This is a genomic window from Pantoea sp. LMR881 (assembly GCF_027157825.1).
GTDB classification, from domain to species: Bacteria; Pseudomonadota; Gammaproteobacteria; order Enterobacterales; family Enterobacteriaceae; genus Pantoea; species Pantoea haifensis.
In genome coordinates this window covers 2,652,476-2,708,314 of sequence record NZ_JAPVOK010000002.1, presented here as the reverse complement: position 1 = coordinate 2,708,314, position 55,839 = coordinate 2,652,476, and the positions used below count along the sequence as shown (strand labels likewise).

General features: G+C 50.7%; 60 protein-coding genes, 2 tRNA genes, 4 rRNA genes and 5 pseudogenes (2 of these 71 only partly in view). 20 read left to right on the top strand and 51 right to left on the bottom strand.

Going from position 1 to position 55,839, the window contains the following annotated elements; genetic code table 11:
- The 8 genes and pseudogenes from tldD to csrD form a co-directional block, all read right to left on the bottom strand.
- Nucleotides 1-1,289, bottom strand: the 5' portion of a protein-coding gene (tldD, locus tag O3W44_RS14610) for a metalloprotease TldD (RefSeq protein ID WP_269293625.1). The gene continues 157 nt to the left of window position 1, outside the view; 1,289 of the gene's 1,446 nt are visible here — the first part of the coding sequence; its start codon is at nt 1,287-1,289; its stop codon lies off the left edge, out of view.
- 64 nt (nt 1,290-1,353) lie between these two features.
- Entirely contained in the window at nt 1,354-5,172 is a 3,819-nt protein-coding gene (yhdP, locus tag O3W44_RS14605) for an AsmA2 domain-containing protein YhdP (protein WP_269293624.1), read from the bottom strand.
- A 162-nt stretch (nt 5,173-5,334) separates the two neighbouring features.
- Nucleotides 5,335-6,804: a ribonuclease G gene (gene rng, locus O3W44_RS14600; protein ID WP_269293623.1), complete on the bottom strand. Its 1,470-nt coding sequence runs from the start codon at nt 6,802-6,804 to the stop codon at nt 5,335-5,337.
- Complete coding sequence (locus tag O3W44_RS14595) at nt 6,801-7,388, bottom strand: Maf family protein (RefSeq protein ID WP_269293622.1); 588 nt, start codon at nt 7,386-7,388, stop codon at nt 6,801-6,803. The genes rng and O3W44_RS14595 overlap by 4 nt, the downstream gene beginning before the upstream one ends.
- An 8-nt stretch (nt 7,389-7,396) precedes the next feature.
- Nucleotides 7,397-7,885: a rod shape-determining protein MreD gene (gene mreD / locus O3W44_RS14590; RefSeq protein ID WP_269293621.1), complete on the bottom strand. Its 489-nt coding sequence runs from the start codon at nt 7,883-7,885 to the stop codon at nt 7,397-7,399.
- Nucleotides 7,882-8,902: pseudogene (gene mreC / locus O3W44_RS14585) on the bottom strand (rod shape-determining protein MreC). The gene mreD and the pseudogene mreC overlap by 4 nt, the downstream one beginning before the upstream one ends.
- A gap of 148 nt (nt 8,903-9,050) precedes the next feature.
- Nucleotides 9,051-10,092: pseudogene (gene mreB, locus O3W44_RS14580) on the bottom strand (rod shape-determining protein MreB).
- A 310-nt stretch (nt 10,093-10,402) separates the two neighbouring features.
- Nucleotides 10,403-12,352 carry an RNase E specificity factor CsrD gene (csrD, locus tag O3W44_RS14575; RefSeq protein WP_269293620.1) on the bottom strand — a complete coding sequence of 650 codons (1,950 nt, stop codon included), beginning with the start codon at nt 12,350-12,352 and terminating at the stop codon, nt 10,403-10,405.
- Between the two features lie 293 nt (nt 12,353-12,645).
- Between csrD and msrP the strand changes: the two genes are divergently transcribed.
- From msrP to O3W44_RS14505, 14 genes and pseudogenes are all read left to right on the top strand, one after another.
- On the top strand, nt 12,646-13,650 hold the full coding sequence (gene msrP, locus O3W44_RS14570) for a protein-methionine-sulfoxide reductase catalytic subunit MsrP (RefSeq protein ID WP_269293619.1): 1,005 nt from the start codon (nt 12,646-12,648) through the stop codon (nt 13,648-13,650).
- Nucleotides 13,651-14,253 carry a protein-methionine-sulfoxide reductase heme-binding subunit MsrQ gene (msrQ, locus tag O3W44_RS14565; protein WP_269293618.1) on the top strand — a complete coding sequence of 201 codons (603 nt, stop codon included), beginning with the start codon at nt 13,651-13,653 and terminating at the stop codon, nt 14,251-14,253.
- Nucleotides 14,254-14,485: 232 nt separating this feature from the next.
- Nucleotides 14,486-14,938, top strand: a complete 453-nt coding sequence (aroQ, locus tag O3W44_RS14560) for a type II 3-dehydroquinate dehydratase (RefSeq protein ID WP_269293617.1) — start codon at nt 14,486-14,488, stop codon at nt 14,936-14,938.
- Between the two features lie 25 nt (nt 14,939-14,963).
- Nucleotides 14,964-15,425, top strand: coding sequence for an acetyl-CoA carboxylase biotin carboxyl carrier protein (gene accB, locus O3W44_RS14555; RefSeq protein WP_269293616.1), 462 nt, complete (start codon nt 14,964-14,966; stop codon nt 15,423-15,425).
- Between the two features lie 11 nt (nt 15,426-15,436).
- The gene (gene accC, locus O3W44_RS14550; protein ID WP_269293615.1) at nt 15,437-16,786 is read left to right on the top strand and encodes an acetyl-CoA carboxylase biotin carboxylase subunit; all 1,350 of its coding nucleotides are present in this window, start codon (nt 15,437-15,439) and stop codon (nt 16,784-16,786) included.
- Between the two features lie 71 nt (nt 16,787-16,857).
- The gene (locus O3W44_RS14545; protein WP_269293614.1) at nt 16,858-17,100 is read left to right on the top strand and encodes a YhdT family protein; all 243 of its coding nucleotides are present in this window, start codon (nt 16,858-16,860) and stop codon (nt 17,098-17,100) included.
- Nucleotides 17,090-18,534 (top strand): annotated as a pseudogene (gene panF, locus O3W44_RS14540) (sodium/pantothenate symporter). The gene O3W44_RS14545 and the pseudogene panF overlap by 11 nt, the downstream one beginning before the upstream one ends.
- A gap of 16 nt (nt 18,535-18,550) precedes the next feature.
- The gene (gene prmA / locus O3W44_RS14535) at nt 18,551-19,435 is read left to right on the top strand and encodes a 50S ribosomal protein L11 methyltransferase (RefSeq protein ID WP_269293613.1); all 885 of its coding nucleotides are present in this window, start codon (nt 18,551-18,553) and stop codon (nt 19,433-19,435) included.
- Between the two features lie 486 nt (nt 19,436-19,921).
- Nucleotides 19,922-20,887, top strand: coding sequence for a tRNA dihydrouridine synthase DusB (dusB, locus tag O3W44_RS14530; RefSeq protein ID WP_269294448.1), 966 nt, complete (start codon nt 19,922-19,924; stop codon nt 20,885-20,887).
- A 23-nt stretch (nt 20,888-20,910) separates the two neighbouring features.
- Complete coding sequence (gene fis, locus O3W44_RS14525; RefSeq protein WP_003855228.1) at nt 20,911-21,207, top strand: DNA-binding transcriptional regulator Fis; 297 nt, start codon at nt 20,911-20,913, stop codon at nt 21,205-21,207.
- Nucleotides 21,208-21,751: 544 nt separating this feature from the next.
- On the top strand, nt 21,752-22,777 hold the full coding sequence (locus O3W44_RS14520) for an amino acid ABC transporter substrate-binding protein (protein WP_269293612.1): 1,026 nt from the start codon (nt 21,752-21,754) through the stop codon (nt 22,775-22,777).
- A 68-nt stretch (nt 22,778-22,845) separates the two neighbouring features.
- Nucleotides 22,846-24,024, top strand: coding sequence for an amino acid ABC transporter permease (locus tag O3W44_RS14515; protein WP_269293611.1), 1,179 nt, complete (start codon nt 22,846-22,848; stop codon nt 24,022-24,024).
- A 15-nt stretch (nt 24,025-24,039) separates the two neighbouring features.
- On the top strand, nt 24,040-25,140 hold the full coding sequence (locus O3W44_RS14510; RefSeq protein ID WP_269293610.1) for an amino acid ABC transporter permease: 1,101 nt from the start codon (nt 24,040-24,042) through the stop codon (nt 25,138-25,140).
- Nucleotides 25,141-25,148: 8 nt separating this feature from the next.
- Nucleotides 25,149-25,910 (top strand): amino acid ABC transporter ATP-binding protein, encoded by a 762-nt coding sequence (locus O3W44_RS14505; protein ID WP_269293609.1) that lies wholly within the window; start codon nt 25,149-25,151, stop codon nt 25,908-25,910.
- A gap of 181 nt (nt 25,911-26,091) precedes the next feature.
- On the opposite strand, the gene rrf (O3W44_RS14500) is transcribed toward O3W44_RS14505, so the two are convergent.
- The 6 genes from rrf (O3W44_RS14500) to O3W44_RS14475 all read right to left on the bottom strand — a co-directional run bounded on the left by rrf (O3W44_RS14500) (nt 26,092) and on the right by O3W44_RS14475 (nt 31,369).
- Nucleotides 26,092-26,207, bottom strand: a 5S ribosomal RNA gene (gene rrf, locus O3W44_RS14500).
- 38 nt (nt 26,208-26,245) lie between these two features.
- Nucleotides 26,246-26,321 (bottom strand) — tRNA-Thr (locus O3W44_RS14495).
- 14 nt (nt 26,322-26,335) lie between these two features.
- A 5S ribosomal RNA gene (rrf, locus tag O3W44_RS14490) occupies nt 26,336-26,451 on the bottom strand.
- Between the two features lie 85 nt (nt 26,452-26,536).
- Nucleotides 26,537-29,436, bottom strand: a 23S ribosomal RNA gene (locus O3W44_RS14485).
- A 229-nt stretch (nt 29,437-29,665) separates the two neighbouring features.
- A tRNA-Glu gene (locus O3W44_RS14480) sits at nt 29,666-29,740 on the bottom strand.
- An 88-nt stretch (nt 29,741-29,828) separates the two neighbouring features.
- A 16S ribosomal RNA gene (locus O3W44_RS14475) occupies nt 29,829-31,369 on the bottom strand.
- The 16S, 23S and 5S rRNA genes sit together here with 2 tRNA genes alongside, the layout of an rRNA operon.
- Before the next feature lie 489 nt (nt 31,370-31,858).
- Here O3W44_RS14475 and O3W44_RS14470 point away from each other — a divergent pair.
- On the top strand, nt 31,859-32,413 hold the full coding sequence (locus O3W44_RS14470; protein WP_269293608.1) for a gamma carbonic anhydrase family protein: 555 nt from the start codon (nt 31,859-31,861) through the stop codon (nt 32,411-32,413).
- Here the strand turns inward: O3W44_RS14470 and O3W44_RS14465 are convergent.
- From O3W44_RS14465 to dprA, 6 genes and pseudogenes are all read right to left on the bottom strand, one after another.
- On the bottom strand, nt 32,380-32,637 hold the full coding sequence (locus tag O3W44_RS14465) for a DUF1488 domain-containing protein (protein ID WP_269293607.1): 258 nt from the start codon (nt 32,635-32,637) through the stop codon (nt 32,380-32,382). The two genes, O3W44_RS14470 and O3W44_RS14465, sit on opposite strands and share 34 nt — an antisense overlap.
- Nucleotides 32,634-33,452 carry a shikimate dehydrogenase gene (gene aroE, locus O3W44_RS14460; RefSeq protein WP_269293606.1) on the bottom strand — a complete coding sequence of 273 codons (819 nt, stop codon included), beginning with the start codon at nt 33,450-33,452 and terminating at the stop codon, nt 32,634-32,636. The genes O3W44_RS14465 and aroE overlap by 4 nt, the downstream gene beginning before the upstream one ends.
- A gap of 3 nt (nt 33,453-33,455) precedes the next feature.
- The gene (gene tsaC / locus O3W44_RS14455; RefSeq protein ID WP_269293605.1) at nt 33,456-34,028 is read right to left on the bottom strand and encodes an L-threonylcarbamoyladenylate synthase type 1 TsaC; all 573 of its coding nucleotides are present in this window, start codon (nt 34,026-34,028) and stop codon (nt 33,456-33,458) included.
- Between the two features lie 9 nt (nt 34,029-34,037).
- Nucleotides 34,038-34,582: pseudogene (locus O3W44_RS14450) on the bottom strand (topoisomerase DNA-binding C4 zinc finger domain-containing protein).
- A 24-nt stretch (nt 34,583-34,606) separates the two neighbouring features.
- Nucleotides 34,607-35,080: a DUF494 family protein Smg gene (smg, locus tag O3W44_RS14445; RefSeq protein WP_269293604.1), complete on the bottom strand. Its 474-nt coding sequence runs from the start codon at nt 35,078-35,080 to the stop codon at nt 34,607-34,609.
- Entirely contained in the window at nt 35,052-36,176 is a 1,125-nt protein-coding gene (gene dprA / locus O3W44_RS14440) for a DNA-protecting protein DprA (RefSeq protein ID WP_269293603.1), read from the bottom strand. Before dprA ends, smg begins: the two co-directional genes overlap by 29 nt.
- 116 nt (nt 36,177-36,292) lie before the next feature.
- On the opposite strand from dprA, the gene def reads away from it, so the two are divergent.
- The 5 genes from def (at nt 36,293) to mscL (ending at nt 41,054) form a co-directional block, all read left to right on the top strand.
- Nucleotides 36,293-36,805, top strand: a complete 513-nt coding sequence (def, locus tag O3W44_RS14435) for a peptide deformylase (RefSeq protein ID WP_269293602.1) — start codon at nt 36,293-36,295, stop codon at nt 36,803-36,805.
- 20 nt (nt 36,806-36,825) lie between these two features.
- Nucleotides 36,826-37,770 (top strand): methionyl-tRNA formyltransferase, encoded by a 945-nt coding sequence (fmt, locus tag O3W44_RS14430; RefSeq protein WP_269293601.1) that lies wholly within the window; start codon nt 36,826-36,828, stop codon nt 37,768-37,770.
- 48 nt (nt 37,771-37,818) lie between these two features.
- Entirely contained in the window at nt 37,819-39,111 is a 1,293-nt protein-coding gene (gene rsmB, locus O3W44_RS14425; RefSeq protein WP_269294447.1) for a 16S rRNA (cytosine(967)-C(5))-methyltransferase RsmB, read from the top strand.
- Nucleotides 39,112-39,139: 28 nt separating this feature from the next.
- Nucleotides 39,140-40,516 (top strand): Trk system potassium transporter TrkA, encoded by a 1,377-nt coding sequence (trkA, locus tag O3W44_RS14420; protein WP_269293600.1) that lies wholly within the window; start codon nt 39,140-39,142, stop codon nt 40,514-40,516.
- A gap of 127 nt (nt 40,517-40,643) precedes the next feature.
- A complete protein-coding gene (gene mscL / locus O3W44_RS14415) occupies nt 40,644-41,054 on the top strand; it encodes a large-conductance mechanosensitive channel protein MscL (protein WP_269293599.1) in 411 nt (136 codons plus the stop codon).
- A gap of 3 nt (nt 41,055-41,057) precedes the next feature.
- On the opposite strand, the gene O3W44_RS14410 is transcribed toward mscL, so the two are convergent.
- From O3W44_RS14410 to rpsJ, 31 genes and pseudogenes are all read right to left on the bottom strand, one after another.
- Nucleotides 41,058-41,288 carry an alternative ribosome-rescue factor A gene (locus O3W44_RS14410; RefSeq protein ID WP_269294446.1) on the bottom strand — a complete coding sequence of 77 codons (231 nt, stop codon included), beginning with the start codon at nt 41,286-41,288 and terminating at the stop codon, nt 41,058-41,060.
- A 30-nt stretch (nt 41,289-41,318) separates the two neighbouring features.
- A complete protein-coding gene (zntR, locus tag O3W44_RS14405) occupies nt 41,319-41,759 on the bottom strand; it encodes a Zn(2+)-responsive transcriptional regulator (RefSeq protein ID WP_269293598.1) in 441 nt (146 codons plus the stop codon).
- Nucleotides 41,760-42,131: a DUF1992 domain-containing protein gene (locus O3W44_RS14400; protein WP_269293597.1), complete on the bottom strand. Its 372-nt coding sequence runs from the start codon at nt 42,129-42,131 to the stop codon at nt 41,760-41,762.
- 100 nt (nt 42,132-42,231) lie between these two features.
- Nucleotides 42,232-42,618, bottom strand: a complete 387-nt coding sequence (gene rplQ, locus O3W44_RS14395) for a 50S ribosomal protein L17 (protein WP_009087575.1) — start codon at nt 42,616-42,618, stop codon at nt 42,232-42,234.
- A 40-nt stretch (nt 42,619-42,658) separates the two neighbouring features.
- A complete protein-coding gene (locus O3W44_RS14390; RefSeq protein ID WP_007891688.1) occupies nt 42,659-43,648 on the bottom strand; it encodes a DNA-directed RNA polymerase subunit alpha in 990 nt (329 codons plus the stop codon).
- A 25-nt stretch (nt 43,649-43,673) separates the two neighbouring features.
- On the bottom strand, nt 43,674-44,294 hold the full coding sequence (gene rpsD, locus O3W44_RS14385; RefSeq protein WP_008927131.1) for a 30S ribosomal protein S4: 621 nt from the start codon (nt 44,292-44,294) through the stop codon (nt 43,674-43,676).
- A 32-nt stretch (nt 44,295-44,326) separates the two neighbouring features.
- Nucleotides 44,327-44,716, bottom strand: coding sequence for a 30S ribosomal protein S11 (rpsK, locus tag O3W44_RS14380; RefSeq protein ID WP_004160563.1), 390 nt, complete (start codon nt 44,714-44,716; stop codon nt 44,327-44,329).
- Nucleotides 44,717-44,732: 16 nt separating this feature from the next.
- On the bottom strand, nt 44,733-45,089 hold the full coding sequence (rpsM, locus tag O3W44_RS14375) for a 30S ribosomal protein S13 (RefSeq protein WP_003850176.1): 357 nt from the start codon (nt 45,087-45,089) through the stop codon (nt 44,733-44,735).
- Nucleotides 45,090-45,235: 146 nt separating this feature from the next.
- Entirely contained in the window at nt 45,236-45,352 is a 117-nt protein-coding gene (rpmJ, locus tag O3W44_RS14370; protein ID WP_004160566.1) for a 50S ribosomal protein L36, read from the bottom strand.
- A 32-nt stretch (nt 45,353-45,384) separates the two neighbouring features.
- Complete coding sequence (gene secY, locus O3W44_RS14365; RefSeq protein ID WP_269293596.1) at nt 45,385-46,716, bottom strand: preprotein translocase subunit SecY; 1,332 nt, start codon at nt 46,714-46,716, stop codon at nt 45,385-45,387.
- Nucleotides 46,717-46,723: 7 nt separating this feature from the next.
- Nucleotides 46,724-47,158: a 50S ribosomal protein L15 gene (gene rplO, locus O3W44_RS14360; protein WP_269293595.1), complete on the bottom strand. Its 435-nt coding sequence runs from the start codon at nt 47,156-47,158 to the stop codon at nt 46,724-46,726.
- Between the two features lie 3 nt (nt 47,159-47,161).
- Complete coding sequence (gene rpmD, locus O3W44_RS14355) at nt 47,162-47,341, bottom strand: 50S ribosomal protein L30 (RefSeq protein ID WP_031376672.1); 180 nt, start codon at nt 47,339-47,341, stop codon at nt 47,162-47,164.
- Nucleotides 47,342-47,346: 5 nt separating this feature from the next.
- On the bottom strand, nt 47,347-47,847 hold the full coding sequence (gene rpsE / locus O3W44_RS14350) for a 30S ribosomal protein S5 (protein ID WP_269293594.1): 501 nt from the start codon (nt 47,845-47,847) through the stop codon (nt 47,347-47,349).
- A 14-nt stretch (nt 47,848-47,861) separates the two neighbouring features.
- Nucleotides 47,862-48,215, bottom strand: a complete 354-nt coding sequence (rplR, locus tag O3W44_RS14345; protein WP_003850163.1) for a 50S ribosomal protein L18 — start codon at nt 48,213-48,215, stop codon at nt 47,862-47,864.
- Between the two features lie 9 nt (nt 48,216-48,224).
- The gene (gene rplF / locus O3W44_RS14340) at nt 48,225-48,758 is read right to left on the bottom strand and encodes a 50S ribosomal protein L6 (RefSeq protein WP_269293593.1); all 534 of its coding nucleotides are present in this window, start codon (nt 48,756-48,758) and stop codon (nt 48,225-48,227) included.
- 12 nt (nt 48,759-48,770) lie between these two features.
- Nucleotides 48,771-49,163, bottom strand: a complete 393-nt coding sequence (rpsH, locus tag O3W44_RS14335) for a 30S ribosomal protein S8 (RefSeq protein WP_269293592.1) — start codon at nt 49,161-49,163, stop codon at nt 48,771-48,773.
- Nucleotides 49,164-49,195: 32 nt separating this feature from the next.
- Nucleotides 49,196-49,501 (bottom strand): 30S ribosomal protein S14, encoded by a 306-nt coding sequence (gene rpsN / locus O3W44_RS14330; RefSeq protein WP_006120592.1) that lies wholly within the window; start codon nt 49,499-49,501, stop codon nt 49,196-49,198.
- 14 nt (nt 49,502-49,515) lie between these two features.
- Nucleotides 49,516-50,055, bottom strand: a complete 540-nt coding sequence (gene rplE / locus O3W44_RS14325; protein ID WP_031376676.1) for a 50S ribosomal protein L5 — start codon at nt 50,053-50,055, stop codon at nt 49,516-49,518.
- A gap of 14 nt (nt 50,056-50,069) precedes the next feature.
- The gene (rplX, locus tag O3W44_RS14320) at nt 50,070-50,384 is read right to left on the bottom strand and encodes a 50S ribosomal protein L24 (RefSeq protein ID WP_269293591.1); all 315 of its coding nucleotides are present in this window, start codon (nt 50,382-50,384) and stop codon (nt 50,070-50,072) included.
- A gap of 10 nt (nt 50,385-50,394) precedes the next feature.
- Nucleotides 50,395-50,766, bottom strand: a complete 372-nt coding sequence (rplN, locus tag O3W44_RS14315) for a 50S ribosomal protein L14 (RefSeq protein WP_006120590.1) — start codon at nt 50,764-50,766, stop codon at nt 50,395-50,397.
- Between the two features lie 168 nt (nt 50,767-50,934).
- On the bottom strand, nt 50,935-51,189 hold the full coding sequence (gene rpsQ, locus O3W44_RS14310; RefSeq protein ID WP_067427355.1) for a 30S ribosomal protein S17: 255 nt from the start codon (nt 51,187-51,189) through the stop codon (nt 50,935-50,937).
- The gene (gene rpmC, locus O3W44_RS14305) at nt 51,189-51,380 is read right to left on the bottom strand and encodes a 50S ribosomal protein L29 (RefSeq protein WP_003850146.1); all 192 of its coding nucleotides are present in this window, start codon (nt 51,378-51,380) and stop codon (nt 51,189-51,191) included. The genes rpsQ and rpmC overlap by 1 nt, the downstream gene beginning before the upstream one ends.
- A complete protein-coding gene (gene rplP, locus O3W44_RS14300; RefSeq protein WP_008927134.1) occupies nt 51,380-51,790 on the bottom strand; it encodes a 50S ribosomal protein L16 in 411 nt (136 codons plus the stop codon). Before rplP ends, rpmC begins: the two co-directional genes overlap by 1 nt.
- Nucleotides 51,791-51,802: 12 nt before the next feature.
- Nucleotides 51,803-52,501 (bottom strand): 30S ribosomal protein S3, encoded by a 699-nt coding sequence (gene rpsC / locus O3W44_RS14295; RefSeq protein WP_009087585.1) that lies wholly within the window; start codon nt 52,499-52,501, stop codon nt 51,803-51,805.
- Nucleotides 52,502-52,518: 17 nt separating this feature from the next.
- Complete coding sequence (gene rplV / locus O3W44_RS14290) at nt 52,519-52,851, bottom strand: 50S ribosomal protein L22 (protein ID WP_046289651.1); 333 nt, start codon at nt 52,849-52,851, stop codon at nt 52,519-52,521.
- A 13-nt stretch (nt 52,852-52,864) separates the two neighbouring features.
- Nucleotides 52,865-53,143, bottom strand: coding sequence for a 30S ribosomal protein S19 (gene rpsS / locus O3W44_RS14285; protein ID WP_001138115.1), 279 nt, complete (start codon nt 53,141-53,143; stop codon nt 52,865-52,867).
- Between the two features lie 16 nt (nt 53,144-53,159).
- A pseudogene (gene rplB / locus O3W44_RS14280) lies at nt 53,160-53,980 on the bottom strand (50S ribosomal protein L2).
- Nucleotides 53,981-53,997: 17 nt separating this feature from the next.
- Nucleotides 53,998-54,300: a 50S ribosomal protein L23 gene (gene rplW, locus O3W44_RS14275; protein WP_269293590.1), complete on the bottom strand. Its 303-nt coding sequence runs from the start codon at nt 54,298-54,300 to the stop codon at nt 53,998-54,000.
- Nucleotides 54,297-54,902, bottom strand: a complete 606-nt coding sequence (rplD, locus tag O3W44_RS14270) for a 50S ribosomal protein L4 (protein WP_193405640.1) — start codon at nt 54,900-54,902, stop codon at nt 54,297-54,299. Before rplD ends, rplW begins: the two co-directional genes overlap by 4 nt.
- A 10-nt stretch (nt 54,903-54,912) precedes the next feature.
- A complete protein-coding gene (rplC, locus tag O3W44_RS14265) occupies nt 54,913-55,542 on the bottom strand; it encodes a 50S ribosomal protein L3 (protein ID WP_269293589.1) in 630 nt (209 codons plus the stop codon).
- A gap of 32 nt (nt 55,543-55,574) precedes the next feature.
- Nucleotides 55,575-55,839 carry the 3' portion of a 30S ribosomal protein S10 gene (rpsJ, locus tag O3W44_RS14260; RefSeq protein WP_001181005.1) on the bottom strand. It continues 47 nt past the right edge of the window, so only the last 265 of its 312 coding nucleotides appear in the window; its start codon lies off the right edge, out of view; its stop codon occupies nt 55,575-55,577.

The following is a 55,839-nucleotide window of genomic DNA, read 5'->3' as shown; positions in this document are numbered from 1 at the left end:
GAACCAATCAGCGTGGCACCTTTCACTGGTTTAGTCACTTTGCCGTTTTCGATCAGATAGGCTTCGGACGTTGAGAAAACAAATTTACCCGACGTAATATCAACCTGACCGCCGCCAAAATTCGGCGCATACAAACCATACTCCACGCTTTCAATAATCTCTTGCGGCGTCAATTTACCGGCCAGCATATACGTATTGGTCATGCGCGGCATCGGCAGATGGGCATAGGATTCACGGCGGCCGTTTCCGGTGGGATTCACTCCCATCAGTCGTGCGTTCAGTTTGTCCTGCATGTAGCCTTTCAGCACGCCATTTTCGATCAGCACGTTGTACTGACCCGGCACACCTTCATCGTCAACGGCCAGCGAACCGCGCAGGCCATCAATCGTGCCGTCATCCACAACCGTACACAGCTCAGAGGCAACCAGTTGCCCCATTTTTCCGCTGAAGACAGAGGTACCGCGACGGTTAAAATCACCTTCCAGACCATGACCAACAGCTTCGTGCAACAATACGCCTGGCCAGCCTGCCCCCAAAACCACTGGCAACGTACCTGCGGGCGCAGCGACAGCGGAAAGGTTTACTAATGCCATACGCACCGCTTCACGCGCCCAGACATCGGCGCGCACGTCACCGCTTTCATCAGCAAGGAAAAATTCATAACCGGTACGCGCACCGCCGCCGCTTGAACCGCGCTCGCGCTTGCCCTGATCTTCCACTTGCACGCTGATTGAAAGACGTACCAATGGACGGACATCTGCAGCCAGCGTGCCGTCTGTTGCAGCCACCAGCACTTGCTCATAAACGCCGCTCAGGCTGGCATTCACTTCCTGCACGCGCGGGTCAGCCGCACGCGCCACCTGATCAACGCGGTGCAAAAGCGCAATTTTATCTTCACGCGTCAGGCTGCTGAGGGGATCAACCGGAGCATACAGCGAGCGGTTTACGACGGCAGAAAGGGTATGCGCTTTGCCGTTGCCCTGCTCACGAACAATGCTGCGAGCCGCTTCAGATGAGAGACGCAGAGCGTTCAGCGTAATTTGATCGGCATAGGCGAAACCGGTTTTTTCACCGCTAACCGCACGTACGCCAACACCTTGATCAATATGGTAGGAGCCATCTTTGATGATTTTATCTTCCAGCACCCAGGATTCGTGGAAGCTGGACTGAAAATAGAGATCGGCATAATCCAGACGACGTTCTGAAAGCTGCCCTAACAGGGAAAAAAGGTCCTGCTGATTAATGTTGTTAGCAGTTAGCAACTGCTCACTTACCAGGTTCAGAGTCATCGTTTCTCACTCATTATGTGCTCGGATAATCATAGCCTGCGGCAATTCCGGTACGGCGTCAAATTCACTTACTGCTGTTTTCACGCGGTTTGCGTAGCACTTCGTTGATTTCCGGTTTATCCAGCGGGCCGCTGATGTGATAGCGCAGCAGCGAAATCTTGTTCCAGAGCGGCCCCAGCACTTTACTGGCGGCGAATACCGCCGCCCCTATGACTGGATTTACCACGAATGCAGTCGCGACGCCTACTGAAGCGGAGATTTCTGGCGCAACTACTGCTTCCATATCAATCCGACGCTGTACCAAATCCATTTTGCCCTGCATGGCGATGTCAGCTTCCAGCCCATCCACTAACAGGTTGTCGGTACGCATCACACCATTTTCAATCCATGCGGTGCCGTTGATCGAATCGAAGTAGAAGCCGTCATTAAAGGTGTCGCTGAAATCAAAGCGAAGCTTGCGCAGTAAGGCGTCGAAACTCACCAGCCGCAAGAGTTGTCCTGCCGCGCCGGTATTAACATCAGCGATTTGCCCCTTACCAAACTGTGTTTTCAGCGTGCCGCTCAACGTTTTTTCTGAAGGCTGCCACGGCGCAGAGCGCCAGTGCAGATCGTACTCTATGTTAAAGGGCGCGTCGCGCAGCGGTGTGTTCATGCCAAACCAGTTGGTGGCATTATTGATATTCTGCCCTTTCAACGTTCCTTTCAACGAGGTGCGCTGATCGTCGGGACGATTAACCCATTCGCCGGTTAGGGCCAACTGTGAGCTGCCTGTATCTACCGAACCGTTAGTAAGTGCTAACGTATCGCCCTTCGGTTGCAAGTTTGCCTGCATCCGGCCATATTTTTGCCCCAGAATCCAGCACTCAGCACAGCGCAACTGCAAAGCGGGCCAGCCGCTGAAATTAATCTGTTTCGACTGTTGCGCCAGCGGCGAAGTGCTTTGCTTTTGGCTGTCGCCCCACTGCGGGTTGTAATAGAGATAATCAAGTGCGACTTGCCACGGCGCAGCAGCTGGCATGACAAGCTGTCCGCGAATCTCTTTACCCTTAACGCTTACCAGCGTTGCGCCACTGGTGGTTTCTGCCAGCGATGCATCAACATCATGCCATTGCTGCCCCGCCAGTTTGACTGCCGGGCTACGCAAAACGATATTGCCTGGAATTAGCGCGCCGCCAACCTGACGTGCGCCTTTATTACCGGCGCTGCCACCGCCTGCGCCCATTAAGGCGGCCCAGGCTTCACCATCCATAGCAGGTAAGTCCAATACCATTCCCTTTGTTTCAGGTAAGGCTGGAGTACGTTTCGCGTCATTTAGCCAGATTCCCCGTTCAACACGCAGTTGTGGTGTCAGGATCCAGCGGCTGTTGAAGCGGTGATGCTCATCTACGCTGCCGCTCAGATCAAAGCGGCGCAGATCGCCATGCGCTTTTACCGTCACGGGTAACGCTTCCCCGCTTTTTTTATCCAGCGGCGCAGGTAAGCGACTACTTACTTCTTTTGCCTCAGCGTTTAACGCAATGTCATATTGCGCGCCACCTTTGTGCGGCAGTGTGATATCAACGTTGCCACGCCACGGCAAATGACCATCAAGCTGCTTGCGGAAGGGTTGAGGGATCTGGGTGATTTTACCGGGCTGCCAGTCACCCAGTAGTTTAACGTTAACCCCAAAATCATCTGGATTTTCTTTGGTGCTGAAGGTGACCCCAAGCGGCTGACCAAACCAGTTCGCCTGCATCTCTTCACTTTCCAGATTACCGTTGTTGTATCGGAAGCGACCGGTAAGATGCGTGAGCGTGGTATTAAGCGGTTTGATATGCAGATCATTATTATTCAGTATTACGTTACCGCTGGCATGAACCAGCTTACCATCCAGGGGAATATCAAGCTTAAGATGACCTTTGGTGTTGCCCTTGATTTGCAACTGCTCTAACGCCGCGCCCAGCGAAGTTTTAAGCGGTGTCTGCTGGAAGTAATCCGCAATTTGGCTGCCTTCACCACTGACATCACCATCAACAAGCAGCTTTTCTTTCAGATAATCGGGAATAGTGACACTGACATTGCGCGCGTCTACTTCGCCCAGTTTTGCTGCTGGCGCGTTCATCCACAGACCATCGTTGATAAAATTCAGATCAATATCGAGGTTGTTAATGTCAGGCCATTTGGGCTGGAAGGCATAGGTTGCCTGACGCAGTGGCACCCAAACCTGGAACATGCCATCGTTATGCTTAAACGGAAATAACTCAGGATTACCGGCAAACAGCAGCGTGGCGTTATCGACCTTGCCACCTTTGATCGCCCCACTCAAATACTGTGTCAGACCATGCCCCATAAAAGGCACCGGGAAATAGCGCCAGGCGTCGCCCGCATCGGTGACACGAATACCGGCCAGGATATCCAGTCGCGGTTGGCTACCTGTGTTTTGCTGGTAACGGAAGTCACCGTGCGCCCATAGCGAGCGCGCCTGCACATCAAGATTTTGACCATCCAGCGTCAGGCCGTGTTGATCGCGCAACCAACCCAGCGAACCGTGAATGTGATTAATTTCCAGCGGCGCCTGAAACATGTTGCCATACGGCACAGTCGCCTGGCCCATAGCAACTTTTACCTGACCGTGACTCAGACTGCCGCGCGCTTCGCCACTTAGCTTGCTTATACCGGGCAAAAGCTGCCAGTGTTGCCAGCTAAAGTCGCGCCATTTCACCTGCATACGGGTCTGATCGGGCTGCTGTAATGGAATATCTAACGCCAGTCCGTCGATGAGGCCCTGCGGACGCAGCGCGCGCCAGTTTTCAAACAGCGCCGGAGATAAAGGCGCAAACAGAGGCACTACCGGTGCGATGTGCTGTAAATCCAGTTGCGTGACGCGGATGCGCACTTCTGCCGGCTGGCTGGCGCCTAATAACTGCTTATCTTCTGGTCGCCACAACAGTGAAAAATGACCCGCTTGCCACGGCGAGCCGTCGGTGCTGAGGCGCGTTTGTGGAACGGTAACCATCCAGCCATTTTGAAAGCGTGACAAATGCGCTGTTAAGCCATCTACCTCTAACCGGTGCGGAGCGTTTTCGCCCTGCCAGTTGGCACCGCCTTTACGCAACAGTAAGTCGCCTGCATAGATATCGCCATCACGCAAACTGACCCAGGCATCCAGGCTAAAACGCGCACTGTCGAGACGTGTATTGTCACGCATCCAGCGCCCCAGCCACGGGCGTACATCAACATCATCCGCCTGCATCCAGATGCGCCCGTCATTGAGTAAGCCGTTGCTGTCGTTGAGATCGAGCCGTACCTGCACCACGCCGTGCTGGCCGGTAAAGCTGGAAAGACTGACTTCACCTTCAGCGCGGTGGCGCGTTTTTTCATTGAGCCAGGTGAGTTTCGGGATCGCCAGTTCAGCATGCTGGCCGGATGGCGTTAAAAAACGAATGGCGCTGTCGCGCAGATCGAAGTGGTCGAACTGGCGTAAAAAGAGTTCATTAATTTGGGCTGGCTTAAAGCTGTTTTTTTCTTTGTCATTCGCCAGCAGCGGGCGATTACTGTCGAGATGCAATTGCCAGAAGGTCAGATCGCGGAACTGCCAGCGCCAGTGCAGCAGCGATTGCCAGACATCCAGCGCCAGGTTGACGCGAGAGATAGTGAGCCTGCCATTGTCCTTCATTGCCACGTCCAGGTCGCGGATCTGGAGTGTTGGACCGAAGTTTTCCCATTTGCCTTGCAGCTTGCCTGCCGTTACCGGTAATCCGCTGGTTGCAGAGACAAACTGCATGATGTTGCTGCGATAGCTGTCGAGATGCGGCATCACCAGACGCAGCGCACTGACCAGCAACGCCACAATCACAATGATCGTTGCGACCAGCAGTAACAAAATTCTCGGCAACTGCTTCACTCACACCTCTCCTTGCCTTCCGCGAACGGCAGCGGATTCTTTCTCATACTCAACCGTTATCAGACCTGAAGCGGTATGGACTCGCATTTTAACCCAAATAAGGCTCTGTTTTCAGCCCGACATCCGCTGAAAAGCGTTCATCGGGCCAACATTAGCCTGACATTACATCATCACTACATCAAACTGTTCCTGGGTATAAAGCGCCTCGATGTGGACCTTAACCTGTTTGCCAACAAAAATCTCGACCTCCGCTAACGCATGCGATTCATCCGTTTTTAACGCTTCGCCAACGGTTGGCGAGACATAAACCAGGAAGCGATCAGAGTCATAAGCGTGATGAACACGCACAATTTCTCGCATAATTTCATAGCAGACGGTTTCTACTGTTTTCAGCGTGCCCCGTCCTTTGCAAACCGGGCAATCTTCGCACAGCACATGCTCAATACTTTCACGCGTGCGTTTGCGCGTCATCTCCACCAGGCCAAGGGCTGAAAACCCATTAATGCCTGTTTTCACCCGATCTTTGCTCAGTGCGCTTTCCAGTGAATGTAATACGCGGCGGCGGTGATCGTCATTACTCATATCGATGAAGTCGATGATAATGATGCCGCCAAGATTGCGCAGTCGCAGCTGCCGGGCAATCGCCTGGGTGGCTTCAACGTTGGTGTTAAAGATAGTTTCATCAAGATTACGGTGACCAACAAACGCCCCCGTATTAATGTCGATGGTGGTCATCGCTTCTGTTTGATCGATGATCAAATAGCCGCCTGACTTTAATTCCACCTTGCGATCCAGCGAACGCTGGATTTCGTTCTCAACGTCAAACAGATCAAAGATCGGCTGTTTGCCGTTGTAAAGCTCCAGCTTGCTGGCCATCTCCGGAATATATTCGCTGGTAAACTCCACGAGCAGATCGCAGGTCAGACGTGAATCTACGCGGATGCGATCTAACGCAGCACCGGCAAAATCACGCAAGATACGTTGTGCCAGCGCCAGCTCGCCGTACAGCAGACAACGGGTTTGATTGCGTTTTTTACGCTCGCTGACTTTGGTCCAGAGCCGTTTCAGGAAAGCCGCATCCTGCGCCAACTCATCTTCCCCAATACCTTCGGCTGCGGTACGGATGATGAAGCCACCAAGGTCATCACAGTAATCTGCAACAACGGCTTTGAGACGATCACGTTCTTTTTCGCTTTCAATCCGTTGTGAGACGCCAACATGCGATGCGCCCGGCATGAAAACCAAATAACGTGACGGTAAAGTAATATCTGTCGTCAGGCGTGCGCCTTTGGTACCAAGCGGATCTTTCACCACCTGAACCATTAAATCCTGCCCCTGCCGCACCAGCTCAGCAATATCGCGAACGATAAAATTTTTCTTTTCGTCACCCGCAACGCATTCGGTATGCGGCATGATATCGGATGCGTGCAGAAAAGCCGCTTTTTCCAGGCCAATATCAACAAAGGCAGCCTGCATACCTGGCAGCACACGGCTCACGCGCCCTTTATAGATATTACCGACAATGCCTCGCCGTGCTTCCCGCTCAATATGAATTTCCTGCAGGATGCCACCGTCGATATAGGCCACACGTGTTTCAGAAGGTGTGACATTCACCAGCAATTCAGCCGTCATTGTTGACCTCTTAAGGCACGCAGTGACTGAAAATGGCTGAATAATTCCCCTGTTTCAACCAAAGGTAATCCGACAACCGCGTGATAGCTTCCATTGATTTTGCGGACAAAGTTTCCACCTGTGCCCTGAATACCGTATGCCCCGGCTTTATCCATCGGCTCGCCGGTCGCAACATAATCGCTAATATCTGATGCTGTTAAGACGCGAAATGTGACGTCGGTAGTCACCAGGCAATCGAGCGATTGCTGGCGGTCGGCCAGCGCAACGGCAGTCATAACCTGATGCGTTTGCCCCGATAATTTACCTAACATCTCAGCAGCATGTGCGGCATCGCGAGGTTTTTCTAACACCTCGCCGTTCAGCACGACAATCGTGTCCGCACCCAGCACCGGTAAATCTTGTGCGGCCAGTGCGACGCCCGCGCGTGCTTTTTCATTCGCCAGGCGACGCACATAGCTCGTCGCCGCTTCATTGGGCTGACGCTGCTCTTCCACATCAGTGACGAGACGTTCAAAGGTGAGGCCAAGCTGAGTCAACAGTTCACGCCGACGCGGTGAACCGGAAGCAAGATACAGGGTTACCATAAATTTCCTTATTGAACAGCGAACTGACGACGGATCTTTCTCATTAATAAGAATAGCCAGGGCCAGAGAATACCGTCGACGACACTGCTCCAGAAAATCTCAGGTCGAAATGAGACGTTGATCACTAAAAATTCCGCCCAGAAGACAATCACATCCACAGCCAGCGACAGCACCATAACCATTAACGCTTGCTGCCACAACGCTAAGTTGCGGAAAAGTTGGAATTTAAAGGCAACCAGATAGGCGATGATGCTTAGCGCCAGCGCGCGTACACCGAGGGTTGAGCCAGCGATCAAATCCATGATTGCGCCCAACAAAAAGCCGCTACCGACGTTAACACGATGCGGTAACGCTAATACCCAATAGATGAGGATCAACAGAAGCCATGATGGCCGGAACATATAGATTTGTTCCGGCCACGGCATAATCTGTAAAACGAGGGCAACGAGAAAAGACAGCCAGATAACCCAACGGCCCTGGCTGCGATATCGACTCAAGGCTGACCTCCGCGCGTGCGAGCCGGCGAAACAGGTGCGCTACCCTCGCTTTGCGTTGGCGCGGGAGGACCCATTTGCACTGCTGGCGCGGGCGGTCCCATTTCGCCAGCAGGCGGTAACACCTGCGGCATCATTTGCATCAGACGTTCGTTTGCAACACGATGCACTTCATCCGGCGCCATTGGCATATCGCCATTGCGATCGGCTCCCCACAGCAGCAGCAAATAACGTAAACGCTGCAAACCTGCGGTTGGATGTGCCTGAATAACGGTGTAAGCACGTTGCGTATCCACTTTTACTGATGAGACAACACCCACCGGGTAGCCTTCCGGGAAACGTCCCCTAAGCCTGATGTCACCAGTACATCACCTACGCGAATATCCGTATTGCCTGGCAAATGTTCCAGTTGCAGATCTTCGGTGCAGCCGTTACCGGCAGCGATAACGCGAATATCGTTACGCAGCACCTGAATCGGCAAGGCATGTGAGGCATCGCAAATCAGTAATACGCGGCTGGTCACCTGGCCGACAGCAATAACCTGTCCGACAACGCCTTTATCGCTGATCACCGGTTGGCCTTCGTAGACACCGTTAACGCTGCCTTTATCGATGACCACCTGATCGGTGTAAGGGTCAGTGCCGGTGGAAATCACCTGCGTCACCATTTTTTGCTCATCCTGGCGCAGCGGCGAACCTAACAGTTCACGCAGGCGCGCGTTTTCCTGCTTATATTGCCCCAGCATTAACAGGTCACTGTTTTTCAGGAAGAGCTCGCGACGCAGGGCTTTATTTTCCAGCTCAAGCTGTTGACGCGATGCCAGCGTTTCTGACACGCCATCAAGGATCTGGCGTGGCCCGTTGGCCAGGAAGTAAAACGGACTGACCGACGTATCCAGATAGTTGCGTATTTGGTTAAAAGAACCCACACGACTGTCAGCGATAATAATGGCAATTGCCATGATTACGGCCAAAAAAGACGCAACTGCAGGGAAGGTCCCCTGCTAAAAATCGGCTTCATATATTCTGCGTGTTCCTCGACTACAGGTAAGGAAGTACGGAAAAATACCGCACTTCCCTGGGCTGGACGTATCGTACCGACACGTGCAACGCCGGCTTACACGCTACTCCCTGCGCATTATGACTAAGGGTCCAGCCGGTTGAGGCGATTATTCTTCGCTGAACAAATCGCCGCCATGCATGTCGATCATTTCCAACGCTTTACCGCCACCGCGTGCAACGCAGGTCAACGGATCTTCTGCGACAACAACCGGAATGCCGGTTTCTTCCATCAGCAGACGATCAAGGTTACGCAGCAGCGCACCCTCCGGTTAACACCATGCCACGCTCGGAGATGTCTGATGCCAGCTCTGGTGGACACTGTTCCAGCGCAACCATCACCGCACTGACGATGCCGGTTAACGGTTCTTGCAGTGCTTCAAGAATTTCATTGGAGTTCAGCGTAAAGCCACGCGGCACACCTTCCGCCAGGTTACGTCCACGGACTTCAATTTCACGCACTTCATCGCCCGGATAGGCCGAACCGATCTCATGCTTAATACGTTCTGCTGTTGCTTCACCAATCAGTGAGCCGTAATTACGACGCACATAATTAATAATAGCTTCATCGAAGCGGTCACCGCCGATACGTACAGAAGAGGAGTAAACCACGCCGTTCAGGGAGATGACGGCGACTTCTGTCGTACCACCACCGATATCAACGACCATCGAACCGGTTGCTTCAGAAACCGGCAAACCTGCACCAATCGCTGCCGCCATTGGCTCTTCAATCAGGAATACTTCACGTGCACCCGCACCTTGCGCCGATTCGCGGATTGCGCGACGTTCTACCTGTGTCGCCCCCACTGGCACACAGACCAGCACACGCGGGCTGGGACGCATAAAGCTGTTGCTGTGGACTTGCTTGATGAAGTGTTGCAGCATTTTTTCGGTTACGAAGAAGTCAGCGATAACGCCGTCTTTCATCGGACGAATAGCGGCAATATTGCCTGGCGTACGACCAAGCATCTGCTTTGCGTCATGACCAACGGCCGCAACACTTTTGGGTGAGCCGGCGCGATCCTGACGGATAGCCACCACGGAAGGCTCGTTCAGCACGATGCCCTGTCCTTTTACATAAATCAGGGTATTCGCGGTACCCAGGTCAATGGACAAGTCATTGGAAAACATGCCACGAAATTTTTTAAACATACTAAGGGATAATCCTGCAAGCTGGGGGCGGAAAATAAAATCCGCTTACTTTACCAACCACACGAAGCTGCCACAAGGCGCAAGAACGTTCTGCTTCGGTGAAAAAATACGCCACATTGCGTTTAAGTGATCTAAGCGAGGCATTAACATGAGCGGAACGGCGAAAACAGGCGTTATCAGCCGGGTTTCATCCTGTTTACCTCAGCCGTCCTGGACATAAAATTTAACATTTCCGGCCTAAAATTCTGTCATTGCAGATCAACTATTGCGTCATTAACAGAGTGTAAATGAGTTAATGCGATCCAATCGGCTAAATACCGTAACGTTGAGAGTACTTTTTCACGTTACTGTTCACTGGCTGCGAAGGTGCAAAGAAATCACCCTGCCCGCCGGCTACACCTAACCCCACCAGCGTCTGCCATTCGTCACGTGTTCTTACTCCTGCAGCGAAGACACGAGTATGGGTTGGTTTACAGACTTCGATTAAGTTCTGCACAAACAGCTGGTTTTCAGTACGACGCTCAATATTACGCACCAAACCCGGATCGAGCTTGATAAGCTCAACCGGTAATTGCCTGATGTAAGCACTGCTGACAACTGTTAACCCCGCCTGGTTCACTGCAATACGGCAACCAAATGCTTTTAACGCGCGAAAAACGGATGTTAAACGATTGATGTGTTGACAAACATCTGCCTCGGCAAGTTCAAATAAAAATCGTTTTCTTTGCGCTTTGGGACACTGCAGCAACATATTTTGCAACCACAGTACAAAAGGACGTTGCAGCAGAGAATCGATACTGACGGGCATAACCAGCGTTTCTTCAGGCCACCATTCAGATAAAGCGGCAATGCGCGTAACAAGTTGCCGATCCCAACTGTCAGACATACCCAGTTGCTGGACTAGCGGCATATACTCTGCCGCCAGCACTTCTTTATCACCATCAAAGATACGGGTTAGCATGACGCGATGCTGCACCTTGCCTTCACTGTTCACTACAGGCTTTTGATAGAGGCGCGGTCCGCCACGGCTCATGGTATTTTCCAGTAAGGTACGCCAGCGCACGCTACCTCGTCCTGCATCCAGTGGGTTGCCTTCACCGTTTGACCAGTTATTGCCTCCAAGTAAGGCTGCGCGACGGGTCGCCATTTCGACATTATCCATAACCTGCGACACGCTTTGCCCGCTGCGCCAGGCGCTGATGCCAATATGAATAATATCGTCGCGGTTGACCATGCGCATCGGCGGCAGTGAATCGACAGCATTTATCAGTTTATCGGCAATGCTGTTCGCCTCTTTCAAACTGCGGTGCGGCAGCAATACGGCAAAATCGCTGCGGAAATAGCGCGCCAGCAGCGCGCCCGGATAACGCAGCACGAAAGTTGACAGCATATTAACGAGGTCAAACATATATTCTTCAATTAGCGCCGGACTTAGCGTTGCGCTGAGCGTATCTACGTCAGGCAGGCGCACCATCATTACGACACCGTGAGTGCCCACGGTCTCCTGATCTTCCAGCAACGTGGCCAACTGATTGTCAAAAAATAGCCGATTATTCAAGCCGGTACGTCCGTCCTGCGCCGCAAAAGTGCGGATTAACGTATCAATACGCAACCTCTGCTGGCCCGCTTCCTGTAAATCGGCTAACAAGACATCCAGTGCACGGCTTGCTTTAGGCGGCCACTCATCAATATCGCTGTTGCGCGCTGTCTGGCGCTCACCTTCGATAATCGCGTCTGCACGTACCTCAAGTTGCTCCATGCCACGCCACTGACGCGTAAGCCAGCGGTGCATGAGCAGCAACAGAAGGCTCATCACCAACACCACCGACAGCAGCACGCCAAGCGTATACGCCGCTGTAATAGAACGCAGCCAGGTTTTTGCCGGATCGAGTAGCAGGATGCGTAAACTCACACCAGGTTGATGCATCAGCGGAACGTCAAACTGAATAAAACGATTAGGCTCATCTTCAATCATTTGATGTTCATGGCGCGAGAGTTTAAGCAGCGTATGATGGTTACTATGCAATGAAAGCTGCTCAGCATTCATTACTGGCATCATACGTGTTAACCAGTCATTAAGCTGCGCAGGCGTTTGGCTGAGCATGGCTTTATCGATTTCGGTTGCAAGTACCTGAACCCGATTCTCAACGCGCTGATGGCTTAACCAGAAAACGCTAAAAGCACAGCCTACCAGCATGAGCAACATGGCCAGTACGCTAAGAAATGTAATAAATGCAGTTAGTTTGGTGGTTAATCGCATCCCTGTGCCTGTAATACTACGGTAATAACCGAATCACGTTCCTGCAAGGTGGCGCCGAACCGGTCTGATGAAAACGCGAGCAAAATAACATAATTTGCGGCAGGCGGCAGCGTCACAATGCGTGATGAGGCAGTATACCGCCGCCAGATAACAGCGGGCGCTTAGCGGCCTTATTTTCGGTCTATTCTCATTGGCAGGGTTTACCAGGAAATTTCACATTTTGGCCGCTAAATTCGCCAGCATCCGCACGATACCTCATGCTGGAAGCGAACATCACGTCTGGAGAATGCAGCATGAAAACCACAAAAAAACTGACTGAAGCCGACGTCACGCCGGAAAGCATTTTTAACATGCAGCGCCGTCAGGTGCTGAAAACCTTAGGTCTGAGTGCGGCGGCGATAAGCGTGCCCGGTATCGCCAATGCCGATCTCCTTAGCTGGTTCAAAGGTAACGATCGCCCGCCGGCACCAGCAGGACGCCCGCTGGATTTCAGTAAGCCTGCACAGTATCAAGCCGATCTGACCTTAACCCCGGCTGAAAAAGTCTCTGGCTACAATAATTTCTATGAATTTGGTCTGGATAAGGCCGATCCCGCAGCCAACGCGGGCACGCTTAAAACCGATCCGTGGAAATTAACCATTGATGGTGAGGTCGCCAAACCTGTCACGCTGGACATGGATGAGATTTTCAAACGCTTCGCGATGGAACAACGCATTTATCGTATGCGCTGTGTAGAAGCCTGGTCGATGGTGGTGCCCTGGGTGGGTTTTGAATTAAACAAATTACTTAGCCTGGCGGAACCCACCAGCAATGCGCGCTTCGTCGCCTTTCAGACATTATATGCACCCGATCAAATGCCTGGGCAGAAAGACCGCTTTATTGGCGGTGGCCTGAATTATCCCTACGTCGAAGGTTTACGTTTAGATGAAGCCATGCATCCGCTGACTATTCTCAGCACCGGAGTATATGGCAAAGCGTTACCGCCGCAGAACGGCGCGCCAATTCGTCTGATTGTGCCCTGGAAATATGGTTTTAAAGGCATCAAGTCGATTGTCAAAATTACCCTGACACGCAATCAGCCACCTACCACCTGGAATCAGATCGCCGCTGATGAATACGGCTTTTATGCCAATGTGAATCCGCACGTGAATCATCCGCGCTGGTCTCAGGCAACCGAACGATTTATCGGTCCTGGCGGCTCGCTTAAGGTCGAACGTCAGCCAACGCTGCTGTTTAATGGCTATGCGGACCAGGTCGCTTCACTCTATCGTGGCCTTGATTTGCGGGAGAACTATTGAGTGCGACTGTCGATTAAGCAGATTACCTGGCTGAAAGTTATTTTGCATCTGGTGGCGTTTTTGCCCCTGGTTTACCTGGTTCTGGCGGCCAGTCAGGGCGGATTAAGCGCCGATCCGGCGAAAGATATTCAACACTTTACCGGGCGTATGGCACTGAAGTTGCTGCTGGCCACGCTGCTGGTTTCCCCGCTCACGCGCTTAGCCAGACAGCCCCTGTTAATTCGCACGCGCCGCCTGCTTGGCGTGTGGACATTTGTCTGGGCCTGTTTGCATCTGCTGAGTTATTACTTACTTGAGCTGGGTATTGATAATTTGCGTTTACTGGGCAGCGAGCTGATTTCGCGACCTTATTTGACGCTGGGCATCGTTAGCTGGCTGATTTTACTCGCGCTTGCCGTTACCTCCTTCCAGAGTATGCAACGCAAACTCGGCAAACGCTGGCAAACGCTGCACAACGGCATTTACATCGTGGCTATTCTTGCGCCGGTGCACTACATATGGTCAGTGAAAACTGTGTCGCCACAGCCGCTTATCTACGCGGCACTCGCTTTCATACTGTTAGCGTGGCGTTACAAAAAATTCCGTAAATGGTGGCCCTTTTAACCCTTCTGCCGTTGTTTTCCTCTTGCACTCTCTGATAAAAGGTGTGGCTTACGGGCCACATCCGATCAACTTCGCAGATAAGACCAGTATTTTGCTGCGAATTGCCACGAAACGGATATAATGCCCGGCTTTATTGCAAGCCACGTCTTCTTTTTCGCCCTAACGGGTGACAAACGAAGAGAGGCAAGGTATTTTACGCGATGCCTCAATGATTGCGGGAGATGGCAGCAAGATGGCGCATAAATTACACATTCTGCTTTTGAACGGTCCCAATTTAAATTTACTGGGAACGCGTGAGCCTGAAAAATATGGCCACACCACACTGGATCAGATCGTCTGCGATTTGTCTCAGCAGGCAGACCGTTTAAATGTGAAACTGAGCCATTTGCAATCCAATGCTGAATTTCAGCTTATTGATCGCATTCATGAGGCCAAAGGCAATGTGGATTACATCATCATTAATCCTGCCGCGTTTACGCATACCAGCGTAGCACTGCGTGATGCCCTGTTGGCGGTGAATATTCCGTTTATTGAGGTGCATCTCTCAAACGTGCATGCCCGCGAGCCCTTCCGCCATCATTCCTATCTTTCTGATGTATCTGCTGGCGTCATCTGTGGGCTTGGCGCTGACGGCTACGCATGGGCTTTACAAACGGCAGTAAAACGCCTGTCTCAAACTAATTAATCAAACTGAGTACGGAACCCCACTCATGGATATTCGTAAAATTAAAAAACTGATCGAACTGGTTGAAGAGTCTGGCATCTCTGAGCTGGAAATCTCCGAGGGCGAAGAGTCCGTTCGTATCAGTCGTGCACCTGCAAATGTGAGCTACCCGGTTATGCAGCAGGCTTATGCTGCACCAGCACCACAGCCTGCCCTGGCGACAGCTGTCGCACCGGTTGCCGCCGTAACGGAAGCGGCACCAGCTGAAATCAGCGGCCACATTGTACGCTCGCCGATGGTCGGCACCTTCTATCGCACACCAAGCCCGGATGCCAAAGCCTTCGTTGAAGTTGGCCAGAAAGTGAACGCCGGTGACACCCTGTGCATCGTTGAAGCCATGAAAATGATGAACCAGATCGAAGCTGACAAATCTGGCGTGGTGAAAGCGATCCTGGTGGAAAGCGGACAACCGGTTGAATTCGACGAGCCGCTGGTCGTCATCGAATAACGAGGCGAACCATGCTGGATAAAATTGTAATTGCTAACCGCGGTGAGATCGCACTGCGCATTCTGCGTGCCTGTAAAGAGTTGGGCATCAAGACTGTGGCGGTGCACTCCAGCGCGGACCGTGACCTGAAGCACGTCCTGCTGGCAGACGAAACCGTCTGCATTGGCCCCGCGCAGTCGGTCAAAAGCTATCTGAATATCCCGGCGCTGATTTCCGCTGCGGAGATTACCGGCGCGGTGGCGATCCACCCCGGCTACGGCTTCCTTTCTGAGAACGCTGACTTTGCCGAGCAGGTTGAACGTTCAGGCTTTATCTTTATCGGCCCGAAAGCGGACACTATCCGCCTGATGGGAGACAAAGTCTCTGCCATCAACGCGATGAAAAAAGCGGGCGTGCCGACCGTTCCTGGCTCTGACGGTTCACTGACCGATGACATGGAAAAGAACCGTGCCTTCGCGAAGCGCATCGGCTATCCGGTGATCATCAAGGCGTCTGGCGGCGGCGGCGGTCGCGGCATGCGTGTAGTGCGCAGCGACAAAGATCTGGAAGAATCCATTAACATGACGAAGGCGGAGGCCAAAGCGGCTTTCAACAACGACATGGTTTACATGGAAAAGTATCTTGAGAACCCGCGCCACATTGAAATTCAGGTGCTGGCCGACGGCCAGGGCAACGCCCTCTATCTGGGTGAGCGCGACTGCTCCATGCAGCGCCGTCACCAGAAAGTAGTGGAAGAAGCCCCTGCACCGGGTATCACGCCGGAGCTGCGCAGCTTCATCGGTGACCGCTGTGCGAAAGCCTGTATTGAGATCGGCTATCGCGGCGCGGGTACCTTTGAGTTCCTGTACGAAAACGGTGAGTTCTACTTCATCGAGATGAACACCCGTATTCAGGTGGAGCATCCGGTGACTGAGATGATCACCGGTGTGGATCTGATCAAAGAGCAGCTGCGTATTGCTGCCGGTCAGCCGCTGTCGATCAAACAGGAAGATGTAGTGATCCGTGGCCATGCGGTCGAGTGCCGTATTAACGCGGAAGATCCCAACACTTTCCTGCCGAGTCCAGGTAAAATCACCCGCTTCCACGCGCCGGGCGGCTTTGGCGTCCGCTGGGAATCGCACATTTACGCCGGTTACAGCGTGCCGCCGTACTACGATTCCATGATTGGCAAGCTGATCACCTACGGTGAAACCCGTGACGTGGCGATTGCGCGCATGAAGAATGCGCTGGCGGAGCTGATCATCGATGGCATTAAGACCAACGTCGAACTGCAGATGAAAATCATGTCCGACGAAAACTTCCAGCAGGGTGGCACTAACATCCATTATCTGGAGAAAAAGCTCGGTCTGAACGAGAAGTAAACGTAACGCTGAGTGAATTGGAGGCCGGTTAATCCGGCCTTTTTCTTTGCCGCTGGCGTTGAGGTTGAACAATGGACGCTCGTTTTTTACAGGCACATAAAGAAGCGCGCTGGTCACTTTATCTGACACTGGCCTGGCTGGCTGTTTGGGGTTTTTCAGCCTGGCTGGGAGGCAATCAAACCGGCATAACCGGTTTGCCGCGCTGGTTTGAACTTTCCTGCATTTTTGCACCGCTACTGTTCATTTTTTTATGTTGGCTTATGGTGCGGCTAATTTTCCGCAACATGTCACTGGAGGATGAAGGTGACAACTGAAATTATCCTTCCTTTATTAGCTTACCTGGTGGTGATCGCTGCGCTCTCTGTGTTTGCAGCCCGTAAGCAACGTCAGGGCAACTTCCTGTCTGAGTATTTCCTCGGCAACCGTTCCATGGGCGGATTTGTGCTGGCGATGACGCTCACCACGACTTATATCAGCGCCAGTTCGTTTATTGGCGGCCCCGGTGCAGCCTATAAGTACGGTTTGGGTTGGGTACTGCTGGCGATGGTTCAGGTACCCGCCGTCTGGTTATCGCTCGGCGTTTTGGGCAAGAAATTCGCTATCCTTGCTCGCCGTCACAATGCCGTAACCCTCAACGATATGCTGTATGCACGCTATCGCAGCCCTCTTCTTATTTGGCTGGCCAGCCTGAGTCTGCTGGTGGCGTTTATTGGTGCCATGACGGTTCAGTTTATTGGTGGAGCGCGTCTGCTGGAAACGGCTGCCGGTATTCCTTACAACACCGGCTTGCTGATTTTTGGTGGCACAATTGCGCTGTATACAGCTTTTGGTGGTTTCCGCGCGAGTGTGCTCAACGATGCGATGCAGGGCATTGTGATGCTGATTGGCACCTTTTACTGCTGTTTGCCGTTATTCACCACGCAGGTGGCCTGCACACTGCGGTGGATAAGCTTCACGCCATTGATCCTAAATTACTGTCGCCAGAAGGCCCCGGCGATATTATTACTCCCACCTTTCTGATGTCATTTACCGTGCTGGTCTGTTTTGGTGTGATTGGCCTGCCGCATACCGCGGTGCGTTGTATCTCTTATAAAGACAGCAAAGCCCTTCATCGCGCGATTATTCTTGGCACGATTGTGGTGGTTATTCTGATGTCAGGTATGCATCTGGCGGGTGCGCTGGGCCGCGCTGTTTTACCGGATCTCACCATTCCCGATCGGGTCATTCCGACATTGATGATCACAGTGCTGCCTCCGCTGGCGGCAGGGCTGTTTCTTGCTGCGCCAATGGCAGCCATCATGTCAACCATTAATGCACAGCTGCTGCAAGCTTCGGCGACTCTGGTGAAAGATCTTTATTTGCGCGTTGCGCCGCAGCAAATGGAAAATGAAGCGCGACTGCGCATCTTATCTGGCACCATTACTTTCGTGTTGGGCATTTTATTGTTAATCGCAGCCTGGAATCCGCCCGATATGATTATCTGGCTTAATCTGCTGGCTTTTGGCGGTCTCGAGGCGGTCTTCCTGTGGCCACTGGTGCTCGGTCTTTACTGGGAGCGTGCTAACGCTGCAGGTGCGATTAGCGGAATGGTGGTTGGCGGAGGCTGCTACGCTTTTCTGGCGAGCCTTAACTGGCAGATCGGGGGCTTTCACCCTATCGTGCCTTCCCTGCTTTTAAGTCTGCTGGCGTTTTTAGTCGGCAACCTGTTTGGACGCGTCCCGCAATCGGCTGATGCGCCACAACAATAAGTAAAAGAGAACTATTATGCCGTGGATTCAAATCAAAATTAACAGCTCGGGCGAACACGCGGAGACGCTAAGCGATGTGCTGATGGAAACGGGCGCAGTATCGGTGACTTTTCAGGATAGTCATGATACGCCCGTCTATGAACCACTACCGGGCGAAACTCGCCTGTGGGGTGATACAGACGTCATTGGTCTGTTCGACGCAGAAACCGATATGGATGCCGTAGTGGCTGAATTATCGCAGCATCCTTTACTGGGGGCCGGTTTTCGCCATAAGATCGAACAGATCGAAGATAAAGACTGGGAACGTGAATGGATGGAAAACTTTCATCCGATGCGTTTTGGTGAGCGTTTATGGATTTGCCCAAGCTGGCGTGATGTACCGGATCCCGACGCCGTAAACGTAATGCTTGATCCGGGACTGGCGTTTGGAACCGGCACGCATCCCACCACCGCACTCTGTCTGGCCTGGCTGGATGGTTTGGATTTGACAGGCAAAACCGTGATTGATTTTGGCTGTGGCTCCGGGATTCTGGCAATCGCGGCGTTAAAACTGGGTGCAGCACAGGCCATTGGTATTGATATCGATCCCCAGGCTATTCAGGCCAGCCGCGATAATGCTGAACGTAACGGCGTTGCGGATCGCCTGTCGCTTTATCTGCCGCATCAACAACCTGAAAACCTGCAGGCTGACGTTGTGGTCGCTAATATTCTTGCCGGTCCATTGCGCGAACTGGCTCCGCTAATTAGCGTTCTGCCGAAACAAGGCGGCCATCTGGGTCTGTCTGGTGTACTGGAAAGCCAGGCTGAAGGCGTATGTGAGGCTTATCAAGAGCAGTTTGCGCTGGATCCGATTGCGGTGAAAGAAGAGTGGTGCCGCATTACCGGTATCAAACACAGCTAGCGGTCTTGCCTGCACCTGAAGCACAGCTATCTGACAGTAAATTTTGTCATGCCCTGCCATCTATGTCGGGGCTTTTTCAGCTACTCCTGGCCCATGAAATTCTCTTTTCCGCCCGCTCACGCTTCGCTTAATCGCAGGCAGGATAGTGAAGCATTACCAGTGTAAGCAGCCTGATTACTAAATAGTCTGAAAATCGTTAAAGCAGACTATTTTGTGCTTTACAGGCCCGTTGCTTGTATCGTTAATCACGCTATGTGACGTTTAATATGTGGCAATTCAGGCTACTTTATCGGAAAAACGTTTGTTCACAATTTCATCATTAATCATTAATGCACTGAAATTTAAGATAAAAATTCTTTAACCTCAGTCAACTATGCCATTTCCTTGATCTTTCCTTGCTTATTGTTCAAAGTTTGGCCTTTCATCTTCCTGAAAAAATGCGTAATATACGCCGCCTTGCAGACACAGTATGGCCATCTCTACTTCATGCGTATTGGAAACCTCCAGCTGAGAAATCGACTGATAGCAGCGCCTATGGCCGGTATTACCGACAGGCCTTTTAGGACGCTCTGCCACGAGATGGGCGCAGGCATGGCTGTTTCGGAGATGTTGTCATCTAATCCCGAAGTCTGGGCCAGTGACAAATCTCGCTTACGTATGGTTCACAGTGATGAGCCAGGTATTCGCGCCGTGCAGATTGCCGGTTGCGATCCCAGCGAAATGGCGCAAGCTGCGCGCATTAACGTTAATGCCGGTGCACAGGTAATTGACATTAATATGGGCTGCCCTGCGAAAAAAGTGAACCGCAAAATGGCGGGTTCGGCCTTACTGCAATACCCCGAGGTAGTGGAATCTATTCTCTCTGCGGTGGTAAACGCTGTTGATGTGCCGGTCACACTAAAAATTCGCACTGGTTGGGATCCTGAAAACAGGAACTGTGTCGCGATTGCCCAATTGGCTGAACGCTGTGGCATTCAGGCTCTGACGATACATGGCCGCACTCGTGCCTGCCTGTTCAACGGAGAAGCTGAATATGACAGCATTCGGACAGTTAAGCAGAGTGTCTCTATTCCGGTTATCGCGAACGGAGACATAACTGACCCGCATAAAGCCAGAGCTGTGCTTGACTACACCGGAGCTGATGCTCTGATGATAGGACGCGCCGCTCAGGGAAGACCGTGGATCTTCCGGGAAATCCAGCATTATCTGGACACTGGGGAGCTGCTTGCTCCACTGCCTCTGGCAGAGGTGAAGCGCTTGCTTGTTTCGCATATACGTGAGCTGCACGACTTTTATGGTCCAGGCAAAGGATACCGTATAGCGCGGAAGCACGTCTCCTGGTATCTCCAGGAGCATGCCCCTAATGACCAGTTTCGGCGCACATTCAACGCCATTGAGGATGCCAGCGAACAGCTGGAGGCGTTGGAGGCATACTTCGAAAATCTTGCGTAACGAAATAAAGAGCTGAAAGAACTATGTTCGAACAACGCGTAAATTCTGACGTACTGACTGTTTCTACCGTTAACTCACAGGATCAGGTAACGCAAAAGCCGCTACGTGATTCGGTAAAACAAGCACTGAAGAACTATTTTGCTCAATTGAATGGTCAGGACGTTAGTGACCTGTATGAGCTGGTTTTGGCTGAAGTCGAGCAGCCTCTGTTGGACATGGTGATGCAGTACACCCGTGGCAACCAGACCCGCGCTGCCCTGATGATGGGTATCAACCGCGGTACGCTGCGTAAGAAACTGAAAAAATATGGCATGAACTGATTCAGTTCATCTGTGTTAAAAACGCCAGCCTTCGGGCTGGCGTTTTTATTTGTCTGTCTGCTCTTAAAAAAAAACAGAAACGTTTGAAACAATGAACGCAGATATGGTAACTATAGTTGCAATTGCTGACGTCATTATCCGCTGTTTATTTCTCCGCACTATTCCTGATATTCATCCTTATTAAAAAAATTAAAAAAGCCTGCAATCCTTATATGCAGGGCTTATGTGATCTTATTCCCTTTTATTAGCAACACCTCTTATCTGTACATCTACCACTGAGCGCCTGCTCACATTGCTTCTATATAGTGAAACTTTTTGCACTAAATGTGATCGCGTCGGCTCGCCTTGCTTTCTTATGGTGCGCGATATTAGCGGAACTTTCTGAGTGCTACAGATTATTAATAGATCTTTCCAGTAAATTCAGGATTCTGCAAACCTGGCATCAGCTTTGCAAAGTCGTGGATGGCTTCTTGCCACAGACAGGAAAAACGCACAAAAAAGTGCGCATTACATAACAACACGATTTCGCCACACAGGATGCTTTATGAAAAAGATGATGCTTTCCACTTTGGTCGCTGCCGCTTCTTTATTTGCCGTTGCCCAGCAAGCGCATGCAGGTACCACGCTGGATGCAATTAAGAAGAAAGGGTTCATTCAATGCGGTATCAGTGATGGCTTGCCAGGCTTCTCCTATGCGGATGCGAGCGGTAAGTTTACGGGTATTGATGTAGACGTCTGCCGTGCAGCGGCAGCTGCAGTGTTTAGTGATGCAACCAAAGTGAAGTATACGCCGCTGACCGCTAAAGAACGTTTCACCGCTCTGCAATCAGGCGAAGTGGATATCCTGTCACGTAATACGACCTGGACCTCTTCACGCGATGGCGGCATGGGCTTCCTGTTTGCCGGCGTGAACTATTACGATGGTATCGGCTTCCTGACGCATCAGAAAGCGGGCCTCAAAAGTGCTAAAGAACTGGATGGTGCGACTGTTTGTATTCAGGCGGGAACAGATACTGAGCTGAACGTAGCGGACTTCTTTAAAGCTAACAATATGCAATATACCCCAGTGACCTTTGACCGTTCTGACGAGTCAGCAAAGGCACTGGATAGCGGACGCTGCGATACGCTGGCTTCTGACCAGTCTCAGCTGTATGCGCTGCGCATTAAGTTAGGCAAACCTGATGAATTTATCGTTTTACCGGAAGTGATCTCAAAAGAACCGCTGGGCCCGGTCGTGCGTCGTGGCGATGATGACTGGTTCACCATCGTGAAATGGTCGCTGTATGCCATGCTGAACGCTGAAGAGATGGGCATCAACTCTAAAAATGTTGATCAGATGGTCGCTAAACCAAGCACGCCTGATATGGCGCATCTGTTAGGTGCAGAAGGTGATTTTGGTAAAGATCTGAAGCTCGATAATAAATGGGCTTACAACATCATCAAGCAAGTGGGTAACTACCAGGAAAGCTTTGACCGCAACGTAGGTAAAGACAGCGCGCTGAAAATTGCACGTGGTCAGAATGCGCTATGGAATAAAGGCGGTATTCAGTACGCACCACCGGTACGTTAATACACCTCACCAGTCGGGCACCGTATTCTGCGGTGCCCCACCAAAGCTTTCGTCATTGAGGTTTCAACATGTCACAACGCCCAACCGTGAAAATGGATTTTTCATTCGGTAATCCTACGGTTCGCGCCTGGCTTTACCAAATAATCGCAATAGTGGCCGTGTTTGCGGTGGTGGGTTATCTCATCCACAACACTGTGATCAACCTGTCTAATCGCGGCATAACATCCGGATTTGCTTTTCTGGAACGTAATGCTGGCTTCGGCATCGTTCAGCATCTTATTGATTACTCGGAAGGTGACACCTACGCGCGTGTTTTTCTGGTGGGATTAACCAATACCTTGTTGGTTTCTGCGCTCTGTATCATTTTTGCGTCAATCCTGGGATTCTTTATCGGCCTTGCTCGTCTGTCTGATAACTGGCTTCTGCGCAAAATCTCTAACGTTTATATTGAAATCTTCCGCAACATTCCCCCGCTGCTGCAGATCTTCTTTTGGTATTTTGCGGTATTACGTAATTTGCCCGGACCACGCCAGGCTTTAAATGCATTCGATTTAGCTTTTGTGAGCAACCGGGGTTTATATGTGCCGTGGCCGTCTTATGCGCCCGGCACCTGGCCATTTATTATTGCGCTGGCACTGGCGGTTATCGGCAGCTATGGACTGTTTCGTTTCAATCGCGCCCATCAACTTAAAACCGGACAATTACGCCGTTCCTGGCCCGCTGCTATCGCCATGTTGGTAATTTTTCCTTTGATTGCGCATCTGGGATTTGGTGCAGCCACCCATTGGGATGTGCCACAGTTGCGTGGCTTTAACTTCCGCGGCGGTTTCGTAATGATCCCTGAACTGGCGGCATTAACGCTGGCGCTGTCGATTTATACCTCATCGTTCATTGCCGAAGTTATTCGTGCTGGCATTCAGTCAGTGCCGCATGGCCAGCATGAGGCTGCACGTTCGTTAGGCTTACCGAATCCTGTAACGTTGCGTCAGGTCATTATTCCACAGGCGATGCGCGTAATCATTCCACCCCTTACCAGCCAGTATCTGAATATTGTTAAAAACTCCTCACTGGCGGCGGCAATTGGCTATCCCGATATGGTGTCGTTGTTTGCCGGAACCGTGCTTAATCAGACCGGTCAGGCAATCGAAACCATAGCTATTACCATGGGCGTTTATTTGATTATCAGCTTGCTGATTTCACTGCTGATGAACCTATACAACCGCAAAATCGCGCTGGTTGAGCGTTAAGAGAACGGGTTATCTATGTCTGTTACTACTCATGAAACACCGCCAGTGCCGACAACGCCTGTTAGTCGCGCCTGGAGCTGGGCACGTAAAAACCTGTTCTCCAGTTGGGTTAACGGGCTTCTGACACTTTTTTGCATCTGGGTCATCTGGAGCGTCATTCCACCGGCGCTGAACTGGCTTATTTTCCAGGCAAACTGGTTCGGTACTACGCGCGCTGACTGCACTAAAGAAGGGGCCTGTTGGGTATTTATACATGCACGCTTCGGTCAGTTTATGTATGGGCTTTATCCACACGAGCTGCGCTGGCGTATCAACCTGGCATTGGTTATTGGTCTGTTGTCCATCATCCCCATGTTCCTGAAAAGCTTGCCATATCGCGGACGTTATATTGCGATTTGGGCGGTTGCTTACCCGGTTATTGTTTGGTTCCTGATGTACGGCGGCTATTTTGGTCTCGAACGTGTTGAAACACGCCAATGGGGCGGTTTGACATTAACGCTGATTATCGCTTCCGTTGGTATCGCTGGTGCGCTTCCGCTGGGCATTCTACTGGCTTTAGGTCGTCGTTCACGTATGCCTGTGGTCCGTACGTTATCGGTTATTTTTATCGAGTTTTGGCGCGGCGTTCCGCTGATTACCGTGTTGTTCATGTCGTCCGTTATGCTGCCACTGTTTATGGCTGAAGGCACTACGATCGATAAGTTAGTCCGTGCCCTTGTGGGTGTGATTCTTTTCCAGTCAGCTTATGTTGCTGAAGTTGTACGTGGCGGATTACAGGCATTGCCAAAAGGACAATATGAAGCAGCTGAATCTCTGGCGCTGGGTTACTGGAAAACCCAAATGCTGGTGATTCTGCCTCAGGCACTGAAGCTCACCATTCCCGGCCTGGTTAATACGATTATCGCGCTGTTTAAAGATACCAGTCTGGTGATCATCATCGGCCTGTTTGATCTGTTTAGCAGCGTTCAACAAGCCACGGTCGATCCGGCCTGGCTGGGCATGTCTACCGAAGGATATGTTTTTGCTGCACTCGTTTATTGGATCTTCTGTTTTAGTATGTCGCGTTACAGCCAGTATTTGGAAAAACGCTTTCACACCGGCCGTAAATCGCATTGAGGTTTTACATGACACAAACTACAACTCATTCTTCTGACGCTATGATGATTACGCTCGAAAACGTGAATAAATGGTATGGGCAATTTCACGTCCTGAAAGACATTAACCTACAGGTAAAACCGCGCGAGCGTATCGTACTGTGTGGCCCTTCAGGTTCAGGTAAGTCAACGACTATTCGTTGTATTAACCATCTTGAAGAACATCAACAGGGACGTATTGTTGTCGATGGTATTCACCTCAATGATGATGTTCGTAACATTGAGCGTGTCCGTACTGAAGTTGGCATGGTGTTTCAGCACTTTAACCTTTTTCCACATTTGACGGTTTTACAGAACTGCACACTGGCGCCGTCATGGGTGCGCAAAATACCGAAAAAAGAAGCTGAATCGCTTGCCATGCATTACTTAGAGCGCGTTCGTATTGCAGAGCATGCGCATAAGTTTCCTGGGCAGCTCTCTGGTGGTCAACAACAGCGCGTTGCTATAGCACGCTCTTTGTGTATGAAACCTAAAATTATGCTGTTTGATGAACCAACCTCGGCTCTTGATCCAGAAATGGTAAAAGAAGTTCTCGATACGATGATTGGCCTGGCGGAAGATGGTATGACAATGCTGTGCGTAACGCATGAAATGGGCTTTGCCCGCACTGTAGCTGACCGGGTGATCTTTATGGACAGAGGGGAGATCGTTGAAGTTGCGCCACCTCAGGAGTTCTTTGCGCATCCTAAATCGGAACGAACCCGCGCCTTCCTGTCACAAGTAATCCACTAAATGAGTGATTATTTTTTAAATCTAACCCGGCTGCTTTTGTCGGGTTTTTTATCTTTTCAATTGGTTGAATTTTTCGCCGGTAAAAGTTTCCACTGAAAAGAAGAAATAGCGCATCTGCGGAAAAAATGAGATACAACGAAAAAAGCCCTTTGCAAATGCAAAGGGCTTTTTCTTGTTTGATGCCTGGCAGTTCCCTACTCTCGCATGGGGAGACCCCACACTACCATCGGCGCTACGGCGTTTCACTTCTGAGTTCGGCATGGGGTCAGGTGGGACCACCGCGCTACTGCCGCCAGGCAAATTCTTTTCTACCGAACTCATGCCTATTCTGAAACTGGTGCTGATACCCAGAGTCGAACTGGGGACCTCACCCTTACCAAGGGTGCGCTCTACCAACTGAGCCATATCAGCACACTATATTTGATGCCTGGCAGTTCCCTACTCTCGCATGGGGAGACCCCACACTACCATCGGCGCTACGGCGTTTCACTTCTGAGTTCGGCATGGGGTCAGGTGGGACCACCGCGCTAGTGCCGCCAGGCAAATTCTGTCTCCGCGCCGCCCGCAGGCCGCGCAGAATTATCCGTCACAAGCTGAAAGTCTCTCAAAAACGCCTCTGGCGTTGTAAGGTTAAGCCTCACGGGTCATTAGTACCGGTTAGCTCAACGCATCGCTGCGCTTACACACCCGGCCTATCAACGTCGTCGTCTTCAACGTCCCTTCAGGACCCTCGAGGGGTCAGGGAAAACTCATCTCGGGGCAAGTTTCGTGCTTAGATGCTTTCAGCACTTATCTCTTCCGCACTTAGCTACCGGGCAGTGCCATTGGCATGACAACCCGAACACCAGCGGTGCGTTCACTCCGGTCCTCTCGTACTAGGAGCAACCCCCCTCAGTTTTCCAGCGCCCACGGCAGATAGGGACCGAACTGTCTCACGACGTTCTAAACCCAGCTCGCGTACCACTTTAAACGGCGAACAGCCGTACCCTTGGGACCTACTTCAGCCCCAGGATGTGATGAGCCGACATCGAGGTGCCAAACACCGCCGTCGATATGAACTCTTGGGCGGTATCAGCCTGTTATCCCCGGAGTACCTTTTATCCGTTGAGCGATGGCCCTTCCATTCAGAACCACCGGATCACTATGACCTGCTTTCGCACCTGCTCGCGCCGTCACGCTCGCAGTCAAGCCAGCTTATGCCATTGCACTAACCTCACGATGTCCGACCGTGATTAGCTGACCTTCGTGCTCCTCCGTTACGCTTTGGGAGGAGACCGCCCCAGTCAAACTACCCACCAGACACTGTCCGCAGCCCGGATCACGGGCCCACGTTAGAACATCAAACGTTAAAGGGTGGTATTTCAAGGTTGGCTCCACGCGGACTGGCGTCCGCGCTTCAAAGCCTCCCACCTATCCTACACATCAAGGCTCAATGTTCAGTGTCAAGCTGTAGTAAAGGTTCACGGGGTCTTTCCGTCTTGCCGCGGGTACACTGCATCTTCACAGCGAGTTCAATTTCACTGAGTCTCGGGTGGAGACAGCCTGGCCATCATTACGCCATTCGTGCAGGTCGGAACTTACCCGACAAGGAATTTCGCTACCTTAGGACCGTTATAGTTACGGCCGCCGTTTACCGGGGCTTCGATCAAGAGCTTCTCCTTGCGGATAACCCCATCAATTAACCTTCCGGCACCGGGCAGGCGTCACACCGTATACGTCCACTTTCGTGTTTGCACAGTGCTGTGTTTTTAATAAACAGTTGCAGCCAGCTGGTATCTTCGACTGGCCTCGGCTCCGGGAGCAAGTCCCCTCACCTACGCGCCAGCGTGCCTTCTCCCGAAGTTACGGCACCATTTTGCCTAGTTCCTTCACCCGAGTTCTCTCAAGCGCCTTGGTATTCTCTACCTGACCACCTGTGTCGGTTTGGGGTACGATTTCGTGTTACCTGATGCTTAGAGGCTTTTCCTGGAAGCAGGGTATCAGTCACTTCAGCTCCGTGGAGCCTCGTCGTCACGCCTCAGCCTTGATTATCCGGATTTGCCTGGATAACCAGCCTACACGCTTAAACCGGGACGACCGTCGCCCGGCTGACCTAACCTTCTCCGTCCCCCCTTCGCAGTAACACCAAGTACAGGAATATTAACCTGTTTCCCATCGACTACGCCTTTCGGCCTCGCCTTAGGGGTCGACTCACCCTGCCCCGATTAACGTTGGACAGGAACCCTTGGTCTTCCGGCGAGCGGGCTTTTCACCCGCTTTATCGTTACTTATGTCAGCATTCGCACTTCTGATACCTCCAGCGGCCCTCACGGACCACCTTCTGCGGCTTACAGAACGCTCCCCTACCCAGCAACGCAAGCGTCGCTGCCGCAGCTTCGGTGCATGGTTTAGCCCCGTTACATCTTCCGCGCAGGCCGACTCGACCAGTGAGCTATTACGCTTTCTTTAAATGATGGCTGCTTCTAAGCCAACATCCTGGCTGTCTGTGCCTTCCCACATCGTTTCCCACTTAACCATGACTTCGGGACCTTAGCTGGCGGTCTGGGTTGTTTCCCTCTTCACGACGGACGTTAGCACCCGCCGTGTGTCTCCCGTGATAACATTCTCCGGTATTCGCAGTTTGCATCGGGTTGGTAAGCCGGGATGGCCCCCTAGCCGAAACAGTGCTCTACCCCCGGAGATGAGTTCACGAGGCGCTACCTAAATAGCTTTCGGGGAGAACCAGCTATCTCCCGGTTTGATTGGCCTTTCACCCCCAGCCACAGGTCATCCGCTAATTTTTCAACATTAGTCGGTTCGGTCCTCCAGTTAGTGTTACCCAACCTTCAACCTGCCCATGGCTAGATCACCGGGTTTCGGGTCTATACCCTGCAACTTAACGCCCAGTTAAGACTCGGTTTCCCTGCGGCTCCCCTATACGGTTAACCTTGCTACAGAATATAAGTCGCTGACCCATTATACAAAAGGTACGCAGTCACACCACAAGGGCTCCCACTGCTTGTACGTACACGGTTTCAGGTTCTGTTTCACTCCCCTCGCCGGGGTTCTTTTCGCCTTTCCCTCACGGTACTGGTTCACTATCGGTCAGTCAGGAGTATTTAGCCTTGGAGGATGGTCCCCCGATGTTCAGACAGGATACCACGTGTCCCGCCTTACTCATCGAGCTCACAGCTCATGCACTTTTGTGTACGGGAGTGTCACCCTGTACCCTGCGCCTTTCCAGACGCTTCCACTAGTGCACAAGCTGATTCAGGCTCTGGGCTGCTCCCCGTTCGCTCGCCGCTACTGGGGGAATCTCGGTTGATTTCTTTTCCTCGGGGTACTTAGATGTTTCAGTTCCCCCGGTTCGCCTTGCAGCACTATGTATTCATGCTGCAATGATGCACTGAGTGCACCGGGTTTCCCCATTCGGACATCGCCGGCTGTAGCGGTTCATATCACCTTACCGGCGCTTTACGCAGATTAGCACGTCCTTCATCGCCTCTGACTGCCAGGGCATCCACCGTGTACGCTTAGTCGCTTAACCTCACAACCCACAGGCGTTTTGCAACGCTGCAGACTGCAAGCATTTGAGAGACTCGTCCGCATCGCTGTGCCACTCCCTGTTACGGAGAAATGGCGCGACGCGTCGTTTCAATTTTCAGCTTGTTCCGGATTGTTAAAGAGCAAATATCTCAAACGTGATGCGGTCATCAGCTGACCAAATCAGTTTTGAGATACTGAGCAGCGACACCTTTCACCTGTCACCAAGCAAGTGGCGTCCCCTAGGGGATTCGAACCCCTGTTGCCGCCGTGAAAGGGCGGAGTCCTAACCGCTAGACGAAGGGGACACGTCAGTGTCACGACTTCGCAGCCGTCTTGCTCATTACTTTTTATCAGACAATCTGTGTGAGCACTTCGCGGGAAGGTATCTTCAGGTAAGGAGGTGATCCAACCGCAGGTTCCCCTACGGTTACCTTGTTACGACTTCACCCCAGTCATGAATCACAAAGTGGTAAGCGCCCTCCCGGGGGTTAAGCTACCTACTTCTTTTGCAACCCACTCCCATGGTGTGACGGGCGGTGTGTACAAGGCCCGGGAACGTATTCACCGTGGCGTTCTGATCCACGATTACTAGCGATTCCGACTTCACGGAGTCGAGTTGCAGACTCCGATCCGGACTACGACGCACTTTATGAGGTCCGCTTGCTCTCGCGAGGTCGCTTCTCTTTGTATGCGCCATTGTAGCACGTGTGTAGCCCTACTCGTAAGGGCCATGATGACTTGACGTCATCCCCACCTTCCTCCGGTTTATCACCGGCAGTCTCCTTTGAGTTCCCGACCGAATCGCTGGCAACAAAGGATAAGGGTTGCGCTCGTTGCGGGACTTAACCCAACATTTCACAACACGAGCTGACGACAGCCATGCAGCACCTGTCTCACGGTTCCCGAAGGCACTCAGGCATCTCTGCCCGATCCCGTGGATGTCAAGAGTAGGTAAGGTTCTTCGCGTTGCATCGAATTAAACCACATGCTCCACCGCTTGTGCGGGCCCCCGTCAATTCATTTGAGTTTTAACCTTGCGGCCGTACTCCCCAGGCGGTCGACTTAACGCGTTAGCTCCGGAAGCCACGCCTCAAGGGCACAACCTCCAAGTCGACATCGTTTACGGCGTGGACTACCAGGGTATCTAATCCTGTTTGCTCCCCACGCTTTCGCACCTGAGCGTCAGTCTTCGTCCAGGGGGCCGCCTTCGCCACCGGTATTCCTCCAGATCTCTACGCATTTCACCGCTACACCTGGAATTCTACCCCCCTCTACGAGACTCAAGCCTGCCAGTTTCAAATGCAGTTCCCAGGTTAAGCCCGGGGATTTCACATCTGACTTAACAGACCGCCTGCGTGCGCTTTACGCCCAGTAATTCCGATTAACGCTTGCACCCTCCGTATTACCGCGGCTGCTGGCACGGAGTTAGCCGGTGCTTCTTCTGCGGGTAACGTCAATGACGAGGCGTATTAAACCTCATCCCTTCCTCCCCGCTGAAAGTACTTTTACAACCCGAAGGCCTTCTTCATACACGCGGCATGGCTGCATCAGGCTTGCGCCCATTGTGCAATATTCCCCACTGCTGCCTCCCGTAGGAGTCTGGACCGTGTCTCAGTTCCAGTGTGGCTGGTCATCCTCTCAGACCAGCTAGGGATCGTCGCCTAGGTGGGCCGTTACCCCGCCTACTAGCTAATCCCATCTGGGTTCATCCGATGGTGTGAGGCCCGAAGGTCCCCCACTTTGGTCTTGCGACGTTATGCGGTATTAGCCACCGTTTCCAGTGGTTATCCCCCTCCATCGGGCAGATCCCCAGACATTACTCACCCGTCCGCCACTCGTCACCCGAGAGCAAGCTCTCTGTGCTACCGTCCGACTTGCATGTGTTAGGCCTGCCGCCAGCGTTCAATCTGAGCCATGATCAAACTCTTCAATTTAAAGTTTGATTTGCTTCATCTCGTGAAGCGATGCTCTGTGAATTAAACTTCGTAATGAATTACGTGTTCACCCAGCAGAGACTTGATATTTTTTGCGTCCGGAGACGCTGATATCAATCCTGCGAGTGCCCACACAGATTGTCTGATAAATTGTTAAAGAGCAGTGCGACCAGCGGGTTAACCGTCTGTCGCGAGGTGGCGTATATTACGCTAACCTCCTTCAGAGTCAACTTCTTTTTTCGAAGTTTTTCTCCGGCGGCTCAGTCTCCTGAACCTCCCGACCCGTCATCCCGTAAGGCGGTGTGCCGTGTCAGTGGAGGCGCATTATAGGGATCCGGTTTCAGAGCACAAGCCTTTTTTTAGATCTTTTTTTCGAGTGTCGAGAATTCATCCAGATTGATGAGATCATCATCGATCTCAGGCAAAAACCCCTTGCCTGCCGTCTGAAATCACATCACGCTGCCAGGAAATTAATAAAGGAGCCCTATTATGAAGACAGCCTTACGCCCCTATAAAGAGATGTTTCCGCAATCGGGTCTGCGCGTAATGGTAGATCCAAGTAGCGTAGTGGTTGGCAACGTCATTATGGAAGATGACGTCAGTATTTGGCCATTAGTGGCTATCCGCGGCGACGTAAATCAGGTTCGTATTGGCGCACGCAGCAACATTCAGGACGGCAGTGTCCTGCATGTGACACATAGATCTGCGGCAAACCCAGAAGGTTTTCCTCTTATTATTGGTGAGGACGTCACGGTTGGGCACAAAGCGATGCTACATGGCTGTACGATTGGCGATCGCGTATTAGTAGGAATGGGAGCGATTTTACTTGATGGGGTAATAGTAGAGAACGATGTGATGATTGGCGCGGGTAGTTTGGTTCCTCCGGGTAAACGTTTAGAAAGCGGCTATCTCTATCTGGGAAGTCCGGTTAAACAGATCCGGCCGCTTAATCAAAAGGAAATTGAGGGGCTACTCTATTCCGCTAACAACTACGTTGGCTGGAAAAATGATTATCTTGCTGAAGCCAGCCAAACCCAGCCTTGATTATCAACCTGTTCATGACGAATACAGGCTTCAGCCTCTTCTTCCAGATCCCAACGATGGTCGCTGAATAGCGCCATCGTGTCGCCTTCGCCGAAGCGTTGATGTAATGCCTCGATGTTAATGGCACAGGTTAATCCCATTCCATTTACTAATACCGGAAAACAAACAGCGTTTCGTTCGGGATCAAGATATACACGATCGGGAAACTGGATCGCCTGATTCATGGATGCATTTCGCTTTTCAGGCGTTCAATTACAGGCGAGATTTCGGGCATAATGCCGTGCCATAAATGAAAAGCATGTGCAGCCTGACCCACCAGCATTCCTAAACCGTCTGCCAGATGAATCGCACCCTGTTGTTGGCACCAGTGTAAAAAAGGTGTCAGCCCCGTTTGATAAAACATGTCATAACAGCGCACGTTTGCCTGTATCAAGGAGGCTGGCAGTGATGGTATCTGTCCATCTACTCCGCTAGAAGTGGCATTGATAACGAGTTCGAATGCCATGCCATTCAGATCATCGACCCCACAAGCCCTTATCGCACCACTGTGCTGAAAGAGTGTCGCTAATTCCGTTGCCCGAGACAGCGTACGGTTAGTTACCGTCACCGCGACCCCTAATGAAAGTAACGGCAGAATTACTCCACGGGCAGCCCCTCCTGCTCCAACTAACAAAACTCTGTCGCCTGGATTGATCATCGAGAGGCGTTCAAGATCGCTTAATAATCCAATGCCATCGGTATTGTCGCCAAGAATATAGCCATCCTTGTGCTTTTTTAAAGTATTCACCGCGCCCGAAAGCGCCGCGCGCTCGCTTAACTCATCAGCAAATTCCCACGCCTGCTGTTTAAACGGCAAAGTGACGTTTGCACCGATGCCGCCTTGTGCAAAAAACTCAGCGATCGCGTCAGGAAAACCATCCAGCGGTGCACAAATACGCCCATAGCGATGATCAATCCCGGTCTGTTTCGCAAATGCGCGATGTATTAAGGGCGATTTACTGTGATTAATTGGGTGGCCAAAAACGGCAAAGTTATCCATGAATTATCCCTGACGTATAAGATCGCCGGTAATCACATCGCGAATTTCAGAAGGATTGAGACGTCCTCCCGTTTTTCCTTGCAGCACGGGGAATTGCTCGCCGAACTGCTGCTTCACTTCTTCAGCTGTACGGCACGGCGGCTGCCCCGAAAGATTGGCACTGGTGGACACTAAGGGTTTGCCAAATGCGCGACACAATGCTTGTACATCAGGATGATCACTGACGCGTATTGCTAACGAATCGAATTGCCCGGTTAACCAACGTGGTGTATGCGGTGGCGCCGGCACAACAAAGGTCACAGGACCGGGCCAACAAGCAAACATCCGCTCACGCTGAATCACTGAAAGCTCACGGTCAGAAATATAAGGCTCCAGCTGCGCATAATCAGCGGCAATTAAAATTAAACCTTTCTCAACCGGGCGTTGCTTCAATGCCAGTAAGGCCATCACAGCTTTTTCACTATCAGGATCACAGCCCAGGCCAAAAACGGCTTCAGTGGGATACGCAATAACCTCATGACGATTCAGATGGCTTACGCAATCAGATAGCGAGCCAGAAGGGTGTTGATTATGCATGTTGATTTCTTATTTCTCTTCGGTAATAGCTTTGCTACAACTTTTACTGGCACAAAAACGTTTCACGCCTTGCGCCGTCTTTTTCTCAACTAACAATGGAAACTGGCAGTACGGGCAAATTCCGGCAACTGGCGTAAAATTGACGGCGAACTGACAAGCAGGATAACGATTGCAGGCATGGAACGTTTTGCCGTAACGGGAGCGACGTTGAATGAGTTTCCCTTGATGACACTGAGGGCACTCTATCGTCGTTTCGTCTGGCTTATCGATGGTTTCGGTATAGTCACATTCAGGATAATGACTACAACCGATAAACATGCCGTAGCGTCCCTGTCGCAAAACTTTGTCAGCACCGCACTCGGGACAAGCATGCCCCTCCAGCACTTTAACTACATGCCCATCGCCCTGATTTTTTAGCGGACGAATATAGTCGCACGCAGGATAATTTGCGCAGCCCAGAAAAGGACCGTGTTTGCCGGAGCGAACAACCAGTTCTGCCCGCAAGCGGGGCAAGGATCCTGTTTTCGCACGGTAAAAAGTGCTGCTTTACTCATAACGGTGAATGCATGAAAGGAAATTTAATGCAGCATACCTTCATTGACGTCGAATAGCAGTTCTTCCATCTGCTGATAAGCGTTTTCACATCCAGGGATATTAAACAGTACCATCAACACTACCCATTTGAGATCTTCTAAATCGAACTCAAGCGTATCGAGCGCCATGACACGTTCAATAACCATTTCGCGTGTTTCAAGATTCAAGACCTGGATTTGTTCCAGGAAAAGCAAGAAGCCACGACTTTCGGCATCTAAACGTTGGCTCTCTTCATCTGTATAGATACGCATCGAGAGCGGATCGTTTGCCAGCAAAATTGGCGCGACCAGTCCTTCCTGATAATCCGCCAGCTTTTCTAACCAGTTCAACGCATTATAAATATCTTCACGATGAAACCCGGCATCCGTCAAGTCATCTGTCAATCTGTCCTGATCAACACCCATTTCTGCTTCGTTGTGGATATATGTCTCAAACAAGTACATGAGTACGTCGAACATGGCATGCCCTCCTCAATCGGACATAGCCGCCGGGTACAGCTGCGATCCATCCTGCTAACTCCAGTTCCAGCAACTGAGCTGTGATAACTGGCACAGGTTGGCCGGCACGTTCAGCGACAACGTCAACAGGTGTAACCTCATCACCTACGTTAGCCAACACATCGGCAAATGGCAATGGAGCATCGACACTGTCATCAGAATAAATTTCGTCTGATTGTGTAACAGGTAACCAGTTAAGTGTACTACGTAGATCCTCGAGTATGTTATTAGGATGTGCCACCAGCATAGCGCCTTGCTGAATCAACCAGTTTACACCTTCACTATTCGGGTTTCCCAACACACCGGGTAAAGCATAAATATTGCGATTTTGCTCTAAGGCGTAACGGGCAGTCACTAATGAACCACTTTTCAATGAAGCCTCGATAACTAAAACGCCCCGGCTTAACCCGCTAATAATACGGTTGCGTCGAGGAAAATGGGTTGCGTATGGCGGCATATCTAACGGAAATTCTGACAGGACGGCCCCGCCGTTTGCCACGATCTCTTCAGCGAGCGCATGATGGTTTTTGGGGTAGAGCTGTTGCAGGCCGCTACCCAATACCGCGATCGTTTTGCCTTTAACCTCGACAACCGTCCGATGCGCTATCCCATCAATTCCACGCGCTAATCCGCTGGTGATGGTTAAGCCACTCAGAGATAACTGTTGAGTAAACCATTCGCACCAGTTACGGCCATAATGTGAGCAGTTTCGGCTGCCAACCACGGCCAGTTGCGGTGTGTTTAAGGCAGCAGGATCGCCTTTAATATAAAGAACTGGCGGGAAGCGTTTAGTTTCTGCTAACTGTGCGGGATAATGCTTATCAAGAGCGGTCAAGAGATGATGTGTTCGATCACTGCTTAGCCATTTTTGCACAGCATCTACTGCGGCTTCCGGAAATATAAAAAACTGGTTAATCTGGCTTTTACTGAATCCAGACTGGGCAAAAACCGTTGCGCTGTCTTGACCATCAAGCAGCAATTTAGCGATATCCACCCAAGCTTTTCCTGCCATTCCACTTACAGCGGCTAACCGCAAACAGAGCGCCAGTTTTTCCATTATTCGCGTCCTTTTTACTCATGGCTTGCTGTGGTGGAATGCTGTCAATCAGGCCTCAAAAAGTCTACAATATGAGGAAGTAATCTTTTCTTAACCGAACACAGATCTGGAAATTTATGTCAGTTTTGCAGGTATTACATTTCCCTGACGAGCGTCTCCGCAAAATCGCCACGCCAGTAAAAGAAGTTAACGCAGACATTCAGCGTATCGTGGATGATATGTTCGAAACGATGTATGCCGAAGAAGGCATTGGCCTGGCCGCCACGCAAGTCGATATTCATCAGCGCATCATTGTTATTGATGTTTCTGAAAACCGTGATGAACGTCTGGTCTTGATTAACCCAGAATTGCTGGAAAAAAGCGGCGAAACCGGTATTGAAGAGGGCTGCCTCTCTATTCCTGAACAACGTGCTTTTGTGCCACGAGCAGAATTTGTAAAGGTTCGCGCGCTTGACCGTGACGGCAACAGCTTTGAACTGGAAACGGGTGATTTGCTGGCAATTTGTATCCAGCATGAAATTGATCATTTGGATGGCAAACTGTTTATTGATTACCTGTCGCCTCTTAAGCGCCAGCGCATCAAAATGAAATTAGAGAAACTGGCGCGTCAAAACGCGCGCGAGTCTTGATACTTTAAGAAGGGATAAACGTGTCTGCTCCGCTAAAAATCATTTTTGCTGGCACACCAGACTTTGCAGCGCGTCATCTTGACGCGCTGCTTGCTTCTGAGCATCAGGTTATCGGTGTGTTTACACAACCCGACCGCCCCGCCGGACGTGGAAATAAGCTGACAGCAGGCCCGGTAAAAGTTCTTGCTCAGGCACATGACATCCCGGTATTCCAGCCTAAATCGTTACGCCCTGAAGAGAATCAGCAGTTAATCGCCGAGCTTCAGGCTGATGTGATGGTTGTCGTGGCTTATGGCTTAATCTTGCCGAAAGCAGTGCTTGAAATGCCGCGATTGGGCTGTATCAACGTGCATGGCTCTTTGCTGCCACGTTGGCGAGGTGCAGCACCTATTCAGCGTGCATTATGGGCAGGTGATAGCGAAACGGGTGTTACCATCATGCAGATGGATGTCGGGCTGGATACGGGCGATATGTTGTATAAACTTGCGTGCCCGATTACTCCTGAAGATACCAGTGCAACGCTTTATGACAAACTAGCGCAGCTAGGCCCACAAGGCATGCTTGATACGTTAGCGCAGCTTGCCTCCAGTCTTGCCCAACCGGAAAAGCAAGATGAAGCATCGGCGAATTACGCTGAGAAGCTGAGCAAAGAAGAAGCACGCTTAAACTGGCAGCTTTCGGCGGTGCAACTTGAACGCTGTATTCGCGCATTTAATCCCTGGCCCGTAAGCTTTTTTATCATTGACGGGCAGCCGGTTAAAGTCTGGAAAGCTACAGTATTGCCTCATGCTAACAAGCAGCCTGGCGAAATCATTGCGGCTGATAAATCTGGTATCCAGATTGCCACAGCAGATGGCGTGCTAAATCTGCTTCAGATCCAGCCTTCGGGTAAAAAACCCATGTCGGCTCAGGATTTGCTTAACTCACGCCGTGAATGGTTTGAACCCGGAACCATTCTGGACTGATTCTTTAGCCCGGTTAATGACCGGGCTTTTTGTTTAATGACCAATATGATGAATAAACCTACGAACCTGCGAAGCCTTTCGGCTCAGCTCATCGAACGTATTGTCGATAAAGGCGAATCACTTAATACCGCGCTTCCTCATGCCCAGAAAAAACTGTCTGATAAAGACAGTGCGTTAGTGCAGGAAATATGTTTTGGTGTGCTACGCACGTTGCCACAGCTGGAAGCCCTGATTGGCAAATTGATGGAACGCCCACTAACCGGTAAACAGCGAGTTTTGCATTATCTACTCATGGTCGGGTTGTATCAAATGCTCTATACACGCATTCCGGCACATGCGATTTTGGCTGAAACGGTTGCTGGTGCCGAAGTGCTTAAGCGCGCTAATTTGAAAGGTTTGCTGAACGGTGTCTTACGTCAGTTTCAGCGCCGACAGGATGAGCTGCTGGCAAGTATCGCAGAGGGTCCGCAGCGTTATCTTCATCCAGGCTGGTTACTTAAACGTTTGCAACAAGCCTGGCCTGAGCAATGGCAGCAAATCATTGAAGCAAACAATGCCCGCCCACCGATGTGGCTGCGCGTTAATCGCCAGCATCATACTCGTGATAACTGGCTGGCATTGCTGGCAGAAAACGAAAAAACAGCTTATACCGATTCAGATGTACCCGATGCGCTACGGCTCGAAACACCCGCTCCCGTTAGTCAGCTTCCTGGCTTTGAAAAAGGCTGGGTAACGGTGCAAGATCTTTCCGCCCAACGTTGTGCTTTACTGCTGGAACCACAAAACGGCGAACAGATTCTTGATCTTTGCGCTGCGCCGGGTGGCAAAACGACCCACATTCTGGAAATCGCGCCGGAAGCACAACTTCTGGCGGTGGATGTAGATTCTCAGCGGCTTAAGCGCGTAAATGAAAACTTGCAACGACTTGGTATGCAAGCGGAAGTAAAACAAGGCGATGGGCGTATGCCGCAAGCGTGGTGTGAAAATCGCCAGTTTGATCGTATTTTGTTGGATGCGCCCTGCTCTGCTACAGGCGTAATACGTCGTCACCCTGATATCAAATGGTTACGCCGCGATCGCGATATTGCAGAGCTTGCAAAGTTGCAGAGCGAAATTCTTGAGGCTGTATGGCCGCATCTCAAACCCGGCGGCACGTTATTATACGCAACCTGCTCCATACTGCCTGATGAAAACCAGATGCAAATAAGCGCCTTTCTGGCGCGTCATAGCGATGCCACAGCGCAGGCGATTTCCGGAGCACCTGAGACAGGTCTACAGGTATTTCCCAGCGTTAATGGCGGCGATGGATTTTTCTACGCTAAGCTGGTTAAAAAAGCGTAGCGTGAATAGAGATGAGCGTTGTTAAGCGATGAAAATCATTATTCTTGGTGCCGGTCAGGTTGGTGGTACGCTGGCAGAAAATTTAGTCGGCGAAAATAACGATATCACTGTTGTCGATACTGATTCGACGCGCTTGCGTCAGTTGCAGGATAAATTTGATCTTCGCGTGGTTCAGGGACATGGTTCCCACCCACGTATTTTACGCGAAGCGGGCGCAGAAGATGCCGACATGTTGGTTGCTGTTACAAACTCCGATGAAACCAATATGATCGCGTGCCAAATCGCTTACTCACTGTTTAACACACCGAACAGAATTGCGCGTATTCGAGCGGCAGATTATTTACGCGATGCAGATAAGCTGTTTATTCCTGAAGCAGTGCCCATTGATCACTTGATTTCACCAGAACAGTTAGTGATCAATAGTATCTATCGCTTGATTCAATATCCTGGGGCGCTGCAGGTTGTAAACTTTGCCGAAGGAAAAGTGAGTCTCGCCGCAGTAAAAGCTTACTATGGCGGTCCTTTGGTTGGTAATCCTCTCTCGATTCTGCGTGAGCATATGCCGCATATTGATACTCGTGTTGCGGCTATTTTTCGTCAGGACCGTCCGATTCGACCTCAGGGCTCAACGATTGTTGAGGCGGGCGATGAAGTGTTCTTCATTGCAGCCAGTCAAAATATTCGCGCCGTCATGAGCGAAATGCAGCGGCTGGAAAAGCCTTATAAGCGCATCATGTTAGTTGGCGGCGGTAATATCGGTTTTGGCCTCGCGCAAAAGCTAGAAAAAAATTACAGCGTTAAACTTATCGAACGTAACCCTCAGCGTGCTGCTGAACTTGCTGAGCAACTGCAAGATACTATCGTTTTTTATGGTGATGCTTCCGACCAGGAGTTACTGGCAGAAGAGCATATTGAGCAGGTCGATTTGTTTATTGCTGTCACTAATGACGACGAAGCAAACATTATGTCGGCGATGCTGGCAAAGAAAATGGGTGCTAAAAAAGTAATGGTATTGATTCAACGCCGTGCATACGTCGATTTGGTACAAGGAAGTGTTATCGATATTGCTATCTCACCGCAGCAGGCAACGATTTCTGCCCTACTGGGGCATGTGCGTAAAGCGGATATCGTTGGCGTTTCTTCTTTACGTCGCGGTATTGCAGAAGCAATCGAAGCTATTGCGCATGGGGATGAAACTACTTCTCGTGTCGTTGGGCGATCAATAGATGATATCAAATTGCCGCCGGGGACTATTATCGGCGCGGTCGTTCGGGGCGATGACGTAATGATTGCAAATGATAATTTGCGTATTGAGCAAGGCGATCACGTAATCATGTTTTTAACCGATAAAAAGTTTGTTCCCGATGTTGAACGTTTATTCCAGCCAAGCCCTTTCTTTCTGTGAGGTTTAGCCAAAAGGAAGCGTACGTTTAAGCGCCGCTTCCAGATAATTCCGCTAAATTCATTGTGATAATGGCAAATACAGCAAGCTTTGTTAGACTTTAAGGATTGGTCAGGGCAAGGAGAAAAGCATGAGTTTATTAAAAGAGTTCCGTGATTTTGCAATGCGCGGAAATGTCGTTGATCTTGCAGTCGGTGTCATCATTGGCGCGGCATTCGGCAAGATCGTTTCTTCGCTGGTTGCGAATATTATTATGCCACCACTGGGCTTACTGATTGGCGGAGTCGATTTCAAATCATTCAGTTGGGTTTTGAAACCTGCGGTTGGAGATACGCCTGCCGTGGTGATGCAATACGGTATCTTTATTCAGACGGTATTTGATTTCATCATCGTGGCTTTTGCTATTTTTATGGCGATCAAGTTAATGAATAAATTGCATAAGAAAAAAGAAGTTGAAAAGCCGGTCGCAAAGCCTTCTAATGAAGAAGTGCTGTTAAGCGAAATCCGTGATTTACTGAAGCAGCAAAATACAAAAATCTGATTATTAGACCGCCATCATGGCGGTTTTTTTATCGCTTAAAACAGAAGACCAGAGATAAGAACTTATCTTATCTCTGGTCTCCCAGCCACGATTTTTTACGTATTTATCCTTACGCTTAAAACTGCCCTTTCCTTTCTGGTTCACCTCAATGCGCTGGCGAAACAGCGGATCGTTAAGTAAAGCCGCAAGAGCGTTATCACGTATCTGCCCTTTAGTATGGTGATATTTATTCATCATTTTTTCCGTTAAGAATTACCTGGCTCATTATTCTGTTAAAACGTATAAATTATTTCTTTTCAGCAACTGCTCCCTTTCCAGAGCTTCAAGTATAGAGCAGGAAATAGTGCTATGGTTTTCGCCACAGCAAGCAGATGAAAGGTGCTGAAGTGAACGTTGCATGGTTTGTAATTCAGCAATCATTATATCTACTTCATTAAGCCTTTTTTGCACAATGGATTTCGATTCCTGGCAAGTATGTTGCGCAGGAGCAACACGAATTGAAAGTAATTCTCTTATCGCCTGCAGGCTGAATCCGAGTTGTCGTCCATAGCGAATAAATTTAAGGCGCTGAAGGTCTTTATCATTGTATAGCCGAAAGCCACCTTCCGTCCGGATTTCATGATCCATCATATGCTGCTTTTCATAAAAACGAACTGTATCTGGCGTAACGTCAGCCAGTTTTGCCAGTTGCCCTATACGATACATTTAGATCTCCCGCCCGAATCGCTGATGAAGGGCGGCCGCGTACTCACCATGAAGAAAATCCGTACTCATGCCTGCCTGACGAAGTTTCATTTCCGGGATCGCTAATTGTTTGCTGTGATCTTTATAACGCTGATCCTCTGGATCAAGCTGCTTAAGAAGATCATTCACTTCAATAGTCTGCCGGCGTAGCTCCAGTTCGGGTGGCAAAAACCCGGCATTTTTCAGCAAGTGATATCCGGCTCTTAACGCCTGCGGAACATGGCTGTTGTCATCAAGATTGAGAGGTTTACCAGCGCCAGGAAGGTTATTGAATTCACCTTTTTCCTCTGCCGCTTTGATATGTTGTTCAGCAAGCTGATCAATTAACCACATAAGCACCTCCTTAAGATATGCATGAGGATCAGCATAGTGAAAAAGGCAAATAACAGACAATAAAAAACCCGCCGAAGCGGGTTTTTTACGTTGCTACAGATTACTCTGCAGCAGCTTCTGCTTGAGCTTCTGGACGATCAACCAGCTCGATGTAAGCCATCGGAGCGTTGTCACCAGCGCGGAAGCCACACTTCAGAATGCGAGTGTAACCACCGGCACGGCTCGCGAAGCGCGGGCCCAGCTCGTTAAACAGTTTTGCCACGATCTCGTTATCACGAGTGCGGGCGAATGCCAGACGACGATTAGCTACGTTGTCGGTCTTGGCAAGAGTAATCAGCGGCTCAACTACGCGGCGCAACTCTTTGGCTTTCGGCAGAGTCGTCTTGATGATCTCATGACGAACCAAAGAGCCAGCCATGTTGCGAAACATAGCCTGACGATGGCTGCTGTTGCGGTTCAGTTGACGACCACTCTTACGATGGCGCATGACCTTATCCTTCTCAGTGAAACCTTAACCTGTGATCCGGTTATTCATCAGCAATGCTTGCCGGTGGCCAGTTCTCAAGGCGCATACCCAGAGAAAGTCCACGTGAGGCGAGCACATCTTTAATCTCAGTAAGAGATTTTTTACCCAGGTTAGGCGTTTTAAGCAGCTCAACCTCGGTACGCTGTACCAGATCACCGATGTAGTGGATAGCTTCTGCCTTAAGGCAGTTAGCAGAGCGGACAGTCAATTCCAAATCGTCAACTGGGCGCAGCAAGATCGGATCGAATTCTGGTTTCTCTTCTTTTACTTCCGGCTGACGTACATCACGTAAGTCAACGAAAGCTTCCAGTTGTTCTGCCAGGATGGTAGCCGCACGACGAATCGCCTCTTCAGGATCGATTGTGCCGTTGGTTTCCATTTCGATGACCAGCTTGTCCAGGTCGGTGCGCTGTTCTACACGCGCTGCTTCAACATTGTAGGCAATACGGTCTACAGGGCTGTAGCAAGCGTCAACCAACAGACGGCCGATTGGGCGCTCATCTTCTTCCGAATGAATTCGGGCAGAAGCCGGCACATAACCACGACCACGCTGAACTTTGATACGCATGCTAATAGATGCGTTTTCATCAGTCAGGTGACAGATTACATGCTGAGGCTTGACGATTTCGACATCACCATCATGGGTGATGTCGGCTGCAGTCACAGGGCCAATGCCAGATTTATTCAGAGTTAAGATAACTTCATCTTTGCCCTGAACTCTTACCGCCAGCCCTTTCAGGTTGAGCAGGATTTCCAGGATATCTTCCTGTACGCCCTCTTTGGTGCTGTACTCATGCAGTACACCATCAATTTCAACCTCGGTCACCGCGCAACCCGGCATGGAAGAAAGCAGAATACGGCGCAGTGCGTTACCAAGAGTATGGCCAAAGCCACGCTCTAACGGCTCAAGGGTCACCTTGGCGTGCGTCGAACTCACTTGCTCGATATCTACCAGGCGCGGTTTTAGAAACTCTGTCACAGAACCCTGCATTGTGTCCTCTCTTTGGTACTAAGCTTTACTTAGAGTAAAGCTCGACGATCAGGTGTTCGTTAATGTCCGCAGACAGATCAGTACGCTCAGGAATACGCTTGAACACACCTTCCATCTTAGTCGCATCAACTTCCAGCCAGGTTGGCTTTTCACGCTGCTCAGCCAGCTCCAGAGCGGCCTTCACGCGAGATTGCTTTTTGGCTTTCTCACGGATGCTAACGACATCATTCGGAGATACCTGATAAGAAGCGATGTTAACAACGCGGCCATTTACCAGAACAGACTTATGGCTCACCAGCTGACGTGCTTCTGCACGAGTGGCACCAAAGCCCATACGATAAACTACGTTGTCCAGACGGCCTTCCAGCAGAGCCAACAGGTTTTCACCGGTGTTGCCTTTCAGACGTGCTGCTTCTTTGTAGTAATTACGGAACTGACGCTCAAGCACACCGTAGATACGACGAACTTTTTGCTTTTCACGTAACTGACCGCCGTAATCAGACAGACGCGGTTTACGCGCACCATGCTGACCAGGCGCTTGTTCAATTTTACACTTGGAATCGATCGCGCGAACGCCAGACTTAAGGAATAAGTCAGTGCCCTCACGACGGCTCAGCTTGAGCTTAGGACCCAAATATCTTGCCATTTTCTTTCTCCAACTATCCTAAAAAACGGGCGTTATACGCGACGTTTTTTCGGCGGACGACAACCGTTATGAGGGATAGGAGTCACATCAGTAATATTAGTGATGCGGAAACCAGCGGCGTTCAGAGCACGAATTGTTGATTCGCGACCCGGACCCGGACCCTTAACCATAACTTCCAGGTTCTTAATACCGTAATCTTTTACCGCTTCTGCACAGCGCTCTGCAGCGACCTGAGCAGCAAACGGAGTGGATTTACGTGAACCGCGGAAACCGGAACCACCGGCGGTTGCCCAACCCAGTGCGTTACCCTGACGATCAGTAATGGTAACGATGGTGTTGTTAAAAGAAGCATGGACATGAGCCACGCCATCTGAGACTTGTTTTCTTACACGCTTGCGTGCACGAACTGGTGCCTTTGCCATTATTTACTCACCCCGATTATTTCTTGATCGGTTTACGCGGACCCTTACGGGTACGTGCGTTGGTCTTGGTACGCTGACCGCGAACCGGCAGACCACGACGATGGCGCAAACCACGATAGCAACCAAGGTCCATAAGACGCTTGATGCTCAGGGTGATTTCACGGCGCAGATCACCTTCTACAACGAATTTAGCAACTGCATCACGCAGTTGATCAATTTGTTCTTCAGACAGCTCACTGATCTTAACATTTTCAGCAATACCCGTTGAAGCGCAGATGGCTTTAGAACGTGTTTTGCCGATACCGAAGATCGAAGTTAATGCGATGACGGTATGTTTTTGATCAGGAATGTTAATGCCTGCTATACGGGCCACTATGCACTCCTATAATTAAATAAGTACGTCCCATGCTGAAAAGCCCGTTTTCAGGATACTCAAATGGAAACGCACTGACATACAAAAGATTGGCTGGCTAATCTAGCCAGCTCAACCCGACTTTGCAAGAAAAATATGTGACAAAATCAGCCTTGGCGCTGTTTATGCTTAGGCTCGGCACTGCAGATCACACGAACGACACCGTCGCGACGAATGATTTTGCAGTTACGACATAATTTCTTGACGGAAGCACGAACTTTCATTTTTACTCTCCGTAACTTCTCAACCACCTGAATTAACGGCCGTAGCCCTTCAGGTTAGCTTTCTTCAATGCAGACTCATACTGACTTGACATCATCAGAGTTTGCACTTGAGCCATAAAGTCCATGATGACGACCACTACGATGAGCAGTGATGTACCGCCAAAGTAGAAGGGAACCTTCATCGCATCACGCATGAACTCCGGGATAAGGCAGATAAATGTAATGTACAGGGCGCCGGTTAAGGTCAAACGTGTCATTACTTTATCGATGTACTTCGCCGTTTGCTCTCCCGGACGAATTCCCGGTACGAATGCACCAGACTTCTTCAGGTTATCTGCTGTTTCACGCGGGTTGAAAACCAACGCCGTATAGAAGAAACAGAAGAAGATGATTGCAGTCGCATAGAGTAGCACATAAAGCGGCTGTCCTGGCTGCAAATACAGCGAAATTGTAGTTAGCCAGTTCCAACCGGTTCCGCCCCCAAACCACGATGCAATCGTTGCCGGGAACAGAATAATGCTGGAAGCGAAAATTGCCGGGATTACGCCCGCCATATTCACTTTCAACGGTAAATGTGTGCTCTGTGCAGCGTATACACGGCGACCTTGTTGACGTTTCGCATAGTTCACCACAATGCGGCGTTGACCACGCTCAACAAAAATTACAAAGAAGGTCACTGCAAATACGAGAACTGCAACCAACAGCAACAGAAGGAAGTGCAGGTCACCTTGCCGCGCTTGCTCGATGGTATGGCCAATGGCCGGCGGAAGACCCGCAACAATACCCGCGAAGATAATGATCGAAATACCGTTACCGATACCTCGCTCAGTAATCTGTTCACCCAGCCACATCAGAAACATCGTTCCTGAAACCAGGCTTACAACAGCGGTAAAATAGAAAGCAAAGCCTGGATTTAATACCAGGCCCTGCATTCCAGGCATATTCGGCAGACCGGTAGCAATACCGATCGACTGGAATATAGCCAATACCAACGTACCGTAGCGGGTATACTGGCTAATCTTACGACGGCCAGCCTCCCCTTCCTTCTTGATTTCCGCTAACGCTGGATGAACCACCGTTAACAACTGGATAATAATTGATGCCGAAATATACGGCATGATACCCAGCGCGAAAATAGAAGCACGACTGAGAGCACCACCAGAGAACATATTAAACATTTCAATGATGGTGCCACGCTGTTGCTCAAGCAGTTTGGCAAGTACAGTGGCATCAATACCAGGGATTGGAATAAAAGAGCCAATACGGAAGACAATCAGTGCACCGATTACAAACAGAAGTCTGCGTTTCAGTTCACCAAAGCCACCTTTGGCGCTTTGAAAATCTAATCCCGGTTGTTTAGCCATCTGCTACTTATTCCTCAATTTTACCGCCAGCAGCTTCGATTGCAGCACGCGCACCTTTGGTGACACGCAGACCACGAATCGTTACCGGTGCAGAAACTTCACCAGACAGAATGACTTTAACGAACTCAATCTGTACACCGATGATGTTGGCCGCTTTCAGCGTGTTCAGGTCTACAATACCGCCTTCAACTTTCGCCAGATCAGACAGACGAATCTCTGTGGTGATCATTGCTTTGCGAGAGGTGAAACCGAATTTCGGCAGACGACGGTACAGAGGCATCTGACCACCTTCAAAACCGCGACGTACGCCACCGCCAGAACGAGACTTCTGACCTTTGTGACCACGACCACCGGTTTTGCCGAGGCCAGAACCAATACCACGACCTAAACGCTTAGGTGCGTGTTTAGACCCATCGGCCGGAGACAGAGTATTTAAACGCATCTCTTACTCCTCCACTTTAACCATGTAGGAAACCGCGTTAACCATACCGCGTACAGCAGGCGTATCTTCACGCTCAACGGTATGACCAATACGACGCAGACCCAGGCCAACCAGTGTGGCTTTATGCTTAGGCAAACGGCCAATTGCACTGCGGGTTTGTGTAATTTTAATAGTCTTAGCCATCGTGATTACCCCAGAATTTCTTCAACGGATTTACCACGCTTGGCAGCGACCATTTCCGGAGACTTCATGTTGCCCAGGCCATCGATAGTTGCACGAACCACGTTAATCGGGTTAGTGGAACCATACGCTTTAGCCAGAACGTTATGAACTCCAGCGACTTCCAGGACGGCGCGCATTGCACCACCGGCGATGATACCGGTACCTTCAGAAGCCGGCTGCATGAACACGCGGGAACCCGTGTGAGCACCTTTAACAGGATGCTGCAGAGTTCCGTTGGTCAGCGCGACGTTAATCATATTGCGACGGGCTTTCTCCATCGCTTTCTGGATCGCTGCTGGAACTTCGCGCGCTTTACCGTAACCAAAACCAACGCGGCCGTTACCATCACCCACTACAGTCAGTGCGGTGAAGGAGAAAATACGACCACCTTTTACAGTTTTAGATACACGGTTTACCGCGATCAGTTTTTCCTGCAGTTCGCCAGCTTGTTTCTCGATGTGTGCCATCTTAGACCTCTACCTTAGAACTGAAGGCCAGCTTCACGAGCAGCATCTGCCAGTGCCTGGACGCGACCATGATATTGGAAACCGGAACGGTCGAAAGAAACACCTGTGATGCCTTTTTCGATTGCGCGTTCTGCGATAGCTTTACCTACAGCAGCTGCGGCTTCTTTATTACCGGTATACTTCAGTTGTTCAGTGATAGCTTTTTCTACAGTAGAAGCAGCGACCAGAACTTCGGAACCGTTCGGGGCGATTACCTGTGCGTAAATGTGACGCGGGGTACGATGTACCACCAGGCGAGTAGCACCCAGCTCTTTGAGCTTGCGACGTGCACGGGTCGCACGACGGATACGAGCAGATTTCTTATCCATAGTGTTACCTTACTTCTTCTTAGCCTCTTTGGTACGCACGACTTCGTCGGCGTAACGGACACCCTTGCCTTTATAAGGCTCAGGACGACGGTAGGCGCGCAAGTCAGCTGCAACCTGGCCGATCACCTGCTTATCAGCGCCTTTCAGCACGATTTCAGTCTGAGTCGGACATTCTGCAGTGATACCCGCGGGCAGCTGGTGATCGACTGGATGAGAAAAGCCCAGAGACAGGTTTACCACGTTGCCTTTAACGGCAGCACGATAACCTACACCAACCAGCTGCAGCTTCTTAGTGAAGCCTTCGGTAACACCGATAACCATTGCGTTCAGCAGCGCGCGAGTAGTACCCGCCTGCGCCCAGCCGTCAACGAAACCTTCGCGCGGAGCGAAAGTCAGAGCGTTGTCAGCATGCTTAACTTCAACAGCATCATTGATAGTACGAGTCAGCTCGCCGTTTTTACCTTTGATCGAAATTACCTGACCGTTGAGTTTTACCTCTACGCCGGCAGGAACAACGACAGGTGCTTTAGCAACACGAGACATAGTATCCTCCGATTACGCTACGTAGCAGATAATTTCGCCACCAAGACCTGCCTGGCGCGCTGCACGATCAGTCATGACACCTTTAGATGTAGAAACTACAGCGATGCCCATACCAGCCATTACCTTTGGCAGCTCATCTTTTTTCTTATAGATGCGCAGGCCCGGACGGCTTACTCGCTGAATGCTTTCTACAACAGCTTTGCCCTGGAAATACTTAAGAGTAAGTTCCAGTTCTTGCTTGATGTCGCCTTCGATTTTGAAATCTTCAATATAGCCTTCTTCTTTCAGCACGTTGGCAATTGCCAATTTCAGCTTGGAGGAAGGCATGGTGACCGCAACTTTGTTCGCGGCCTGACCGTTACGGATACGGGTCAGCATATCCGCGATCGGATCTTGCATGCTCATCTGTGTTACTCCCGTGATTCAATTGGTGACAATTACCAGCTAGCCTTTTTAAGACCCGGGATTTCACCGCGCATAGCGGCTTCACGGACCTTGATACGGCTCAACCCAAACTTCCGCAGGAAACCGTGCGGACGACCTGTTTGACGGCAGCGGTTACGCTGACGTGAAGGGCTGGAATCACGCGGCAGACTCTGCAGCTTAAGAACAGCATCCCAACGATCTTCGTCGGAAGCGTTCACATCAGAAATGATCGCTTTCAATTCAGCGCGTTTTGCGAAGAATTTGTCTGCTAATTTCACACGCTTAACTTCGCGTGCTTTCATAGATTGCTTAGCCATTAAGTAACCCTACCTTACTTACGGAACGGGAAGTCAAAGGCAGCCAGCAGAGCACGGCCTTCATCATCAGATTTCGCAGTAGTGGTAATGGTAATATCCAAACCACGAACGCGATCGACTTTGTCGTAGTCGATTTCTGGGAAGATGATCTGCTCACGTACACCCATGCTGTAGTTGCCACGACCATCGAATGACTTAGCGGACAAGCCACGGAAGTCACGGATACGCGGTACAGCAATGGTGATCAGACGCTCAAAGAACTCCCACATGCGTTCGCCACGCAGAGTTACTTTACAGCCGATCGGATAGCCCTGACGGATTTTGAAGCCTGCAACTGATTTGCGTGCTTTGGTGACCAGTGGTTTTTGACCGGAGATTGCTGCCAGGTCAGCTGCTGCGTTATCCAGCAGTTTCTTGTCAGCGATCGCTTCACCAACACCCATGTTCAGGGTGATCTTCTCGACCCGAGGGACTTGCATGACAGAATTGTAGCCAAACTCTGTCATGAGTTTCTGGACTACTTCGTCTTTGTAGTAATCATGCAGTTTCGCCATCGTACTACTCCAAATTACTTGATAGTTTCGCTATTAGACTTGAAGAAACGGACTTTTTTGCCTTCTTCGAATCTAAAGCCTACACGGTCAGCCTTACCAGTTGCCGCATTGAAGATAGCAACGTTAGAAACCTGGATTGCAGCTTCTTTTTCAACGATGCCGCCTGGTTGGTTCAGAGCCGGAACCGGCTTCTGATGTTTCTTCACCAGGTTGATACCTTCAACAATGACCTTACCAGAAGACAGGACATTCTTAACTTTACCGCGCTTACCTTTATCTTTACCGGTTAACACGATAACTTCGTCGTTACGACGGATTTTAGCTGCCATTGTTCGCTCCTTAGAGTACTTCTGGTGCCAGAGAGATAATTTTCATGAACTTTTCAGTACGAAGTTCACGAGTTACCGGCCCAAAAATACGCGTACCGATAGGCTGCTCACTGTTATTGTTTAAAATAACGCATGCATTACCATCGAAGCGAATGACAGAACCGTCCGGGCGACGAACACCCTTCCTGGTGCGCACCACTACCGCCTTCAGGACATCACCTTTTTTCACCTTACCACGTGGAATTGCTTCCTTGATGGTAACTTTGATGATATCGCCGACGCCTGCGTAGCGACGGTGCGAGCCACCCAGAACCTTGATACACATTACGCGACGTGCACCGGAGTTGTCGGCGACGTTCAGCATAGTCTGTTCTTGGATCATTTTAGTGCTCCGCTAATGTCAACTACTACTTCGGGACCTAAACCTCAGGTCGTTAGAAAGCCCCATAATTGAGGGCGCGGCATTATAACACCGGTTCTCGCAGATGGGTAGAAAAAATGAACGGCTCTTTCGAGCCGTTCATTCGATTTTTAAAGAGGGCGAATTCTATTACAGAATCGCTTTCTCTACAACGCGAACCAGCGTCCAAGATTTAGTCTTAGACAGTGGACGGCATTCGCGGATTTCAACCACGTCACCGATACCACATTCGTTGTTCTCGTCATGGATGTGCAGCTTGGTCGTACGCTTGATGAATTTACCGTAGATCGGGTGTTTCACAAAACGTTCGATAGCAACAACAGCAGATTTCTGCATTTTGTCACTAATGACACGACCTTGCAGAGTACGGATTTTATCGGTCATTACGAACCCGCCTTCTCAGTCAGTAAAGTCTTAACGCGCGCAACATCACGGCGAACTTGCTTCAGCAGATGGGTCTGCTGCAGCTGGCCAGATGCTGCCTGCATGCGCAGGTTAAATTGCTCACGCAGCAGATTAAGCAGCTCAGTGTTTAGCTCTTCAACGCTTTTTTCACGCAGCTCAGTTGCTTTCATTACATCACCGTCTTAGTTACAAAGGTGGTTTTGATAGGCAGTTTTGCTGCTGCCAGCTTGAATGCTTCACGGGCCAGCTCTTCTGGTACGCCGTCCATTTCATACAGGACTTTACCAGGCTGGATCAGGGCAACCCAATACTCAACGTTACCCTTACCTTTACCCATACGCACTTCCAGCGGCTTCTCGGTGATTGGTTTGTCCGGGAATACACGGATCCAGATCTTACCTTGACGCTTAACTGCACGGGTCATAGCACGACGTGCTGCTTCGATCTGACGAGCAGTCAGACGACCACGGCCAACAGCTTTCAGACCGAAAGTACCGAAGCTGACATCCGTACCGGCAGCCAGACCGCGGTTACGGCCTTTGTGCACTTTACGGAATTTCGTACGCTTTGGTTGTAACATCAGCGACTCTCCTTACTTACGGCCTTTACGCTGCTGCTTTTTAGGTTGAGCAGCCGGTTCCGGTTGTTCAACAGCAGCCATACCACCCAGGATCTCACCTTTGAAGATCCATACCTTAACGCCGATTACACCATAAGTGGTGTGCGCTTCTGAGGTGTTGTAGTCAATGTCAGCACGCAGAGTGTGCAATGGCACGCGACCTTCACGGTACCATTCGGTACGTGCGATCTCGGCACCGCCCAGACGGCCGCTAACTTCAACTTTGATACCTTTCGCGCCCAGACGCATGGCGTTCTGAACAGCACGCTTCATTGCACGGCGGAACATCACGCGACGTTCCAGCTGTGAAGTGATGCTGTCAGCAACCAGTTTTGCGTCCAGTTCCGGTTTACGGACTTCGGCGATGTTGATCTGTGCAGGAACGCCAGCGATGTTCGCGACGACCGTGCGCAGTTTTTCTACGTCTTCGCCTTTCTTACCGATAACGATGCCCGGACGAGCGGTGTGAATAGTCACACGGATGCTCTTCGCTGGACGCTCGATAACGATACGAGAAACAGACGCTTTAGCCAGTTCTTTTGTCAGGAACTGACGTACTTTAAAGTCGCTGTCCAGGTTGTCAGCGAATTCTTTGGTGTTCGCAAACCAGGTAGAGTTCCATGGTTTTACAATACCCAGGCGAATACCATTAGGATGTACTTTCTGACCCATTGCTAGTCTCCAGAGTCTCAGCGATCGGACACAACCACAGTGATGTGGCTGGTGCGCTTCAGGATGCGATCTGCACGACCTTTGGCACGCGGCATAATGCGTTTCATGGTCGGACCTTCATCAACGAAAATTTTCGTGATTTTCAGATCGTCGATATCAGCGCCATCGTTGTGTTCAGCGTTAGCAATGGCAGATTCCAGAACCTTCTTGACCAGTACAGCCGCTTTCTTGTTGGTGTAGGTCAAAATGTCCAGTGCCTGCGACACTTTCTTACCGCGAATCAGGTCAGCCACAAGGCGTACCTTCTGAGCAGAAGAACGAGCATGGCGATGTTGAGCAATAGTTTCCATCTCTTCCTCCTACTTATTTCTTCTTGGCTTTTTTATCAGCCGCGTGACCGCGATAAGTACGTGTCGGCGCGAATTCACCCAGTTTGTGACCAACCATTTCGTCGGAAACAAAAACAGGAACGTGCTGACGACCATTATGGACAGCGATGGTCAAACCGATCATGTTAGGAAAGATCGTTGAACGACGGGACCAAGTGCGCAAAGGCTTCTTGTCACCGCTTTCCACCGCTTTCTCTACCTTCTTCAGCAAGTGCAGGTCAATAAAAGGACCTTTCTTGAGAGAACGTGGCATGGCTTATCCTCTAATATTATTTGCTACGGCGACGTACGATAAATTTATCAGTACGCTTGTTGCTACGGGTCTTCTTACCTTTGGTCTGAACGCCCCACGGAGTGACCGGGTGCTTACCAAAGTTACGACCTTCACCACCACCGTGCGGGTGATCAACTGGGTTCATCGCAGTACCACGAACGGTCGGACGAACACCACGCCAACGGGTTGCACCGGCTTTACCCAGAACGCGCAGCATGTGCTCAGCGTTACCGACTTCGCCCAGAGTTGCGCGGCAGTCAGATTCGACTTTACGCATTTCACCTGAACGCAGACGCAGGGTTACGTAGGAACCTTCACGCGCAACGATCTGCACGTAAGCACCAGCAGAGCGAGCAATCTGACCGCCTTTGCCTGGTTTCATTTCTACGTTATGAACGGTAGAACCTACTGGGATGTTACGCATCGGCAGAGCGTTACCTGCTTTGATCGCAGCATCAACGCCAGACTGAATCTGGTCGCCAGCTTTCAGGCCTTTAGGGGCCAGGATATAACGGCGCTCGCCGTCTTTGTACAGAACCAGTGCGATGTTCGCAGAGCGGTTCGGATCGTACTCAAGACGTTCAACAACTGCCGGGATACCATCTTTGTTGCGTTTGAAGTCAACCAGACGGTAAGCCTGCTTATGACCACCACCGATGTGACGGGTAGTGATACGACCGTTGTTGTTGCGGCCACCGGATTTGCTGTTTTTTCCAGCAACGGGGCAAACGGCTTGCCCTTGTGCAGCTCTGGGTTCACCACTTTAACTACGTGACGACGACCCGGAGATGTCGGTTTACATTTAACAACTGCCATTGTCTTTCTCCTCCGACTTACTCAGCGCCGCCGACGAAGTCCAGATTCTGGCCTTCCTTCAGGGTGACGTAAGCTTTTTTCCAGTCGCTGCGACGACCGATACGCTGTCCGTGACGCTTAACTTTGCCCTTGACTACCAGGGTGTTCACGTCTTTAACTTCAACTTCGAACAGTTTTTCAACAGCAGCAACGATCTCTGCTTTGGTCGCGTCTTTAGCTACTTTGAGTACGATGGTATTGGTTTTTTCCATCGCGCTAGATGCTTTTTCAGATACGTGCGGCGCGCGCACCACTTTCAGCAGACGTTCTTCACGGATCATGCCAGCATCTCCTCAACTTGCTTAACTGCATCAGCAGTCATAACGACTTTGTCGAAGGCGATCAGGCTAACTGGGTCGATACCCGCTGCATCACGCACGTCAACCTTATACAGGTTACGCGCAGCCAGGAACAGATTCTCATCCAGTTCACCGGTGATGATCAGCACATCTTCCAGCGCCATGTCTTTCAGTTTCTGTACCAGCAGCTTGGTTTTCGGTGCTTCTACAGCAAATGATTCGACAACGATCAGACGATCTTGACGTACCAGCTCGGACAGGATGCTTTTCAGCGCGCCGCGGTACATCTTTTTGTTAACTTTTTGACTGTGGTCCTGCGGCTTCGCAGCGAAGGTCACGCCACCTGAACGCCAGATCGGGCTCTTAACAGAACCTGAACGCGCACGGCCGGTGCCTTTCTGACGCCAAGGCTTTTTGCCTGAACCGGTTACTTCAGCGCGAGTTTTCTGTGCGCGAGTACCCTGGCGGGCGCCTGATGCGTAAGCAACAACAACCTGGTGAACCAGCGCTTCGTTGAAATCACGACCGAAGGTAGTTTCGGAAACAGTCAGCGCGCTCTGCGCGTCTTTCAATACTAATTCCATTGCTATCCCCTTACGCCTTCACAGCTGGTTTAACGATCAGGTCGCTACCGGTCGCACCCGGGACAGCACCTTTAACCAGCAGCAGGTTGCGCTCAGCGTCAACACGTACTACGTCCAGGCTCTGAACGGTTACACGCTCATTACCCAGCTGACCTGCCATCTTCTTGCCTTTGAACACTTTGCCCGGAGTCTGGTTCTGACCGATAGAACCCGGAACGCGGTGCGACAAGGAGTTACCGTGGGTAGCGTCTTGGGTACGGAAGTTCCAACGCTTAACGGTACCAGCGAAACCTTTACCTTTAGAGGTGCCAGTTACGTCAACTTTCTTAACTTCAGCGAAAATCTCAACGCTGATGCTCTGACCTACAGAATACTCTTCACCTTCAGTGGTGAGGAATTCCCACAGACCACGGCCAGCTTCAACGCCAGCTTTAGCAAAATGACCAGCTTCAGGTTTGGTCACACGGTTTGCTTTTTTAGCACCGGTGGTAACCTGAATTGCCTGGTAACCATCGTTTTCCAGGCCTTTAACCTGAGTAACGCGGTTCGCTTCAACTTCGATTACGGTGACGGGGATAGATACGCCATCTTCAGTGAAGACGCGGGTCATGCCCACTTTTTTACCGACTAAACCAATCATTGTTTCAACCTCTCAATCGCTCGATGACCTGATTAACCCAGGCTGATCTGCACGTCAACACCGGCAGCCAGATCCAGACGCATCAGAGCATCAACGGTTTTTTCAGTTGGCTCAACGATGTCTACCAGACGCTTGTGAGTGCGGATTTCGTACTGATCACGCGCATCTTTGTTTACGTGCGGAGAGATCAGAACGGTAAAACGCTCTTTGCGGGTTGGCAGCGGGATCGGACCACGAACCTGCGCACCAGTGCGCTTGGCGGTCTCAACGATTTCCGCGGTTGATTGATCGATCAGA

Excerpts from the sequence above, each read along its gene's own strand:
- rng (WP_269293623.1), bottom strand. The coding sequence starts at position 6,804 with ATGACGGCTGAATTGCTGGTGAATGTCACACCTTCTGAAACACGTGTG.
- O3W44_RS14595 (WP_269293622.1), bottom strand. The coding sequence starts at position 7,388 with ATGGTAACCCTGTATCTTGCTTCCGGTTCACCGCGTCGGCGTGAACTG.
- csrD (WP_269293620.1), bottom strand. The coding sequence starts at position 12,352 with ATGCGATTAACCACCAAACTAACTGCATTTATTACATTTCTTAGCGTA.
- msrP (WP_269293619.1), top strand. The coding sequence starts at position 12,646 with ATGAAAACCACAAAAAAACTGACTGAAGCCGACGTCACGCCGGAAAGC.
- aroQ (WP_269293617.1), top strand. The coding sequence starts at position 14,486 with ATGGCGCATAAATTACACATTCTGCTTTTGAACGGTCCCAATTTAAAT.
- accB (WP_269293616.1), top strand. The coding sequence starts at position 14,964 with ATGGATATTCGTAAAATTAAAAAACTGATCGAACTGGTTGAAGAGTCT.
- accC (WP_269293615.1), top strand. The coding sequence starts at position 15,437 with ATGCTGGATAAAATTGTAATTGCTAACCGCGGTGAGATCGCACTGCGC.
- O3W44_RS14545 (WP_269293614.1), top strand. The coding sequence starts at position 16,858 with ATGGACGCTCGTTTTTTACAGGCACATAAAGAAGCGCGCTGGTCACTT.
- prmA (WP_269293613.1), top strand. The coding sequence starts at position 18,551 with ATGCCGTGGATTCAAATCAAAATTAACAGCTCGGGCGAACACGCGGAG.
- dusB (WP_269294448.1), top strand. The coding sequence starts at position 19,922 with ATGCGTATTGGAAACCTCCAGCTGAGAAATCGACTGATAGCAGCGCCT.
- fis (WP_003855228.1), top strand. The coding sequence starts at position 20,911 with ATGTTCGAACAACGCGTAAATTCTGACGTACTGACTGTTTCTACCGTT.
- O3W44_RS14520 (WP_269293612.1), top strand. The coding sequence starts at position 21,752 with ATGAAAAAGATGATGCTTTCCACTTTGGTCGCTGCCGCTTCTTTATTT.
- O3W44_RS14515 (WP_269293611.1), top strand. The coding sequence starts at position 22,846 with ATGTCACAACGCCCAACCGTGAAAATGGATTTTTCATTCGGTAATCCT.
- O3W44_RS14510 (WP_269293610.1), top strand. The coding sequence starts at position 24,040 with ATGTCTGTTACTACTCATGAAACACCGCCAGTGCCGACAACGCCTGTT.
- O3W44_RS14505 (WP_269293609.1), top strand. The coding sequence starts at position 25,149 with ATGACACAAACTACAACTCATTCTTCTGACGCTATGATGATTACGCTC.
- O3W44_RS14470 (WP_269293608.1), top strand. The coding sequence starts at position 31,859 with ATGAAGACAGCCTTACGCCCCTATAAAGAGATGTTTCCGCAATCGGGT.
- O3W44_RS14465 (WP_269293607.1), bottom strand. The coding sequence starts at position 32,637 with ATGAATCAGGCGATCCAGTTTCCCGATCGTGTATATCTTGATCCCGAA.
- aroE (WP_269293606.1), bottom strand. The coding sequence starts at position 33,452 with ATGGATAACTTTGCCGTTTTTGGCCACCCAATTAATCACAGTAAATCG.
- tsaC (WP_269293605.1), bottom strand. The coding sequence starts at position 34,028 with ATGCATAATCAACACCCTTCTGGCTCGCTATCTGATTGCGTAAGCCAT.
- smg (WP_269293604.1), bottom strand. The coding sequence starts at position 35,080 with ATGTTCGACGTACTCATGTACTTGTTTGAGACATATATCCACAACGAA.
- dprA (WP_269293603.1), bottom strand. The coding sequence starts at position 36,176 with ATGGAAAAACTGGCGCTCTGTTTGCGGTTAGCCGCTGTAAGTGGAATG.
- def (WP_269293602.1), top strand. The coding sequence starts at position 36,293 with ATGTCAGTTTTGCAGGTATTACATTTCCCTGACGAGCGTCTCCGCAAA.
- rsmB (WP_269294447.1), top strand. The coding sequence starts at position 37,819 with ATGAATAAACCTACGAACCTGCGAAGCCTTTCGGCTCAGCTCATCGAA.
- trkA (WP_269293600.1), top strand. The coding sequence starts at position 39,140 with ATGAAAATCATTATTCTTGGTGCCGGTCAGGTTGGTGGTACGCTGGCA.
- mscL (WP_269293599.1), top strand. The coding sequence starts at position 40,644 with ATGAGTTTATTAAAAGAGTTCCGTGATTTTGCAATGCGCGGAAATGTC.
- O3W44_RS14410 (WP_269294446.1), bottom strand. The coding sequence starts at position 41,288 with ATGAATAAATATCACCATACTAAAGGGCAGATACGTGATAACGCTCTT.
- zntR (WP_269293598.1), bottom strand. The coding sequence starts at position 41,759 with ATGTATCGTATAGGGCAACTGGCAAAACTGGCTGACGTTACGCCAGAT.
- O3W44_RS14400 (WP_269293597.1), bottom strand. The coding sequence starts at position 42,131 with ATGTGGTTAATTGATCAGCTTGCTGAACAACATATCAAAGCGGCAGAG.
- rplQ (WP_009087575.1), bottom strand. The coding sequence starts at position 42,618 with ATGCGCCATCGTAAGAGTGGTCGTCAACTGAACCGCAACAGCAGCCAT.
- O3W44_RS14390 (WP_007891688.1), bottom strand. The coding sequence starts at position 43,648 with ATGCAGGGTTCTGTGACAGAGTTTCTAAAACCGCGCCTGGTAGATATC.
- rpsD (WP_008927131.1), bottom strand. The coding sequence starts at position 44,294 with ATGGCAAGATATTTGGGTCCTAAGCTCAAGCTGAGCCGTCGTGAGGGC.
- rpsK (WP_004160563.1), bottom strand. The coding sequence starts at position 44,716 with ATGGCAAAGGCACCAGTTCGTGCACGCAAGCGTGTAAGAAAACAAGTC.
- rpmJ (WP_004160566.1), bottom strand. The coding sequence starts at position 45,352 with ATGAAAGTTCGTGCTTCCGTCAAGAAATTATGTCGTAACTGCAAAATC.
- secY (WP_269293596.1), bottom strand. The coding sequence starts at position 46,716 with ATGGCTAAACAACCGGGATTAGATTTTCAAAGCGCCAAAGGTGGCTTT.
- rplO (WP_269293595.1), bottom strand. The coding sequence starts at position 47,158 with ATGCGTTTAAATACTCTGTCTCCGGCCGATGGGTCTAAACACGCACCT.
- rpmD (WP_031376672.1), bottom strand. The coding sequence starts at position 47,341 with ATGGCTAAGACTATTAAAATTACACAAACCCGCAGTGCAATTGGCCGT.
- rpsE (WP_269293594.1), bottom strand. The coding sequence starts at position 47,847 with ATGGCACACATCGAGAAACAAGCTGGCGAACTGCAGGAAAAACTGATC.
- rplR (WP_003850163.1), bottom strand. The coding sequence starts at position 48,215 with ATGGATAAGAAATCTGCTCGTATCCGTCGTGCGACCCGTGCACGTCGC.
- rplF (WP_269293593.1), bottom strand. The coding sequence starts at position 48,758 with ATGTCTCGTGTTGCTAAAGCACCTGTCGTTGTTCCTGCCGGCGTAGAG.
- rpsH (WP_269293592.1), bottom strand. The coding sequence starts at position 49,163 with ATGAGCATGCAAGATCCGATCGCGGATATGCTGACCCGTATCCGTAAC.
- rpsN (WP_006120592.1), bottom strand. The coding sequence starts at position 49,501 with ATGGCTAAGCAATCTATGAAAGCACGCGAAGTTAAGCGTGTGAAATTA.
- rplE (WP_031376676.1), bottom strand. The coding sequence starts at position 50,055 with ATGGCGAAACTGCATGATTACTACAAAGACGAAGTAGTCCAGAAACTC.
- rplX (WP_269293591.1), bottom strand. The coding sequence starts at position 50,384 with ATGGCAGCTAAAATCCGTCGTAACGACGAAGTTATCGTGTTAACCGGT.
- rplN (WP_006120590.1), bottom strand. The coding sequence starts at position 50,766 with ATGATCCAAGAACAGACTATGCTGAACGTCGCCGACAACTCCGGTGCA.
- rpsQ (WP_067427355.1), bottom strand. The coding sequence starts at position 51,189 with ATGACCGATAAAATCCGTACTCTGCAAGGTCGTGTCATTAGTGACAAA.
- rpmC (WP_003850146.1), bottom strand. The coding sequence starts at position 51,380 with ATGAAAGCAACTGAGCTGCGTGAAAAAAGCGTTGAAGAGCTAAACACT.
- rplP (WP_008927134.1), bottom strand. The coding sequence starts at position 51,790 with ATGTTACAACCAAAGCGTACGAAATTCCGTAAAGTGCACAAAGGCCGT.
- rpsC (WP_009087585.1), bottom strand. The coding sequence starts at position 52,501 with ATGGGTCAGAAAGTACATCCTAATGGTATTCGCCTGGGTATTGTAAAA.
- rplV (WP_046289651.1), bottom strand. The coding sequence starts at position 52,851 with ATGGAAACTATTGCTCAACATCGCCATGCTCGTTCTTCTGCTCAGAAG.
- rpsS (WP_001138115.1), bottom strand. The coding sequence starts at position 53,143 with ATGCCACGTTCTCTCAAGAAAGGTCCTTTTATTGACCTGCACTTGCTG.
- rplW (WP_269293590.1), bottom strand. The coding sequence starts at position 54,300 with ATGATCCGTGAAGAACGTCTGCTGAAAGTGGTGCGCGCGCCGCACGTA.
- rplD (WP_193405640.1), bottom strand. The coding sequence starts at position 54,902 with ATGGAATTAGTATTGAAAGACGCGCAGAGCGCGCTGACTGTTTCCGAA.
- rplC (WP_269293589.1), bottom strand. The coding sequence starts at position 55,542 with ATGATTGGTTTAGTCGGTAAAAAAGTGGGCATGACCCGCGTCTTCACT.